The following is a 56038-nucleotide window of genomic DNA, read 5'->3' as shown; positions in this document are numbered from 1 at the left end:
GAGGTTGGTGTTCCACGCCGTCGTCGCGGGTGTCACCGTCGTCGCCGATCGCGCCGACTTCCTCGCCGGGTTCGCCGGGGCGGAACTGGACGAGCAGCAGGTCGCGGTGCGGCTGCTGTTCCCCGTGCCGCACCCCTTGGCGGACACCCCGATGTGGCGGGGCGTGCGTTCGGTGGCGCCCGGGGACTACCTGGTGGTCGAGCCGGACGGCGTCCGCACCCGCCAGTCCCGCTGGTGGCACCCGCCCGAGCCCTCGCTGTCGATCGCGGACGGCGCCGTGCGGGCGGGCGAGGCGCTCGCGGAGGCGGTCGACGCGCGCACCCGGCACGGCGGCGTGGTGAGCTGCGACCTGTCGGGCGGCCTGGACTCGACATCCGTGTGCTTCCTCGCCGCCCGGGGGAACGCCGAGATCATCGCCTTCACCTGGCCGGGCCTGGACGACGCGGACGACGACTTCGCGTGGGCCCGCCGCGCCGCCGCGCACCTGCCCGGCGTGGTCCACGACAGCCTGCCCGCCGAGCGGTCCCCCCTGGTGTACGCGGGTTTGCGGGACATCGACGACGCCGTGGACGAGCCCACCATCGGCGTGATGGACCAAGCGCGGTTGTCGGCCCACCTGCCCCGGCTCGCGGCCAAGGGGGCACGCCTGCACCTCACCGGCATCGGTGGCGACCACGTCGCCTGGTGCTCGGACGCCTACCACCACACGCTGCTGCGCCGCCGACCGCTGTTCGCGCTCGGGCGACTGCGCGGTTATCGCTCGTTGTGGCACTCACCGTGGTTGCCGATGATCCGCGCGTTGGCCGACAACCGGCCCTATCACGCCTGGCTGGCCGACGCCGCAGACGACCTGCGATCGCCCCTGGCCGACGTCGCCACCACCGGTCTCGGGTGGGGCATGCCGCCCCGGCTCTTCCCGTGGGTGACGGAAGAAGCGGTGGACCTGGCGCGGGAAGCCCTGTTGGCCGTCGCACCGGACGCACGACCACTGGCGCCGACGAGAGGGCTGCACGCCGACCTGGAGCAGATCCGGAGCACCAACCGCATCATCCGGCACTGGGAGCAGATCACCGCGAACGCCGGGCTGCCCATCACCTCACCCTTCATGGACGACCGCGTGATCGAGGCCTTCCTGTCCGTGCGGCCGGAGGACCGCGTCACCCCGTGGACCTACAAGCCCGTCCTGAAAGAGGCGATGCGGGGCGTCGTCGCCGACGAGTGCCTGGAGCGCAGCACCAAAGCCCAGTCCGCCCTCGACGACGCCGCGGGCCTGCGCGAGCACCGAGGCGATCTGCTGGCGTTGTGGGAGGACTCCCGATTGGCCGACCTCGGCCTGGTCGACGCGCGACAGCTCCGGGCGCTCGCCGTCCGACCGTCCACACCGGACCTGAGCCGGGCCACCCTGTACACGACCATCGGCTGCGAGGTCTGGCTGCGCGCCCTGGCTCGCTCCACCACGCCCGCATGAAGGGAGATCGGCATGCCCCTCCGGATCCGCGACGGTGTGTCCACGGCGGACACCGAGTACGGCACCGTGCTGCTCGACGAGCGCACCGGTGACTACTGGCAGCTCAACCCGACCGGCGCGGAGGTGGTGCGCCTGCTCCTGGCCGGCCGCACGCCCGACGAGGCGGTGCAGGCGCTGACCGAGCAGTTCGAAGTGGACGAACCCCAAGCGAGGAGCGACGTCGAGACGTTGCTCGACAGCCTGCGCTCGGCCGACCTGGTCACGCCGTGACGTCCCCCGGCGCGATCACCCGGCCCCCTCGGCGGGGCATCGCGCTGCCACGACGGGTGGCCGCACGGCTGGCGGTCGCGGCGGCCGGCCTGATCGCGCGGTTGTCACCGGCACGCCTCCGCGCCGTGCTCACCGTGCTCCGGCGCGGCGCCCGACCCGCCACCTACGCCCAGGCGAAGAAGGCACGCGACGCGGTGCTCGCGGTCAGCCTCCCGTGCGCCGGGCCGCAGGGGTGCCTGCCCCGCTCGCTGGCCACGGCGCTGTTGTGCCGCCTGACGGGCACCTGGCCGACGTGGTGCACCGGCGCGCGGAAGAAGCCGCCGTTCGGCGCGCACGCCTGGGTCGAGGCGGACGGTCGGCTGGTGGACGAGCACCTGCCCGCCGACTACTTCATCCGCCTCATCGTGGTGCCACCGGCGCCCTCGCGGAGGTCCGCGGGATGAAATCCGGGCCCGGCGCGCGGGTCAGGGACCTGCTCGGGCTCGTGCGCGGCCACCGGCGGGCCGTGCTGCTCGCGGTGCTGCTCACCCTGGTGGGCGCGGTCCTGGGCCTGGCGCAACCGCTGGTCGCGCGGGAGGCCATCACCGAGGCGGGCGCGGGCCGGACGGCGTGGGAACTCGTCGCCGCGCTCGCCGCCCTGTTCGTCGCCCAGGCACTCCTCGGCGCGTTCGGCCGGTTCCTGCTGGAGCGCACGGGCGAGGGCATCGTGCTGGGACTGCGCCGGTCGCTGATCGGGCACCTGCTGAAGCTGCCCATCCCGGTCTACGACGAGCGCCGGATCGGCGACCTGGTCTCCCGGACCGGCGCCGACACGACCGTGCTGCGCGACGTGGTCGCCCAGTCGTTCGTGGACCTGGTGACCGGTGTCCTCACCACGGCCGGGATCGTGGTCCTGATGGTGTGGCTCGACGTCACGCTGTTCGTCCTGGTGTTCGTGACCGTCGCGGCCGGTGCGCTGCTGGTGGTCGGCGCCGTGCGGGGGATGCGCGCGGCCAGTGAGCGGACCCAGGCCAGTGTCGGCGCGATGGCGGCCGACCTCGACCGGGCCCTCGGCGCCATCCGGACCGTGCGGGCCAGCCGCGCGGAGCAGCGCGAGACCGAGCGCATCGGCCGGCAGGCCGACTCCGCCTACCGCTCCGGCGTGCGCACCGCGAGACTGGCCTGCATCGCCGATCCCGCCGTCGAACTCGCGGCCAACGGCACCCTCCTGCTCGTGCTGCTCGTCGGTGGCGTCCGCGTCGCGCGTGACGCCGCCTCGCTGGGTGATCTGGTGGCGTTCCTGCTGTACGCGAGCTACCTCGCCGTTCCGCTGGCGTCGGCGTTCCACGCCGTGACCACCATCCAGCGCGGCATGGGCGCGTTGCAGCGCGTGTGGGAGGTGCTCGCCCTGCCCGTCGAGGAGAACCGGGAGAGCTCTCCCGACGTCGTGCGGCCGGCTGCGGCGACCGCCGTGCTGGAGTTCCGGGACGTGCGGTTCGACTACCCCGACCGCCCGGTGCTGCGCGGTGTGTCGTTCACCGTGCCGCCCCGCTCCCTGGTCGCGCTCGCGGGCAGGTCGGGAGAGGGGAAGTCCACGATCCTCGCCCTGGTCGAGCGCTTCTACGACCCGCAGGGCGGGACGATCCTGCTCGACGGCCGCGACGTGCGCGAGCTGAGCCGGGCGCAGTGCCGGGCGCGACTGGCTTTCGTGGAGCAGAACACCCCGGTGCTGCACGGCACGTTGCGGGACAACATCACCTACGCGGACCCCGACGCCGACGCGGCCGAGATCGACCGCGTGGTGCGCCTCGCCGACCTCGGCGACCTCGTCGACCGCCTGCCCGCCGGGCTGGACACGGAGGTCGGCGACCGCGGTTGCGCGCTGTCCGGCGGGGAACGCCAACGGGTCGCGCTGGCCCGCGCGCTGCTCACCAAGCCCTCGTTGCTGCTGCTGGACGAACCCACCTCGCAACTCGACGCGATGACCGAAGCCGTGCTGGCCGAGACCGTCGCCCGGGTCTCCGCCGAGTGCGCCCTGCTCGTCATCGCGCACCGGCCGTCGACGTTGCGCAGCGCAAATTGCGTCGTGCTGCTCGACGGTGGCCGGGTGGCCGCACGGGGAACGCCGGCGGAGTTGCTGTGCGACAGCGAGCTGTATCGGCGACTCGCGACGTGAGCCCGGCGGTGGGGCCGACTCGCGACGTGAGCCCGGCGGTAGAGCCGTGCCGCCGCACGCTCGTCCACCTCCCCGCCGTGCTGCTCCGAAAGGCGTCGCCGGAGTTGACGTGAACAGGCCAACCTCGGCCGAACCACGACCCCCTCGCGCTCCCGCACGCTTTGCTGGCAGTTCCGGACATCCCGGGAGCCAGGGGGAAGCAATGACGAAACGCGCACTCGGCGCGCTGGCGGCGGGGGTCGCCGCCGCGCTGCTGTGGGGCGGGCAGACCGCCGCCACCGCCGAACCGCAGGCCGTGCCGGTGATCCAACCCGATCCGGTGCTGATGTTCCCGTCGAAACCGGCCGAGACCGACTGGGCAACGGTCGCCCGCGCCCGCGAGGCCAAGGCGCAGGCACGCGCGCACCGCGTCGGCGCGCAAGCGGCCCGGCCGTACCAGGAGCAGGAACCGGTCGGCGTCACCGGCGCCAACGACACCCCGACGACCGCCGAGCACATCGCGGGTTTCGGCACCCGCGCGCCCGCCGACTCGAAGATCGCGCTGACCGGCGACATCAGGCTGGACGACACGATCCCGGTGCTGCCGCCGCTCCCCGAGCCCGACGACGCGATCGGGCTCGCCGGCGACACCGGCTTCCCGGTCACCCGGCGCGCGGTCCGCACCAGCGGCGTCATCGGCGACGGCCCGCACGGCAGCGCCGGCGACGGCACCGGGGACTTCGACTTCTACCGGCTCGACGGCGGCGCCACCGACGTCACGTTCTCCGCGCGCACGTCGACGCCGACGGGCGACCTCGACCCGGTGCTCGCGCTGTGGGACACCGACGGCGGCCTGTGGACCGTCAGCGGCGACAGCGGCGGCTCGACCGACTCCGCCATCACGTTCACCATCCAGGCCGGCCGCACCTTCTACCTCATGGTGGGCTCCGACCCGTTCGCGCTGCCGCGCGACCCCCTGACACCGGGCACCGGCCCGGGCGTCGTCACCGAAGGCCCGTACGACCTGCTGATCACCAGCGGCAAGAGCGGCGGCGACCTCGACTACTACTCGTTCGACCTGCGTGCGGGCGACGTGCTCGGCGCGGCCGTCGCGGGCGGCGGCACCCGGATCGCGGTGCACGACCCGGCCGGTCGCGAGGTGTTCGGCTCCTCGCAGGACCTCACGTACTCGTTCGCCCAGGTCTCGCCGATGCCCGGCGGCGGCAACGCGGTCGTGGACTTCGTGGCGCCGGCGGCCGGCCGGTACCGGCTCGGCGTCGAGGCGGGCGAAGGTCCGTACGACATCAAGCTCGAAGCGTTCCGCCCCGGCACGGAGACCGCGCCACGTGGTTCCGTGCACACCATCTTCCTGGACTTCGACGGCGCCAGGGTGAACACGGCGATCTACGGCGGCGGCGGTGGCCTGCGCGACCTCTCACCGCTGGCGGACTTCCTGCCCCGGTGGGGACTCGCCGCGGCCGACGAACGCGCGTTGATCGCGGCCATCACCGCCACCGTGCGGGAGAACCTGGAACGGGACCTGATCGCCAAGGGCCTCAACCCGCGCTTCGCGGTGCGCATCCTCACCAGCCGCGACCACGTCGACCCGTGGGGGCAGCCGAACGTCAGCCGGGTCGTCGTCGGCGGCACCATCGCCGAGACGGGCATCTCCACCGTCGGCATCGCCCAGTCCATCGACGCGGGCAACTTCGGCCGCGAGGAGACCGCGCTGGTGCTGCTCGACGAGATCAGCGCGCCGGCCGGACCGGTGTGGTCGCTGAACACCTACGTCGGCCCGGCGAGCGACGAGATCGCGTTCATCGGCCGCGCGGTCGGCAACATCACCAGCCACGAGGTCGGGCACATGTCGGGCAGCTGGCACACCGACCGGCTCAACGACGCGCACGGCATCATGGACCCCGGTGGCGACCCGGCCGTCATGTTCGCGGTGGGCCCGGACGGCGTCGGCGGCACGGCCGACGACCCGGACCTCGACTTCACCGAGGACGAGCTGAGCCCCGCCGAGGGGTTCACCGGCACCGAGGACACCGTCACCCGCACCGCCTGGGCGTTCGTCCGGGGCGCCGGCTGACCCTGTCCGGTGGGCGCGGCGCTGGTCGGCCGCGCCCACCGACGTCCCCGTGAAAGGGCAATCCGTTCACCCGACGCGGGCTCGTCCGCGTCGTCGGGCGGTGGCGGACCGCCGGCGTGCCTACGGTGGGGCCGACCCGGTTCCCGTCCGAGGAGGCCCGATGGACCGGCGCGCGTTCCACCGATCCGTGCTGCTCACGAGCATCACCGCGCCGCTGCTGACCGCCGCTCCGGCCCAGGCCCGACCACCGCGGGGCGTGCCCCGCCGCTCGGTGGTCGAGTACGGGTTGCCACACGCGGAGCAGACGCACGAACTGGTGCGGGTCCCCGGGCTGCCGCTCGTGCTGGTGTCGCAGATGTCCAACAGCCACCTGGTCAAGGTCCGGCTCGACCCGGCGGGCGAGCAGGTCCAGGCGGCGCGGGCGCACCCGTTGGGCGAAGCGCACTCCATGCTGCACGGCCTGGCGGTCTCGCAGCGCCACCCCGGCCTGGTGTGGGCCACCCACGAGGGCGACAACCGGCTCCTGCTCGTCGACCCCAACGGCCCGGACGTCGACGCGCCGCCCCGCGTGGTGCGCACGATCGACGTCCCCGGCGGCGGGCAGGGACCGCACTACGTCGGCGAGTACGGCGACCAGCTGTGGGTGAGCCTGAAGACCAGCAACCACGTGCTGTCGATCGACCACGCCGACCCGTCCCGGTTCCGGCTCTACGAGGCGCGCCCGAACCCGATCTTCGTCGCCCGGCACCCCGCGTCCGGCGAGTTCTACGCCAGCCAGGACGACGCGAGCCAGGTCCTGCGCATCAACCCCCTGACCCGGGACACCACCCAGCTGGACGTCCCCGACCGGCCGGTGGGGCTGGTGGCCGGTCCGGTCGGCCTGTGGGTCGCGCTGCTGGGCTCCAGCGACCACGGCACCGGCACGTTCGGCCGCATCGACGCCGACGGCGCCACCACGTGGTTCCGGTTGCGGTCCTCCGAGGTCGCCGACGCGGGCCTGCTGCACATCGCGTTCGACCCGGCGGGCGGGCCGAGCGCGTGGCTGCTGGGGTCGTCGATCGTCTCCGACGACGTGCTCGACGTCGTCGTGCGGGTCACGTTCGACCCGGACTTCACCCGGGTCGTCGGCGAGGAGGTCACCGTGCTGCCCACCCAGCACTGCAAGGCCCACCGCCTGCTCCCCCTGTCCCGCAGCCTGCTGGTCACCGAGCTGACGAGTTCCACCCTGGCCCAGCTCACCACCGAGTCGTGGGACCGCCCGACCGACCCCACACCGGGCGACCCGAGCTGAACCGTCACGCGCAGGGGTTGCCCCGGTCCACCCCCGGCGGCAGTCTGTCCACTTCGGACTCCGTGTAGTCGCGGCCGGCGGCGGCGCACAGGGCCGCGAACCAGTGGGACGGGTCGAGGTCCAGCGAGACGAAGCCCCGCTTGTTCGCGGCGATCAGCCGGGAGCCCGCCATCACCGGTCCGACCGTGTCGTCGGGCAGCCGGAACTCGCCGAGCAGGCGTGCCGTCCCCGGGTCCCACACCTGGATCAGCTCGTCCTCGCCGGAGGCGAGCAGCTTCCCGTCCGGGGTGAACCCGAGGGGCGCCACGTGCGCGGTCAGCGGGATCGCCTTCGACGTGGCGCCGGAGTCCAGGTCGTGCACGTAGGCCCGGCCCGACGAGTACTGGATCGCGATGTCCGGGCGGTGCAGCGCGGCGGCGAGCATCGTCGAGTCCGGTTCGGGTGCGATCTCGTCGCCCGCGGTCCGGGCCGCCAGGTCCCACCACCGCTGGCCGTGCGGCGTGTTGACGAGGACCCGGTCGGGATCGGGGGTACGCAGCACGACGCCGCGTTCCGCCGCCTCCAGCAGTTCGCGCGCGGTGTCGCCGACCGGCAGCGGCTGGCCGACCGGCGAGCCGCTGTCAAGGTTCCACCGGGTGAGCAGCCCCGCGTACAGGGTCACCGCGGTGCGGTCGTCCACGGCGGCCACCGAGCGCCGCCACCGGCGGTCCTCCTGGTCGCCGAGCTCAGCGGGCCGGGGCAGCCGGACCCGGCGCAGCTCCGCCAGGTCGCGGGTGTCCAGCACGAGCAGCTCCGGGCCGTCGAACAGCAGCAGGCGCGCGTTGTCCGGGGTGAACTGCAGGAACAACCGGCCCGGTGGCAGCAGGTCCGGCACGTGCGCCAGCCGCCGCCGGGTGCGGGTGTCGACCAGCGACAAGCCCGGCACCCGGTCGCTCGCGCCCTCGACCACCGCCATCAGCGAGCCGTCCTCGCTGTAGGCCGGGTTGAGCAGGTCGGTCGTGCCCGCGTACGCCGACTGCTGGGAACCGACCTCCTCCACCGGGCGCGGTGGTCGCATCCGCACCACCGCCCGGCCGCGCACGTGGCGGATGTCGGGCGTGCCGTCCGGCGACCGCAGCACGACCGTGCCGCCGCCGACCTCCTGGTCCTCGGTGAGGTCCGAGCTCGGCGTCGAGGACTGGTAGGCCCGGCCGTCACGCGGGTCGAGGTACGTCACCAGGCCGAAGCTGCCCGACTCGACGCCCGGGTCGAAGGCCAGGTACTCGCCGGTGAGGTCGGTGGACACGTCGCCGCAGTCCGGCGCGGCCCGGCGGAACACCTCCGCGCCGCTGAACACGTCCCGCCCGGAGAGCACGTCGTGCGCGCACGACAGCACCATGCGCCCCTGGCGGGCCGTGGTGGACAGGCCCGGCGTCGACCGCACCTCCGCCCCGGTGTCGAGCGACCGCACGGCGAACACCGTGCCGTCGGCCCGCGCTTCCAGCAACGCCACCGCGCCGAGCTCGTCGTCCACCGCGGCGACGCCGAGCACCTCGCCGGGCGGCGGTGCGAACCCCTCCACGCGGGACCGCCGCGCCACGTCCCACACCTCCACCCGCGACTTGTTGACCAGCACGACGTGCCCGCCGGACGGGGAGATCTCCAGGCCCGCGTCCTCCAGCGGGTCCGGCTCCGCAGCGGCGGGGCGCACCAGCACCGGTTCGCCGCGCTCGCGCAGGTCCCACACCCGGATCGCCGACGCCGTGTCGGCCACCGCGACCCGCGTGCCGTCGTCGCTGACGCGGATGCCCTCCACCCCGTCGACCGTGCCGAGCGGCCACGACCGCGGCGCGTCGCCCCACGGGTCTCGCCACGCGGTCAACGCCCCGGACGCGGTGGCGGACACGGCGACGTGGCCGGTCGGGGTCGTGGCGATCACCTCCATCGGCACGGCGAACCGGTCCACGTCCACCTCGGCCACGTCGTGGAACACGGCCTGCTGTCGCACCAGCGCGCCGTAGCCGACCGCCGGGTCGTGCCGCCAGGACGCCAGCGCGAACTGCAACGCGCTCATCGTGGAGACCCCGGCCTCGCGCTCGGCGAGGTCGTGCAGCAGCTGCGCGCCCTGCCGCCGCACGGTGGTGTCCAGCTCCTGGTTGGCCGAGACCGTGCGGGCGGTGAGCAGCCCCGACACCAGCAGCAGCACCGCCATGGCCGCCACGGCCGCACGCCTGGTCCTGGTCGACCGGCGCCGCGCGGCCTGACCGGCGGCCACGTAGTCGTGCTCGCGCCGGTCCACGTCGGCCGGGCGTTGGTCGAGCCACTGCCGCGCGGTGGCGAGCTGCCCGCCGCGCAGCACCAGGCTCCGGTCGCGGCCCTCGCGCTCCCACTGGTCGGCGCGTTCGCGCACCTGCGCGTGCCAGGCCAGGAACTCGCGGTCGGCCTCCAGCCACCCGCGCAGGGTCTGCCAGTTGCGCAGCAGGGCTTCGTGTGCGAGCGCGAGCACCGGCGGCTGGCCCGGGTCCTCGCGGACGAGGAGCAGCCGTGCGCCCAGCAGCACGTCGACCACCCGGCGCAGGTCGTCGGGCACCTCGTCCACCCTGACGGGGCGCAACGCGAAGCCGTCGTCGGCGGGTCGGGCCAGGCGCACCAGCAGCCGCCGCACCGGTTCCCGCTCGGCCGGGTCGAGGTCGCGGTAGAACCGCTCGGCGTGGCCTGCCAACGCGCCCGCGACACCGCCCAGCTCGTCGTAGGCCCGCAACGTGAGCCGACCGGCCTCCTGCGCCTGCCACAGCTCGGTGAGGGTGAACTCGACCAGCGGCAGCAGGCCCGTGCCCGCCCGCGCGTCGACGAGCACGCGGTCGACCACCCCGTCCTGGTAGGCCACGCCGGGCGTGAGCGCCACGGGCCGCTCCACGGCTTGGCGCAGCCCGTCCCCGCTCAACGGCGCGAGGAACATCGTCGCGTCGTCCAGCGCGGGCACGCCGCCGGTCGCCAGCAGCCCGTCCAGGGAGCCCGCGCGGAGGGTGAGCACGACCCGCGGCCCGCCCGGCTCGGCGGTCAGCTCCTCCAGCAGCCGCAGCACGTCCCGCGCGGTGCCCGGGTCGGTGGTGACGACCTCCTCGAACTGGTCGACCACCAGCACCGCGCCGGGCACGGCGACCGGGCGCAGCACGGCCAGCAGGTCGTGCGCCGACTGGCCGGGCACGGGCCGGACCAGGGCCACCGGCGTGCCCGCCGCCTCCAGCCGCGGCCGCAGCCCGGCGTCCACCAACGACGACTTGCCGCAGCCCGACGGCCCGACCACCAGCACGATCCGCTGCCGCGCCACCCGTCGCGCGAGCCGGTCGATCTCGTCGTCGCGGCCGAAGAAGTACCGCGCGTCCTCGGCGCGGAACGCCCGCAGACCCCGGAACGGGCACGGTGGCGCCAACTCGCCCGCGACCTCGACCAGCGTCTCGGACGGGATCAGGTAGGCGGTGCCAGAGCCGCGTTCGGCGGCCACCGTCATGCCGATCACCGCCGCCAGGTCCTCGCTCCACACCGGCGAACCGCTGAAGCCGCGCGCGATGCGCGGCCCGTCGTCGGCCTGCACCTGCACCCACCCGGTGCCCTGCCGCTCGCGCAGGCTGCCGCCGACCCACACGCCGTCCTCGTGGCCCGCCGGGAACCCGGGCACGCGGAACCGTTGGCCCCACGGGTTCTCCGCCGCCCCGAGCGCCAACGTGGCGAAGCCCTCCGGCGGCGGCTCGGTCAACCGCAGCAGCGCGATGTCGCCGCGACCGTCCGCCAGCACGGGCCGCCACGCCTCCACCACCGCCGTGCGGGCCGGCGCGCCGGGCAGCATCGGGAAGTCCACCCGCACCGGCCCCGGCGGCGGCACGGTGCCGTCGCCCACCACGTGCGCGCACGTGCACACCAGGTCCGGCGCGACCAGGAAACCCGCGCCCACCACCGATCCCCGACCATCGCGCACCCGCACGACAGCCGCGGGCAACGCACGTGCTGACTCCATCGGCTTATCCCCCCGGACTACCATCCCCAGGGCCATTCTCCCGAACGCGCACGCCCGAATGCCACGCACGATCGGGTGATCTTGAAGGGCCGCCGACGCCGGCCGACCACCGCCGCGCACGCCCGCCGAGTTCGATAGGTTTCCGAAACTTTTCACCGACCACCGGTCGGCCGCATCGGACCGGAAATCCCGGCACCAGTACCGATGCATTTCAGCCATACCCGCGCCGGACGTACTTGCGCAATTTTACGATAAGGTTTTCGCAACCTTACGAGAATCGTTGACAGCACGCCGGAGTCGGCCGAACACTGTCTGCATCGACAGACCCTGGACCGATGTCGATCGGGTCACCCCCGCGACTCCGGCAACCGACCGTCAAAAGCGATAGGGCGGTCGAAAGCCTGATCGCAGTGTACGACCGGGAGCGCCGCGGCCGCCATTTGCGGCCACCGACCGGACTGCCGGTCCCGCCGCACGCCGGGTGGCCCCTCGCTGGCCTCAACGAGGAGGAAGCACACCAATGGAAGACAACGCCCCTGCGCACCCGATCAGCCGCAGGACGTTCATCGGCGGCGCCGGAGCCCTGGCGCTCGGCTCCGGGCTGATCCTGCCCGGCACCGCCCACGCCCAGACCGTCACCACGAACCAGACGGGCAACCACAACGGCTACTACTACTCGTTCTGGACCGACGCCCAGAACACCGTCTCCATGACCATGGGGTCGGGCGGGCAGTACAGCACCTCGTGGCGGAACACCGGAAACTTCGTGTGCGGCAAGGGTTGGAGCAACGGATCCCGCCGGACCGTGCGCTACTCGGGCAGCTTCAACCCCTCGGGCAACGGCTACCTGTGCCTCTACGGCTGGACCTCGGGCCCGCTGGTCGAGTACTACATCGTCGACAGCTGGGGCAACTACCGGCCCACGGGCACGCACCGGGGCACGGTCACCAGCGACGGCGGCACGTACGACATCTACCACACGATGCGCTACAACGCCCCGTCCGTCGAGGGCACCAAGACGTTCGCGCAGTTCTGGAGCGTCCGCCAGCAGAGGAGGGTCGGCGGCACCATCACCACCGGCAACCACTTCGACGCGTGGAGCCGGGCCGGCATGCAGCTGGGCAGCTTCCGCTACTACATGATCATGGCGACCGAGGGCTACCAGAGCAGCGGCAACTCGAACATCACCGTGAGCTAGCACCCCGGACCCGGGGGGGGGGGGGGGGGGGGGGGGGGGGGGGGGAAGGAGGGGGGGGGGGGGGGGGGGGGGGGGGGGGGGGGGCACACCCCCCCCCCCCCCCCACCACTTTGGCGAAGTTTCTCCCCCCGCCCGTCTCGTGAGGCAAACCTGTCATGCTTGATGATTTCCTCAACCAGTTCCTGCCCAGCACGGTGGGTGGACTGGTGTTCGGCTCCATCTACGCGCTCATCGCCCTCGGCTACACGATGGTCTACGGCGTGCTGCGTCTGATCAACTTCGCGCACTCCGAGATCTTCATGATCGGCACGTTCACGTCGCTCGTGGTGATCACGGCGATCGCGCCCGCGTCGCCGCTGACCGGGATCGCCCTGTTCGGCGTGATGCTGTTGATCATCGTGGCGTCCGCGGCGATCTCCGGTGGCGCCGCGATGCTGCTGGAGGTGGTGGCCTACCGGCCGCTGCGGCGCAAGGGCGCGACCAGGCTCACCGCGCTGATCTCCGCGATCGGCGCCTCGCTGTTCCTCCAGGAACTGTTCGCGCTGGTCATCATCCCCTGGCTGACCGGCAACGCGGGGCGCAACCAGCAGTCCGCGCCGCGCATCGTCGACCGCGACACGGTGTTCACCATCGGCAACGCGGCGGTGCGCACCGACCACATCATCGTCGTGGTCGCCGCGGTCATCATGATGATCGCGCTGGACCGCCTGGTGAACAAGACCAAGATCGGTCGCGGCATCCGCGCCACCGCCCAGGACCCCGAAGCCGCGGTGCTCATGGGCGTCAGCATCGACAACATCGTGCGGGTCACGTTCCTGCTCGGCGGCGCGATGGCGGGCGTCGCGGGCGCGCTGTATTTGATGGAGTTCGAGAACACCGTCTTCAACGTCGGTTTCGTGCTCGGCATCAAGGCGTTCACGGCGGCGGTGCTCGGCGGTATCGGCAACCTGCGCGGCGCGCTGCTCGGCGGTATCGTGCTCGGCCTCATCGAGAACTGGGGCGCGATCTTCCTGGGTTCGGAGTGGAAGGACGTGATCGCGTTCACCGTGCTGGTGATCGTGTTGATGTTCCGCCCGACCGGCATCCTCGGCGAATCCCTGCAGAAGGCCCGCGCATGAAAGGCAACGGAGTGACTGGCAACGCGAATCCGTTGAGGCGCGTCGGCGCCCTGTTCGACGGCGCACGCGACTGGTGGGAACGCGCCAAGACCTGGCAGCGGTTCGTCGTCTACATCGGCGCGCTCGTGTTCGCGCTGATCCTGCCCGCGCCGTGGATCGGCTCGTTCATGTCGCCCGGCGCGGACTGGACGACGGTGCTGATCTACCCGATCGGCACCTACATGCTGCTGGCGATCGGCCTGAACGTGGTCGTCGGCCAAGCGGGCCTGCTCGACCTCGGTTTCGTCGCGTTCTTCGCCATCGGCGGCTACACGCTGGCCTACTTCGCCACCGAGCACGGCTGGTCGTACTGGCCGACGGTGGTGTTCGGCATCTTCCTGGCGGCGGTCTCGGGCGTCATCCTCGGCGCGCCGACGCTGCGGCTGCGCGGCGACTACCTGGCGATCGTGACGCTCGGCTTCGGTGAGATCATCCGCATCACCGCGAACAACACCGACGAGATCGGCGGCGCGCGCGGCATCCCCAACATCCCGCACCCGACGGACATGCCGGCCATCGGCCTGGACTTCGGCGTGCTGCCCGCGCCGTACTACTACCTGATGGTCGCCGCGATCGTGGTGGTGATCGTCTTCTCGGTGCGGCTGCAGAAGAGCCGCGTCGGGCGCGCGTGGGCGGCGATCCGGGAGGACGAGGACGCGGCCGAGCTGATGGGCGTGCCGACGTTCAAGTTCAAGCTGCTCGCGTTCGCGATCGGCGCCATGATCGGCGGTCTGGCCGGCGGCATCTACGCGGGCAAGGCCGTGTTCATCGAGCCGGGCACGTTCCCGTTCATCCTGTCCGCGACCATCCTCGCCGCGGTCGTGCTCGGCGGCGCGGGCAACCTGCCCGGCGTCATGCTCGGCGCGTTCGTCATCGCCTGGCTGCCCGAGCGGTTCCGCGAGGTCGAATGGCTCAAGGACGCGCTGGGCAAGGACCCGGCCGAGTACCGCATCCTGCTGTTCGGCGGTGTGCTGGTGCTGATGATGGCCCTGCGGCCGGAGGGCCTGCTGCCCTCCCGCAGGCGCAAGGCCGAACTGCACGAGGGCACCGGCGGCATGGGCACCATGGGTGCCGAGGTCGCGGGTCCGGACACCGATGTCTCGACGACGGAGGCGGCCAAGTGAGCACTCCGAGCACCCCCGTCCTCCAGCTGGACAACGTGACCATGCGCTTCGGCGGCGTGGTCGCGCTCCGCGAGGCGAAGATCAGCGTCGGCCAGGGCGAGATCTTCGCCCTGATCGGGCCCAACGGCGCGGGCAAGACCACGGTGTTCAACGTGGTCACCGGCGTCTACCAGCCCACCGAGGGCCAGGTGCTGTTCAACGGCGCCCGGCTCGACGGCACCAAGCGGTTCAAGATCACCAAGCAGGGCATCGCCCGCACGTTCCAGAACATCCGGCTGTTCCACAACATGTCGGCGCTGGAGAACGTGATGGTCGGCGCGGACGCGCACCACAAGACCGGTGCGATCGGCGCCACGCTCGGCCTGCCGTGGCACCGCAAGGAGGAGAGGCGCGGCCGCGAGCTGGCCCGGGAGCTGCTCGACTTCGTCGGCATCCCCGGCCGGATGACCGAGACCGCGAAGAACCTGCCCTACGGCGACCAGCGGCGGCTCGAGATCGCCCGCGCGCTGGCCACGGACCCGAAGCTGCTGCTGCTGGACGAGCCGGCGGCCGGCATGAACCCGGCCGAGAAGGAATCGCTGCAGGCGCTGATCCGCAAGATCCGCGACAGCGGCCGGACCGTCCTGCTGATCGAGCACGACATGAGCCTGGTCATGGGCGTCAGCGACCGCGTGGCGGTGCTGGACTTCGGCCAGCTGATCGCAGAAGGGCTCCCGCAAGAGGTGCAGAACAACCCGAAGGTCATCGAGGCGTACCTGGGGGTGTCCGAAGATGCTTCTTGAGCTCAAGGACATCCACGTCCACTACGGCAAGATCGCCGCGATCAAGGGCATCAGCCTCCAGGTCGAGGACGGTGAGATCGTCTCGCTCATCGGCGCCAACGGCGCGGGCAAGACGACCACGCTGAAGACCATCTCCGGGTTGCGCCCCCTGACCAGCGGCCAAGTGGTGTTCAACGGCGAGGACATCTCCAAGATGCCCGGCCACAAGCGGGTCATCGCGGGCATCGGCCAGTCACCGGAGGGCCGCGGCGTGTTCCCCGGCATGACGGTGCAGGAGAACCTGCTGATGGGCGCCTTCACCCGCAAGGACGCGCTCGACGCCGACCTGGCCGAGGTCTACGAGCTGTTCCCGCGGCTGGCGGAGCGCAAGAGCCAGTTCGGCGGCACCATGTCCGGCGGCGAGCAGCAGATGATCGCCATCGGCCGGGCGCTGATGACCAAGCCGAAGGTGCTCCTGCTCGACGAGCCGTCGATGGGCCTCGCGCCCATGCTCATCGCGCAGATCTTCGAGATCATCAAGGAGATCAACAAGCGCGGCACGACCGTGCTGCTGGTCGAGCAGAACGCGCAGCAGGCGCTGAAGCTCTCCGACCGCGCGTACGTGCTGGAGACCGGCCGGGTCGTGAAGAGCGCGCCCGGTCCGGAGCTGCTGGACGACCCGCAGGTGCGCGCGGCGTACCTCGGCGGGCACTGAGCCCGGGTCCCGCCGGCCCGGCCCTCAGGGCTGGGCCAGCGGGATCTCGGTGCTCGACTCGTCCTTCAGGTCGGTCAGCGTCGGCCCGCCGTACACGCGCAGGGCCAGCGGTTTCGCGTCCTTGGGCAGGTCGTAGTAGACGTCGTACTCCAGGCGGACGTTCGCGCCGAGGTCGATGGTCTCCGGCTGTCGCTTGATGGCCATGGCCTGGGTGTCGACCGGGTGCTCGGCCTCGCGGTCGTCGATCAGCACGTGCCGGCGCGCGTCGAAGGACACGCTGCTGCGGCCGTTGTTGATCACGCTCATCCGGATCCGCACGAACTGGCCCTTGGCGTGGAACTCGGCGTGGCTGCCGATCAGCGTCGGCATCTCGGTGGTCAGCCCGACCAGCGTGAACGCCGTGTCGCCGTCCGCGGTGGTGGGAATCTTGAGCGGCTTCTCGTCCGGGCGCACGGTCTGCACGGGCACCGGGTACGTCGCCGCCGACGTCGCCGTCGTCTCCGGCCCGGCCACGACCGGGGTGTCACCGCACCCGGCCGCCGCCAGCACCACGGCCATCACCAACACCACGCGCCGCACGCCCACCTCCGACTCACCGGGTCACCTTGAATTGCACACCTCGGGTGACCGAACCGCACCTTCACACCTTCGGGGCATCCTTGAGGAAGCACGTCAGCCGGGCCGTGCAGGCGCGCCGGTCCTGCTCGTCGGTGATCACGATCTCGTAGGTGGCGGTGCTGCGGCCGCGGTGGATCGGCGTGCACACCCCCGTGACGAAGCCCTCGGCCACGGCCCGGTGGTGCGTGCACGACAGCTCCAGGCCCACGGCCAGCCGCTCCGGCGCCGCGTGCATGGCCGCCGCGATCGACCCGAGCGTCTCCGCCAGCACCGCGTTCGCGCCGCCGTGCAGCAGCCCGTACGGCTGGCGGTTGCCCTTCACCGGCATCGTCCCGACCAGCCGATCGGCATCCCATCGGGTGATCTCGATGCCCAGCTTCGCCGTGAGCTGCTCGTGGGCGGCGGCCTGGTCTGCGCCGGGGATGTCCTCGGGTGCTGGCGTCACGTGTGCTCCAGTCGGTGCTGCCCAGTCGGTGCGATGATGTCGGACCCTCACCCTAGACTCGGGCCGTGAGCACTTCTGAAGCCTCCCGCCTGCTGCTGGTCGACGGTCACTCCATGGCCTACCGCGCCTTCTTCGCGCTGCCCAAGGAGAACTTCCAGACCGGGACGGGCCAGACCACCAACGCGGTCTACGGCTTCACCTCGATGCTCATCAACCTGCTGCGCGACGAGAAGCCGACGCACATCGCGGTGGCGTTCGACGTCTCGCGCAAGACCTTCCGCACCGAGGCCTACGCGGAGTACAAGGCCGGTCGCAGCGAGACACCGGACGAGTTCCGCGGCCAGGTCAGCCTCATCGAGGACGTCCTGGGCACGCTGAACGTGCCGGTGCTGTCGAAGGCGAACTTCGAGGCCGACGACCTGATCGCCACGCTCACCACGCAGGCCACCGCGCTGGGCTTCGAGGTGCTGATCTGCACCGGCGACCGCGACGCGTTGCAGCTGGTCACGGACAAGGTGACGGTGCTGTACCCGGTCAAGGGCGTCTCCGAGATGGCCCGGTACACCCCCGAGCTGGTGCTGGAGAAGCAGGGCGTGCCGCCCGAGCTGTACGCCGACTACGCGGCGGTGCGCGGCGACTCGTCGGACAACCTGCCGAACACGCCCGGCGTCGGCCCCAAGACCATCGTGAAGCTGCTCACCCAGTTCGGGTCGCTGAACGGGCTGATCGACCACATCGACGAGGTGCCGGGCAAGGTCGGCGACGCGCTGCGGGCGAACCTGGCCAACATCATGCTGAACCGGCAGCTCACCGAGCTGGTGCGCGACGTCGAGCTGCCCCTGGGCCCGGCTGAGCTGGCGGCCAGGCCGTGGGACCGCGACGCCGTGCACCGGCTGTTCGACGAGCTGGAGTTCCGGGTGCTGCGGGACCGGCTGTTCTCGACCCTGTCGACCGCCGAGCCGGAGGCCGAGGAGGGCTTCACGGTCAGCGGCGGCCCGGTGGAGGCGGGCGCGGTGGCCGCGTGGCTGGACGCGCACGCGCGCTCGGGCCGGGTCGGCATCGCGTTCCGCTCCTCGGGCGGCGACCTGGAGGGCCTGGCGCTGGCCGCGGTCGGCGGCGAGGGCGGGTACGTCGAGGTCGCGTCGCTGACCGAGGCCGACGAGAACGCGCTGGCCGCGTGGCTGGCCGACGAGTCGGTGGTCAAGGCGGCGCACGACCTGAAGCTGCCGCTGCGGGCGCTGCGGGCGCGCGGCTGGAAGCTGCGCGGGGTCGCCAGCGACACGGCGCTGGCCGCCTACCTGGTGCGACCCGGCCAGCGGTCGTTCGCGCTGGACGACCTGGCGCTGCGCTACCTCAAGCGCGAGCTGCGGGCCGAGGAGCCCGACGACGGGCAGCTGTCGCTGCTGGCCGACGAGGCGGAGGAGCGGCAGAAGACCGCGCAGGCGGCGATCGTGCGGGCGTTCGCGGTGGCGGAGCTGGCCGACGCGCTGGACGCGGAGCTGGTCGCCACCGGCCAGGAGTCGCTGCTGGCGAACCTGGAGCTGCCGCTGATGATGGTGCTCGACGACGTCGAGGCCGTCGGCATCGCGATCGACACCGAGCACCTGGCGGCGCTGGAGGCGCACTTCGCGGCGGGCGTGAAGCAGGCCGCGCAGGACGCGTACTCGGTGATCGGCAAGGAGATCAACCTCGGCTCGCCCAAGCAGCTGCAGACGGTGCTGTTCGACGAGCTGAACATGCCGAAGACGAAGAAGACCAAGACCGGCTACACCACCGACGCGGACGCGCTGCAGAACCTGTTCGAGTCCACCCAGCACCCGTTCCTGCAGCACCTGCTCGCGCACCGGGACGTGACCAGGCTGAAGTCGACCGTGGACGGGCTGCTCAAGTCGGTGGCCGACGACGGTCGCATCCACACCACGTTCCACCAGACGATCGCGGCGACCGGGCGGCTGTCGTCCACCGACCCGAACCTGCAGAACATCCCGATCCGCACCGACGAGGGTCGGCGCATCCGCGAGGCGTTCGTGGTCGGGCCGGGCTACGCGGAGCTGATGACCGCGGACTACAGCCAGATCGAGATGCGGATCATGGCCCACCTGTCCGAGGACGCGGGCCTGATCGAGGCGTTCCGCAGCGGCGAGGACCTGCACACGTTCGTCGCGTCGCGCGCGTTCTCCGTGCCGACCTCGGAGGTCACCGCCGAGCAGCGCCGCCGGGTGAAGGCCATGTCGTACGGGTTGGCCTACGGGCTCTCGGAGTACGGGCTGGCGCAGCAGCTGCGGATCTCGGCGGCCGAGGCGCGGGAGCAGAAGGAGGCGTACTTCGCCCGGTTCGGCGGGGTGCGCGACTACCTGCACGCGGTGGTCGAGGACGCGCGGAAGAAGGGCTACACCGAGACGATCCTCGGCCGCCGGCGCTACCTGCCCGACCTGACCAGCGACAACCGGCAGCGCCGCGAGATGGCCGAGCGGATGGCGTTGAACGCGCCGATCCAGGGCAGCGCGGCGGACATCATCAAGGTCGCGATGCTCGGCGTGTTCCGCGCGCTGGAGGAGTCGGGCCTGCGGTCGCGGATGCTGCTCCAGGTGCACGACGAACTGGTGCTGGAGATCGCCGAGGGCGAGCGAGAGCAGGTGGAGGCGCTGGTCCGCGCGGAGATGGGCGGGGCGTACCGGCTGTCGGTGGCGATGGAGGTCTCGGTGGGCGTCGGCCGTTCCTGGGACGCCGCCGCGCACTGAGCCGGTCCGGCTTCGGGGTACGGACAGCCGTACTTCGCTCGCCTCCTCCAGCGGTCATCATTCCCGGTGGCGGAGGGGGTGGGGCGATGTCCGGCGGTCCGGTGTGGGGTGGCGGTGCCCGGTGGTCGAGGCTGTTCCTCCCGATCGGCGTGTTCCTCGCGCTCTTCGGCCTGCTGAACGCCGCCGAGCTGCCGCTGGGCTGGAAGGACCGGCAGCAGCAGTTCGGCCGGTACCTGGACGCCACCCTCGGCCTGGGCGCCGACTGGGTGCTGCCGTTGATCTGGCTCGTGAAGCTCGTCGAGCTGGCGCTGGGGCTGGTCGCGGTGGCCGCCGTGCTCCGGCGCAGCACCCGGTGGCTCGCCGCGGCCGTGATCGGCTGGCTGGGGGTGTTCACCGCGTTCACCGCCATGGACGTGTGGGCGGCTGACCGGGTCGAGCTGCAGGAGCACACGGTCTACTTCGTCATGTTCGCCGTGCTGCTCGGGCTGATCTTCGTCGTCTCCGCGGTCGAGCAGGTGCTCGCCTCACGCACGTGAGTCGCGCAGCGGCGTGACGCGGACGTCGCGGGCGGTCAGCTCGGCGCCGCACCCCTCGCACGACACGTGCACGTCGACGTCGCCGCCGCACGTGCGGTGGTGCAGGTCGAACGACGGGCCCTCGGGCGAGGCCATCCAGCGGTCGCCCCACTTCCGCAGCGCCATCAGCACCGGGTAGAGCTCGTGGCCCTTCTCGGTCAGCCGGTACTCGTACCGCGTCCGCACGTCCTTGTACGCCTCACGGCGCAGGATGCCCTCCTCGACCAGCGTGCCGAGGCGCTCGGTCAGCACGCTGCGCGAGATGTCCATCTCGGTCTGGAAGTCCTCGAACCGACGCGTGCCCAGGAACGCCTGCCGCAGCAGCAGCAACGTCCAGCGCTCGCCCAGCAGGGCGGCCGGTAGCGACACGGTGCACAACTCGTCGGCGACCTTCACGGGGGCCATGTCCACTGACGATACCCCTTGCGTTCGGAAAACGAATCCAGCTAGGGTTCGGAATCCGAACCCAAGGGGCGCTCGTCATGAAGGTCCGCGAACTGCACGCCGCCGAGGCGGGCCACGCCGTCGACACGGTCTTCGACGGCCTGTCCCCGCGGAGCCGCTACCTGCGCTTCCACGCGCCGGTGCCCCGGCTCACCGCGTCCATGCGACGCCGGTTGACCGACCTCGACGGCCTTCGCAAGGTCGCCGTCGTCGCGGAGTGCCACCGCACGCCCGTCGGCATCGCCCGCCTGATCGCCACCGGCGAGGACACCGCCGAGATCGCGCTCGCCGTGGTGGACCCGTGGCAGCGCAAGGGCGTCGGCACCCAGCTCATGGCCGCGCTCGGCCGGCTGGCCCTCGACCTGCGCTACGCCGAGCTGCACGGCGACGTGCTGGGGGAGAACGAGCCGATGCTGCGCCTGGTCGCGCGCGTGTTCCCCGGTGCCCGGCTGACCCGCGACGAGGACGACGTCATCCGGGTCTCCTATCCGTTGGACCACCGGTTGACCCACGAAGACCTGGTGGCCGACCTGCGGTGGTGAGCAGAATGGGGCCCATGCGACGGATCTTCGGGTTGGCGCTCGTCCTGGTCCTGCTGGCGCCGCCGGCCGCGGCGTCGACGCCGCCCGGCGACCGGCCACTGCCCGGGTACACCATCGACAACCCGCCGTTGCCCCCCGCGCAGGTCGGCGGCGAGCCGTCGCGCGTGCTCCAGGGCGTGCACGAGCACGCGGCCTACGCGATCGAGGTGCCGCCGCGCTGGAACGGCCGCCTGGTCATGTGGGCGCACGGCTTCCGCGGCGCGAGCACCGTGCTCACCGTCGACCCGCCCGCGTACGGCCTGCGCCAGAAGCTGCTCGACCAGGGCTTCGCCTGGGCCGCGTCCAGCTACTACGCCGACAACTACGACGTGAAGGCCGGCGTGCTGAGCACGCACGACCTGGCCAAGCACTTCGGGAAGCTGGTCGGCAAGCCCCGCGACACGTTCATCGTCGGCGTCTCCATGGGCGGCCACGTCATCGGCCGCTCCCTGGAGCAGTTCCCCGGCTTCTACGAGGCCGCGCTGCCGATGTGCGGCGTGCTCGGCGACCAGGAGCTGTTCGACTTCTTCCTGGACTTCAACCTCACCGCGCAGGCCATCAGCGGGATCCGCGCGTGGCCCGCGCCGGCCGACTACCTGACCGCGGTCGTGCCGCGCATCCAGGCCGAACTGGGGCTGACCGGCACTCCGAACGAGCGCGGCGCGCAGTTCGCCTCGGTCGTCGCCAACCGCAGCGGCGGCCCGCGTCCCGGCGCGGCGCCCGCGTTCGCGTACTGGAAGGACTTCCTGTTCGGCCTCGCGGTCACGTCGTCCGGCGAGGGCCTGGCGAGGAACCCCGGTCAGGTCGCCACCAACGCGCTCACCCGGTACGAGCCGAACGCGCCGGTCGACGTCGACCGCGAGGTGCAGCGGGTGCTGCCGGCGAACGTGAAGGCCCGCGTCACGCCGAAGCTGACCGAGGTGCCGCGCGTCGCCGGCCGCCCGACCGCGCCGGTGCTGTCGCTGCACGGCCTGGGCGACCTGTTCGTGCCGTTCTCGATGGAGCAGCTCTACGAGCGGGACGTCGAGCGCAACGGCCGCGGCCACCTGCTCGCGCAGCGGGCGATCCGCGCGGTCGGCCACTGCGAGTTCAGCCCGAACGAGGTCGGCACGGCTTGGGACGACCTGGTGACCTGGGTCGACACCGGCCGCCGCCCCGCCGGCGACGTGGTGGACGACCCGGCCGCCGTCGCCGCGCCGGACTACGGCTGCCGCTTCAGCGACCCCGCCGCCTACACCGCGCCCAACACCACCCGCCGCCTCTTCCCGGCCTGCTAGGCGGCCTCCGGTCGGCCGCGCGCCGATGGGGATCGGGCCGATCCCCATCGGCAACGGGGCGACCGGCCCGCCGGTCCGTGCCGGCGTCGTCCGCCGGCAGTGCTCGGAGCCGGCGTTGCCGCCCAACCGGTGGGACCAGGCCTTGACGGTGTGCCGTCCGGCCGGGTTAGCGTGGTGGAAAGCGCTTACCAGGAGGCACGCATGGCACGCAGGCGGTACGCGGTCGTCGGCACCGGAGCACGCGCCGAACTGCACGTCGACGCGATCGTCCGGCACGCGGAGCAGGGGGAGCTGGTCGCGTTCTGCGACGTCAACCCCAGCCGCATGGCCGCGCACAACGAACGCCTCGACCGGCCCGTCCCGACCTACGCCGCCGCGGACTTCCTGCGGATGATCGAGGCCGAGCGGGTCGACGTCGTCGTGGTCTGCACGGTCGACCGGCACCACGACACCTACATCGTGGAGGCGCTGGACGCGGGCTGCGACGTCGTCACCGAGAAGCCGATGACGGTCGACCCGGCGGGCGTCGGCAAGGTCTTCGACGCGGTCGAGCGGACCGACGGCCGGGTCACCGTCACGTTCAACTACCGGTACAACCCGGTGCACGAGAAGGTCCGCGAGCTGCTGACCGGCGGCGCGGTCGGCGAGATCGGTTCAGTGCACTTCGAGTGGCTGCTCGACGTCCGCCACGGCGCCGACTACTTCCGCCGCTGGCACCGCGACAAGGCCAACTCCGGCGGTCTGATGGTGCACAAGGCCACCCACCACTTCGACCTGCTCAACTGGTGGGTCGACGCCGTGCCGGAGGTCGTGTACGCGCACGGGCGGCTGTTCTTCTACGGCGACGAGAACGGCAGGCGCCACGGCCACCACCGGCCCTACGACCGCGTGCACGGCTCGCCGGAGGCCCAGGACGACCCGTTCGCCCTGCACGTCGAGCGCGACAAGTGGCTGCGCCGGCTCTACCTCGACGCCGAGCACGAGGACGGCTACCACCGCGACCGGAACCCGTTCGCGCCCGGGGTGTCCATTGAGGACGACATGTCGGTGCTGGTGCGCTACTCCAACGGCGCGAACCTGACCTACCACCTCACGGCCTACTCGCCGTGGGAGGGCTACCGGCTGATGGTCAACGGCAGCCGCGGCCGGCTGGAGCTGGAGGTCGTGGAGAACAGCTGGGTCAGCGGGCAGCAGCCGGCGGTGCACGGCAAGGAGGCCAACCCCGAGGAGGGCCACGTGCGGCTGACCGTGCAGCCGCTGTTCGGGCGGGCCGAGGAGATCCCGCTGGAGGCAGGCGGCGCGGGGCACGGCGGCGCGGACGCGCGGATGACCGGGGTGCTGTACGGGCCGCCCGGCCAATCGGACCCGCTGGGCCGCCGGGCCACGCACCGAGACGGCGCGTTGTCCCTGGCCACGGGGTTCGCCGCGAACCGGAGCTTCGAGACCGGGGTACCCGTGCGCGTGGCGGAGTTGCTCGACGTCGGTTGGCGGTAGCCTGGCTCGGTGCCGCTCCTGGGACCAGCCGACGAGTTGCCGCACCCGCCGCGCCGGGTGCTCGTGGCCGGCACGTCCGGCTCCGGGAAATCGACCCTGGCCAGTCTCGTCGCACGCACCCTCGGCCTGTCCTATGTGGAGATGGACTCGCTGTTCCACGGTCCACAGTGGACACCGAGGCCGGAGTTCGAGGCCGACGTGCGCCGGTTCGTCAAGGGCGACGCGTGGGCCACCGAGTGGCAGTACAGCCTGGTGCGGCCGGTGCTGCTGGAGCACGCCGACACGCTGGTCTGGCTGGACCACCCGCGGCACGTGGTGATGCGGCGGGTCACGGTGCGGACGGCGGTGCGCCGGCTGCGCCGCGAGGAGCTGTGGAACGGCAACGTCGAACCGCCCCTGCGGACGGTGTTCACCGATCCCGAGCACCTGTTGCGGTGGGCGTGGAAGTCGCATGGCCGCACCGGCGAGCGGGTCGGGGCGGTGCTCCGGGGCGAGCACGCCGGCCGGCTCGCGGTGGTGCGGCTGCGCGGGCAGCGTGAGGTCGACCAATGGCGGTCAGGCCCGTTGCGACGGGCGGCGGAGCGGGGCGAGGAGTCGGTGCGATGAGCGAGCGGACGGCGTTGGTCCTGGGTGGCACCGGGATGCTGAAGGGGTGCGCGGAGGAGCTGCTGGCGCAGGGGTGGCAGGTCGTGCTGCCCAGCCGGCGGCCCGAGGGCGTGCTGGGCAGCGCGGCGAAGGCGGCCCTGCGCGGTCGCGCCCACGTGCCCCACGTGAGCGGCGCGGAGGGGTCGCGGGTCGCCGTGGCGGCGGACTGGGCCAGACCGGCCGAGCTGGCCGACCGCGTGCGCGAGGTGATGGACCAGCCCGCCGACCTGCTGGTCGCGTGGGTGCACGCGAGCTACCGGGACGCCGTGCTGCGGGCCGTCGCGCCCCTGCTCGCGCCGCACGCGCCGGTGGTCGAGGTGCACGACAGCGGCGCCATCCAGGCGGTCAGGGGTGTGCCCGACCCGGCTCTCGACGGCCACCCGACGCAGCAGGTCGTGCTGGGCTTCGTCCGGCACGGCGGCAGCACCCGCTGGCTCAGCCACGAGGAGGCGTCGGTCGGCGTGCTCGAAGCCGTCCACCGCGCCCTGGACGGCAAGGCGCCGTCCGTGCACCAGGTCGGCGAGATCGACACCTGGGCCGCGCGGCACTAGCCCACCGACACGCCTCATCAGTGCGGGTTCACGCTGCGGGTCCGGTGCGATACTCAGCGTGCCGGCACGCACACGGGGAGGCGCGCATGAAGCCCGGGACCTCCTCGACCACCGCGCCGGCGAAGGCCGACCGCGCCAGACCGTCCCCAGCCGACGCGGTCGTCACCGCGATCGAGGTGGTGGTGGCCGAGTGGTCCGACGACGACCCGCCGATCACGGTCGCCGTCACGGGGTGGGACACGGGAGGCCGGCCGGACATCGCCGACCTGCTCCGGGAGCGGCTGCCCGCGCGGTCCCACGTCGTCTGCTCGCTCGACGCGGCCGACTGGGAGGGGGACGCGCAACCGGCGGACGCGCTGCTGGCCCGCGGCGTCGCGCGCGCGGTCGGACAGCGCCGGAACTGGGTGCGCAGGGTGTTCCAGCCGATCTCCGGCGCGATGAGCTCGCCGCAGACGCGACGGCGGCGCAAGGTCCTCGCCGGTGTGGTGTCGGCGGTCATCGCGGGCGGCGTGGTCGCGTGGCCCGGCGGGCGCGCCGTCGTGCTCAGCCTCGCGGGGAAGGGCGGTCCGATCGGCGAGCTCGCGTCCCAGGCGGTCCGCTCGCCGGTGGTCGCCACCATCCTGCTCGCCGTCGTGTTCTGGGTGCTGGTGAGCCGCGCGTGGACCGCCACGACCGCGCTCGCCCGGTTCACCGCGAGCGTTCGGGACGAAGCCACCAAGGGCACGTTCGAGGAGGTCCGCGACCACCTGGCCAAGCTCGTCCGCCAAGGGCTGCGCGCCCGCCGGCACGGGCGCCGGCTGGTGGTCGTCGTGCGCAACATCGACAGCTGCGGCGGCGACTTCGTGCTCGACCTGTGCGAGAAGGCCAAGAAGATCGTGCGCGCTCCCGGCGTCGTGCTGGTGTTCCTCGGCGACCTGAGGACGATGGAGGAGGCTGCGGTCCGCAAGACCGGGCTCCCGGTGGAGTCCGCGCAGGCCCGCCGCCTGGGCCGCCGGCACGTGCGGAAGCTGATCCCCAACGTCGTGGCCCTCCCGCACGCGACGAGCGACGAGGTGTGGGAGCGGTGAGCCGGGCATGACGGCGGACATCCTGTTGGCGGTCTCCGACGACACCGTCGCGGACCAGATCCGGATGTTCATCGCGCCCCTGGCCGCGATCATCATCGGCGTCATGGGGATCAGGTACCTGTTCGGCGATCAGAAGAGCCTCGCCGGGTTCATCGGATTCCTCTTCCTCGGCATGGTCGTCTACTCGCTCATCCAGTGGGGCGAGACCATCCTGACGTCGCTGGGCGGGCTGTTCCGGGGTTGGGTCGAGGGCGACAACGCCCTGGCCGTCGCGGCGGCGGTCCTGATCGGGGTCGCGGCGCTGGCGTTCGCGGTCGTGTTCCTCCCGAACCGGGACTCAGGGCGGGCGGCCGGGAGCGGGGCGTTCGCGACGGTGGCCGACGAGCCGCCCGCCGAGGACCGGCGCCCCACCCGTGAAGACCGCACCCGGGCCGCGTGGGCGGCGTTGCGGGACTGCGCGCCGAAGCACGCGGACCCGGTCGACGTGGGCCGCTGGCGCAACCAGGTCCGACTCGCCGCCGTGGTGGCGGTGGAACGCGGCGTCTTCGACGAGGGGTCGCCCGTGACGCCGGCCCACCTCGCCAAGTGGGTGGTGCTCCGCGACCTGTGGCCGGACGTCGTCGACCGGCTGTGGACCGACGGCGACCTGCTGCGGTTGCTGGAGGAGTCGCCGCACGTCGGGGACGAGGACGACGAGGCGCTCGTGCGGTTCCTGGCCATCGGACCGCGGCTGCACCCGGTGGCGCGGAACCTGCTGCACATGGTCGCGTCGGCCGACGCCGGCTAGCCCGGCCGCAGGCCCCGCACCAGCGACAACACCGATTCGCGCACGTCGACGAGGCTGCGCTCGGGCTGGAACACCTGCCAGTCCAGCGCGGTCACCAGCAGCGTGCCGAACAACGCCGCCGACGCCGTCCCGACCGGCACGCCGTCGGGCAGCCGGCCCGCGTCGGCCAGCCGCTGCACCTGGCCGCGCACGATGGACACGATGTCGTCGCGCAGCAGGCTCAGCGTGTCGTGCCACTGGCCGGGCGTGCGCCACAGCTCCGACACGAGCAGCTGCCCGAACGCCGGGTACTCGGCGAAGAACCCGAGCATCCCGTCCACCAGCGACGCCATCGCCGCGGACGTCTCGGCCTCCTCCTCGGCGACCTTGAGCCGCGCGGCCAGCAGGTCGACCCCGTGCCGCAGCAGCGCGTCCACCAGCGCGTCCTTGCTGGCGAAGTTGTAGTAGACGGTGCCCTTCGCCACGCCCGCCTCGGCGGCGATCTCGTCCACCGTGACACCGGCCGCGCCCCGTTCGCCGACCAGGCGCAGCGCGGCGTCGAACAGCTTCTGCTTGGTCACGGCGGTGCGGCCGGGGCGCGCGCCGGTCACAGGACCAGTTCTGGTTCGAGGCGGCTGGGAGTCCACACCCGCTGCTTGTACGCGGCGAGCGTCGCCAAGGCAAGGCCCGCCGCCAGGTAGCCGACGAGGATCAGGGCGTCCCGGCCCACGCCGCCCAGCGACCCGCCGTACATCAGGTGCCGCAGGCCGTCCACGGCGTAACCCATGGGCAGGCCGTAGTGCAGCGGGTACAGCGGCACGGGGATGGTCTGCCACGGGAACGTGCCGCCCGCGCTGACCAGCTGCAGGATCAGCAGCACGAGGCCGATGAACTTGCCGACCGCGCCGAACAGGGCGTTCAACGCGTGCAGCACGGCCACGAACGTCGCCGACACCAGCAGCAGGAACGCCAGGGCGCCCAGCGGGTGCGACGGCCGGATGTCCACCACCAGGGTGACCACCGCGTACATCACCACGACCTGCGCCGCGCCGAGCAGCGCGCCCGGCAGCCAGCCGCCCAACGCCACCCGCAGCGGCGACTGCCCGGCCGCCAACCCGCGCCTCGACAGCGGCTTGAGCAGCAGGAACAGCACGAACGCGCCGATCCAGGTGGCCAGCCCGAGGAAGAACGGCGCCAGGCCCGCGCCGTAGCTGCCCGCCGACGTCTGGCTCACCCCGCGCACGTTCACCGGGTCGCCGATGGTCCGCGCGGTCGACTCGCGGGTCGGGTCGTCGGGGTCGGGTATCTGCGAGACGCCGGACGCCAGGCCGTCGCGCAGCTGGTTCGCGCCGTCGACCAGCTGCGCCTCGCCGTCGCGCAACCGGCCCGCGCCGTCGCGCACCTGAGCCGCGCCGGACGACACCTGCGCCGCGCCGTCGTTCAGCTGGGTGATCGCGCCGGTCAGCGCGGGCGTGCTCGCGGCGAGCTGCGCCGCGCCGTCGGAGACCTGCTTGGCGCCGTCGGCGAGGGCGCGCAGCTGCCCGGCGGTGCCCTGCACCTTGCCGTTGGCGTCGTCCACGGGCCGGCGCGCCTCGCCCAACGCGCCGAGCACGCGTTGCACCTGCTCCTCGGTGAACCCGAGGGCGCGCAGCCTGGCGGCCACGTCGCCGTTGACCGCGTCCAGCCGGTTGACCAGGTCCTGCGCCTTGGCGGCGTAGTCCTCGGCGGTCCTGGCGACGGTCTCGTTGCCGTCGGCGACCTGCTTGGCCCCGGCCGCCAGCTGCTGCGACTTCGCCGGCAGGTCGGCCGTCGAGTCGCGCAGCCGGGTGAGGCCGGACGACACCCGGGTCGCGCCGTCCGCCAGCGGCACGGTTCCGTCCGCGAGCTGCTGCGCGCCGGTGTAGGCGTCCTGCTGGCCGGTGGCGAGCTTCGTCGCCCCGTCGGCGGCCTCGGCGGTCCTCTGCCGGATCGTGGAGAAGCCGAGCAGCAGCTTGTCCGCGGCCTCCGCGCCGACCTTCACCGACACCGACCGGCGCACCTCGGCCACGACCTGGTTGGCGATCGTGGAGCCGAGGTAGTTGTTCGCGTCGTTGGTGGTCAGCACGATCACGCCCTGGCGCGGCGTGAAGTCGCCGGACGACAGCAGGGCCCGCGAGAAGTCCGCGGGCAGGGTCAGCGCGAACGTGTAGGTCCCGTCGCGCACGCCCTGCTCCGCCTGCGCGGCGTCCACCCGGCGCCAGTCGAACTTGTCGCCGGACACCAGCTCCTCGGCCACCTCGTGGCCCGCGTCCAGGCGCGTGCCGTCGCTCGCGGTCGCGCCCTCGTCCTCCACGACGAGCGCGGCGGGGACCTGGTTAAGGTGCGCGTACGGGTCCTTGTTGGCGTAGAGGTACAGCGCCGCGTAGAGCAGCGGCACCAGCGTCAGCGCCAGCACCGCGAGCTTGGGCAGCGTGCCGGAGGTGATCCGGCGCAGCTCGTTGAACGCCATCCGCAGGGAGGTCACTCGGACTCCTCGTTCTCCACGACGTTGTCGGCGCCGATCCGCGCGACGGGCACGTCGAGCAGGGCGGCGCTGGTGGTGGTGCACAGGACGACGACGGACCGCTCGGGCGTCACGTGCCCGCGCGCCGACTCCAGCCACCCCCGCGGGTCGCCGTGGTAGCGGTCGGGGCTGTCCAGCACGAGGGTCGTCGCGCCGGGCCGACCCGCGGCCAGCTCCAGCATCAGCGCGCACCGGGTGGCGGCGGGCACCTGGTCGAACCGGTGGTCCAGGTGCTCGTCCGCGCCCCGCTCGACCAGCCAGTCGGCCACCGCCTTGCGCCCGCTGCGGGCGCCGTTCACGGCCAGCTCCTCGCCGACCACGCCGGCCAGCGCGAGCGACCCCTCGGGCTCGCTCACGTCCGGTGAGTCGACCAGCACGACGTGCCGGCGCAGTTCGGCGGCCGAGGGGGAGACCTCGCCGGTGCTCGGCCGCATCCGCCCGGACAGCACCAGGCCGAGCGCGGTGTGCCCGGCGCCGGGGTCACCCGCCACCAGCACCAGCTCGCCCGGCTTCACCAGCAGCGACGTCGGCTTCAGCAGCGGGCCGTGCGGCCCGGTGACGCCGACGCGCCGCGCGTGGATCCGCACCGTCCGACCTCCTATTTGAACTGACTGGTCAGTACAAATAGTGGTCCCGGCGAGGGCGCCGCGCAACTCGACGCGGTGTGACGTGGCACGCGGTGGCTAGCGCAGCGCGCCGGCGGGGCGGACCTCCCACATCGTCCACAGTGGACGATAGCCCTGCCGCGGCCAGAAGACCGAGGACAGCGGGTTCGGCGGGTTGTAGTACAGGTAGGTGCCGACCGTGCCCAGCCGGTGCAGCTCGCGGTGCGCGTGCGCCATCAGCTGGCGGCCGACGCCGGTGCCGCGCGCGCCCGGCAGCACGGAGACGCAGTTCACGTAGCCCCAGCGGCCGTGCGGCAGCCTGGTCGCCGTCCAGTTGCCCGGCTCCGACGTCACCACCGCGCACTCCGCCAGCGCCACCGCGATGCCGTCCCGCTCGGCCAGCCACGCCGGGCCGCCGGTGGCCAGCCGCTCGGCCAGCGTCCGCCGCTTCAGCGCCACCGCGTCCGGCCGGTGCACCGTCGAGCCCACCATGGACGAGTAGCGCAGCTCGGCCAGCGCCAGGGCCAGCACCGTCTCCAGGTCGGCGGGCGTCGCCCGGCGGATCGTCGCCGCGCCCGTCACCGGCGGGGGAGGGGCCTGCCGCACCGCGACCACGGTCAGCGGCACCAGGCCGTGGTCCAGCAGCGCCCTGGTCGACTCGGCGTCCCGGCTGGGCCAGGTCAGCACGCACGCCGAGTCGCGGTCGGCCGGCGCGAGCAGGTCGAGCCGCTTGCGCCAGGCGCGCAGCAGCACGTCCATGCCCGCCGCGCCCGCGTTGCCCAGCAGGGGCGTCAGCTCCCACACCTCGGTGGCCGACCAGAGCCTGGCCGGCGACCGCCGGTCGTGCACCTGGCGTTGCAGCACGCCCGCGACCCTCGTCCCGTCCGGCAGCGCCGCGGTGATGACGTCGCCGTCCGGCGGCGCGACCGCCGGCGGTAGCAGCGGGTCGACGCTCGCGAAGCGCGCGCTCTGCGCCTCCATCAGCCCTTGACCGACGGTCATACCAGGCAGGTTACGGCTTTCGGGTGCGGAAGATCGCGGTGCCCGGGAACAGCCGGCCGCGCAGCGGGCTCCACTGCCCCCAGGTCCGGGTGTGCCCGGCGGGCCACTCCGGCTCCACCACGTCCACCAGCTCCAGGCCCGCGCCGACGAGCGCCCGCACGTAGTCCCCGGTGGTCCGGTGGTGCTCGACGTACGTCGCCCGACCGGTGTCGTCGACCTCCACGTACGGCGTGCGGTCGAAGTACGACTGGGTGACGGTCAGCCCACCCGGTCCCGGGTCGTCCGGGAAAATCCACCGGATCGGGTGAGTTACCGAGAAGACCCACGGCGCGCCCGGCCGCAGCACCCGCGCGACCTCGCCGAACACCTCGCCCACGTCGGCCACGAACGGCACCGCGCCGAACGCCGAGCAGGCCGCGTCGAAGCTGCCCGACGCAAACGGCAGCTGGTCGGCGCTGGCCTGCACCAACGGCACGCGCACACCCGTCGCCGCGTTGGCCGCCACCGCGTGCCGCAGCATCCCGGCGGAGATGTCGAACGCCACCGCGTGCGCGCCCCGCGACGTCAGCCACCTGGCGCACGGCGCGGAGCCGCAGCCGACCTCCAGCACGCGGCGTCCGCGCAGGTCACCGAGGTAGCCGGCGTCCTCCTCGCGGACGCCCTCGGGGCACCAGACGAAGTCCGCCGCGCCCAGGAAGTCGCCGTGCTCGGCGTGGTAGTCGTCGGCGTCGGCGTCCCACCACATGCGGTTGGCCGCGCGCGACTCGGCGGCGTCCACGCCCCGCTTGGCGATGCCGGTGGTGCCGAGCGCGTGTTCCGCGCTCGCGTGCTGGTGGGACACACTGCTCCATTCAAGGGGTCCGGTTTGCCCGGCGGGCTCGCGGCCGCGTACGATATCGCCCGCGTAGTGGGTTCGCGCTGTCCTCGATCGGTGATCACTCGGTGAGTCGGTCTTCGCGGTGGGGCGTGCCCTCCGCGTAGCGTTGAACCCGCAGGCCACCAACCCCAATCCGTACCGGAGCCACCTACCTAATGTCCACCGACACCACCACTGTCCCGGTTGCCGCTGCGCCGAAGCAGGTCGCCATCAACGATATCGGGACGGAGGAGGACTTCCTCGCTGCTATCGACAAGACGATCAAGTACTTCAACGACGGCGATATCGTCGAGGGCACCATCGTCAAGGTCGACCGGGACGAGGTCCTGCTCGACATCGGCTACAAGACCGAGGGCGTCATCCCCTCGCGCGAGTTGTCGATCAAGCACGACGTCGACCCCAACGAGGTCGTCAAGGTTGGTGACGAGGTCGAGGCTCTTGTCCTTCAGAAGGAGGACAAGGAAGGTCGGCTGATCCTCTCCAAGAAGCGCGCCCAGTACGAGCGCGCCTGGGGCACCATCGAGGCCCTCAAGGAGAAGGACGAGCCCGTCAAGGGCACGGTCATCGAGGTCGTCAAGGGCGGCCTCATCCTGGACATCGGCCTGCGCGGCTTCCTCCCCGCCTCCCTCGTCGAGATGCGTCGCGTCCGCGACCTGCAGCCGTACGTCGGCCGCGAGCTCGAAGCCAAGATCATCGAGCTGGACAAGAACCGCAACAACGTGGTCCTGTCCCGCCGCGCGTGGCTGGAGCAGACGCAGTCCGAGGTCCGCAGCGAGTTCCTCAACCAGCTACAGAAGGGCCAGGTCCGCAAGGGCGTCGTGTCCTCCATCGTCAACTTCGGCGCCTTCGTGGACCTGGGTGGCGTGGACGGCCTGGTGCACGTCTCGGAGCTGTCCTGGAAGCACATCGACCACCCGTCCGAGGTCGTCGAGGTCGGCCAGGAGGTCACGGTCGAGGTCCTGGACGTCGACATGGAGCGCGAGCGCGTGTCGCTGTCGCTCAAGGCGACGCAGGAAGACCCGTGGCGCCAGTTCGCCCGCACCCACGCGATCGGCCAGATCGTGCCGGGCAAGGTCACCAAGCTCGTCCCGTTCGGCGCGTTCGTCCGGGTGGACGAGGGCATCGAGGGCCTGGTCCACATCTCCGAGCTGGCCGAGCGCCACGTCGAGATCCCGGAGCAGGTCGTGCAGGTCGGCGACGACGTCATGGTCAAGGTCATCGACATCGACCTGGACCGCCGCCGCATCTCGCTGTCGCTCAAGCAGGCCAACGAGGGCTTCACGGTCGACTCCGAGTTCGACCCGACCCAGTACGGCATGGCCGCCGAGTACGACGACCAGGGGAACTACATCTACCCCGAGGGCTTCGACCCGGAGACCCAGGAGTGGCAGGAAGGCTTCGACAAGCAGCGCGAGGAGTGGGAGCGGCAGTACGCCGAGGCCCACACGCGCTACGAGGCCCACATGAAGCAGGTGGCCAAGGCCGCCGCGGCCGAGGAAGAGGCCGCCGGGGAGACGAACTACTCCTCCGGTGGCGAGGCCCCGGCCGCCGCGACCTCGTCCAGCACGGGCGCCCCGGCCCAGGCCGGCGGCACCCTGGCCAGCGACGAGCAGCTGGCCGCGCTCCGCGAGAAGCTGTCGGGCGGCGCCTGAGCAGCACCGGCGGGCGGACCTCCGCCTGCTGACTGAACGACGACGATCGCCCCTCGCCCACCTCGGGCGGGGGGCGATCGTCGTTCACTCTTTCGGGGGTTCATCGGCGTTGCCGTGCGCTAAGTTGAGAATGCTATGAGCATGCGGACGGCGGTGTTGGCGGCGATGGTGGTGCTCGCGAGCGCGGGCTGCGCCGCCGTGCAGACGCAACCGGTCGCGCAGCCGCAGATCCCGACGATCGTGCCGCCCACGTCGTTCAGCCGGATCCCGCAGATGACGGACCGGCCGCTGCCCGACGACTGCGAGCTGGTCATCCCGGTCGAGCTGTTCCACCAGAAGCTCGGCCGCGAGCTGCCCGGCGAGCTGAAGACCATCATCGGCATCCCGGAGCCGTCGCTGGGCCGCACCGGGAAGATCGACTGCTACTACGGCGTGCCCGAGCGGCAGCCGATCGCCGCCGCGCCCGTCATCATCGGCCTGGCCACGTACAACGACGAGCCGACGGCCAGTGCGCGGGTCGCGGACAGCGTGGCCGCCGAACGCGAGGACGGCGCGACCGTCCGCGAGGTCGACGTCGGCAAGCGGAAGGGCCAGCTGATCAGCGCCAAGGACGAGCGCCTGCTCGTCGGCTGGCTCGGCAAGACCACGTTCGTGGCGCGGGCGAAGGTCGGCGTGCTGCCCGAGGACGCGATCGGCGGCTTCCTCGCCGCCGTGGCCCAGCAGTCCATGACCCCCATCGAGGGCACCTGAAGATCCGCCGCGTGGCAGGCTGGTCACCATGTTGCGCGTAGGGCTCTCCGGGGGCATCGGGTCGGGCAAGTCGACGGTGGCGGGCAGGCTCGCCGAGCACGGCGCGGTGGTGATCGACGCCGACCGGCTGGCCCGCGAGGTGCTCGAACCCGGCACCGACGGGCTGCGCGAGGTGGTGGAGGCGTTCGGCGCGGAGGTGCTGGGCGCGGACGGCGCGCTGAACCGGCCCGCGCTCGCGGCGAAGGTGTTCGGCGACGAGCAGGCCCTGACCACGCTCAACGGCATCACGCACCCGAGGATCGCGGCCCGCACGGGCGAGCTGATCGCCGCCGCGCCCGCGGACGCGATCGTCGTGCACGACGTGCCGTTGCTGGTGGAGAAGGACATGGCGCCGCTGTACCACCTGGTGGTGATCGTGCACGCGGACCTCGACCAGCGCCTCGTCCGGCTCCGCGAGCGGGGCCTGCCGGAGGACGACGCGCGCCGCCGCATCGCCGCGCAGGCCGACGACGAGCGCCGCCGGGCCGTGGCGGACGTGTGGCTGGACAACTCCGGCACGCCCGACCTGGTGCTGGCGCAGGTCGACGCGCTGTGGGCGGACCGGCTGGTGCGCTACGAGTCCAACATCAGGCTGCGCCGCTACGCCTCGGGCGCCCCGATGGTGGTGCCCTACGACGAGACCTGGCCCGTCCAGGCGGCCCGGGTCGCGGCACGCATCCGGCTCGCCGCCGGTGGCCGCGCGGTCGAGCACATCGGCTCCACGGCCGTGCCCGGCCTCGCGGCGAAGGACGTGCTGGACTTCCAGCTGGGCGTGACGTCGCTGGAGGAAGCCGCCGAGCTGGAGGAGGCGTTGGCGCAGGCGGGTTTCCCGTTCCTGGGCGACGCCGAGGACAGCGTGCGGTACGAGGGCGACGCGCCGGAGGGCTGGCGCAAGAGGCTGCACGCGGGCGCGGATCCGGGACGGCGGGTCAACCTGCACGTCCGGGTCGAGGGCGGTCCGGCCTGGAACTGGGCGATCCGGTTCCGCGACTGGCTGCGGGCCGACACGGCGGCGCGGGACGAGTACGCGGCGGTGAAGCTGGAGCTGGCGGAGAAGCACAGGGGTGACGCGGACGCTTTCTCCTACGCCGAGTCGAAGGAGCCGTGGATGGCCGCCGCGACCGCGCGCGTGGACGCCTTCTACAGGGAGGGCCAGGCGTCGTAGATGCCCCGGTGGGTCAGCCACGAGCCGAGGTCGTGCCGGTGGAGGCTGACTTCCTCGAGGGTGCGGTGCACGATGCGCAGCGCCTGGTCGGCGTCGCCGGGTCCGAGGACGCGCCCGGCCACGGCGGCGGCGAACTCCTCGCAGCGCACGATCCGCGCGGTCGTGCCGCCGGGCACGGCCAGGCCGAGCAGCAGGTCGGTGGTGCGCCACGCGCGGCCGTCGCGCTGCACGCGGACCGCGCTGAGCACGCTCGGGCCGCTGCGCGCGTGTCTGGACCGGGGTCGGTGGTGCGTCAGCCGCAATCCGATCGAGGGCATCAACCAGGTGACCTCCGAATCGGAGAACGGGTCCTCCGGCGTCGGGCACTCCAGCCGCAGTCCCCACGGCTCGACCCGACACGTGGACAGGTGCCGCGACATGCCGCTGGAGTAGCTGCGAACTGCGCTGACGGTGTCGACCACGTCGACGAGCTGAGGTGTGATGACCGCTCCCACGCGACCCGAGGGTAGCCGGAAGTGTGCTCCGGGTAACTATCCGGTTCGATTCGTTACATCACGGTCTGTGTGGTATGCGGTCTCTATCAGGTGACGGACTCGGATGGCGGTTGACCTGCAAGTGTGACGGTCTGTATTACCGCCGACGCCAGGTGGTGATCGTTCCCTGGGACGCGAGCCACCGCACGGCGTCGTGACCGTGCGCGGCGATGCCGGCCACCGCGCGGTAGGTCGTCTCCAGCGCCCACTGCGCCCGGTCGGCCTGGATGAGCCCGCGGTCCAGCGCCGTCAGCAGCTCGTCGGTGTCCAGCACGGTCACGCTGCGGCCCGTGCGCACGACCAGGTCCAGGTACAGGTCGACGGTCTTCCACACCGAGCCGCTGGAGCTGATCTCGACCACGTCGACGTACAGGTCGTAGTCGCGCTCGTGGCCCGGGTGCCACGACTGCCGGGTGACGCGCAGGCCGTGCGCGGGCAGCAGCCACGACTCGAAGTGGGACAGGTGGGGGTGGCCGGGCACCGGGCGGGACATGTAGAGGCCGTGACCGGTCAGCCGGTACTCCTCGACCCCGCGCAGGTGGCCCTTGGGATCGGTGTTGCTCTTCGCGTCGAGGTCGAAGTACTCGATCTTCGGCGGGTGGATGTGCATGCGGGTCCCGGCGGCACTCGACGTCACAGCGCCGACCTTAGGCATCGACACCGGCGGAACGCTCCTTTCTGTCACCCGAAAGTATGATGATCGCTTACTCTTCCCGCCATGTTCGGCATCATCCGCCCCTGCCGCAACCGCCTGGGCCCCGAGCTGCGCGAGTCGTGGCTGGCGCACCTGTGCGGGCTGTGCCTGGCGCTGCGCGACGACCACGGCCACCTGGCCCGCGTGGTCACCAACTACGACGGCCTGGTCATCTCCGCCCTGGTGGAGGCGCAGGCGGGACGGTCGCGGCGCTCCGCCGGGCCGTGCGCCCTGAGGGGTATGCAGTCGGCGGACGTCGCCGTGGGCACGGGCGCGCGCTTGGCCGCGTCGGTGTCCCTGGTGCTGGCCTCGGCGAAGGTCGGCGACCACGTCGCCGACGGCGACGGCGTGTTCGCGCGGGCCCCGATGCGCGGCGTCGGCAGGCAGGTGGCGCGGCGGTGGGCGGCGCAGGCCTCGCAGACGGGCCTCGACCTGGGGTTCGACACGGCGGTGCTGGTGGACGCCGTGCGGCGGCAGTCGTCGGTGGAGGCCGCGGCGGGACTCGGGTCGTCCGTGCTGACCGTGACGGAGCCGACCGAGACGGCGGCGGGCGAGGCCGTGGCGCAGACCGCGGTGCTGGCCGGGCGGCCGGGCAACGCGGCCCCGTTGCGCGAGGTCGGGCGGCTGTTCGGGCGGCTGGCGCACCTGCTGGACGCGGTGGAGGACCTGGCGGAGGACCGGGCGTCCGGCGCGTGGAACCCGCTGGTCGCCACGGGCACGACGCTGGACGAGGCGCGGCGGTTGTGCGAGGACGCGGCGCTGGGCATCAAGCTCGCGATGGCGGAGGTGGAGTTCGCCGACGACCGGCTGGTGCACGTGCTGCTGGCGCACGAGGTGCGGGAGTCGATCCGGCGGGCGTTCGGCGACCCCCACTCGCACGGTCCGCACACCCCGCCACCGCCGCCCGGCTGGCAGCCCGCGCCGGGGATGTACCCGCCGCCGGCCCAACCCGGTCCCCACGGGCAGCCGGGCCCGCCCGGGCAGCCCGGCCCGCACGCCGGTCACGTGCCGCCTCCCGGTCACGTGCCGCCGCCCTCGGCTCCCGGCCACGGCGGTCCGCCCGAGCCGCCGAAGGGTGGCAAGAAGGGCAGGCGCGGCAACGGGCCGCCACCTCCCGGCAGCGGCCTGTGGTGCTGGCCCAAGCTGAAGCAGCCGCCGGTCACCCGCGGCGCGCTCCTGGGCTGCCTGGCCGTGCTCTACCAGTGCGGCACCTGCCAGTACTGCTGCCGCGACCCGTACCCGGGGCCGTTCAGCGGCAAGCCGCGTGAAGCGTGGTGCAACGGCGGCGACTGCGGCCCGAACTGCGACTGCAACTGCGACTGCTGCGGTTGCGACTGCAACTGCTGATCACGGCCCCGCTGACCTGGGCCGGATCGGAAATTGTCGTACCCGCGGCGTACCGTCGTACCCGTGGCTTTCCCAACCGAGATCCCGGTCAAGGCGCACTCGTCGCATCGTCCCGTCGGTGACATCCCCCGCACCGACGGGAAGTTCCGCGTGGTCAGCGACTACCAGCCCGCGGGCGACCAGCCCGCGGCGATCGCGGACCTCGAGAAGCGCATCCGCGCGGGGGAGAAGGACGTCGTGCTGCTCGGCGCGACCGGCACGGGCAAGTCGGCCACCACGGCGTGGCTGGTGGAGAAGGTGCAGCGGCCCACGCTGGTGATGGCGCCGAACAAGACGCTGGCCGCGCAGCTGGCGAACGAGCTGAAGGGGTACTTCCCGGACAACGCGGTGGAGTACTTCGTCAGCTACTACGACTACTACCAGCCCGAGGCGTACATCCCGCAGACCGACACCTACATCGAGAAGGACTCCTCGGTCAACGAGGACGTCGAACGGCTGCGCCACTCGGCCACGATGAGCCTGCTCACCAGGCGTGACGTGATCGTGGTCGCGTCCGTGTCGTGCATCTACGGCCTCGGCACGCCCCAGTCCTACCTCGACCGGTCGATCAAGCTGGAGGTCGGCGGCGAGGTCGAGCGCGACCTGCTGCTGCGGGCGTTGGTCGACATCCAGTACACGCGCAACGACATCGCGTTCAACCGCGGCACGTTCCGCGTGCGCGGCGACACGGTGGAGATCATCCCGGCGTACGAGGAGCTGGCGCTGCGGGTCGAGTTCTTCGGCGACGAGATCGACAAGCTCTACTACCTGCACCCGCTGACCGGTGACGTGGTCAAGGAGGTCGACGAGCTGCGCATCTTCCCGGCCACCCACTACGTGGCGGGCCCGGAGCGCATGGAGAAGGCGATCCGCAACATCGAGCTCGAGCTGGCCGAGCGGCTGGCCGCGCTGGAGCGGCAGGGCAAGCTGCTGGAGGCGCAGCGGCTGCGCATGCGCACCGCGTACGACATCGAGATGATGCGCCAGGTCGGCTTCTGCAACGGCATCGAGAACTACTCGCGCCACATCGACGACCGCGGTCCGGGCACCGCGCCCGCGACCCTCATCGACTACTTCCCCGACGACTTCCTGCTGGTCATCGACGAGTCGCACGTGACCGTGCCGCAGATCGGCGGCATGTACGAGGGCGACGCGTCGCGCAAGCGCAACCTGGTGGAGCACGGCTTCCGCCTGCCGAGCGCGATGGACAACCGCCCGTTGACGTGGGAGGAGTTCGCCGACCGGATCGGCCAGACGGTGTACCTGTCGGCCACGCCCGGCCCGTACGAGATGGGCCAGACCGGCGGCGAGTTCGTCGAGCAGGTCATCCGCCCGACCGGCCTGGTCGACCCGGAGGTCGTGGTCAAGCCGACCGAGGGCCAGATCGACGACCTGGTGCACGAGATCCGGGTGCGCGCCGAGCGGGACGAGCGGGTCCTGGTCACCACGCTGACCAAGAAGATGGCCGAGGACCTGACGGACTACCTGCTCGAACTCGGCATCCGGGTCCGGTACCTGCACTCCGAGGTCGACACGCTGCGCCGGGTCGAGCTGCTGCGGCAGCTGCGGCTGGGCGACTACGACGTGCTGATCGGCATCAACCTGCTCCGCGAGGGCCTCGACCTGCCCGAGGTCTCGCTGGTCGCGATCCTCGACGCGGACAAGGAGGGCTTCCTCCGCTCGGGCACCAGCCTGATCCAGACCATCGGTCGCGCGGCCCGCAACGTGTCCGGCCAGGTCCACATGTACGCGGACCGGATCACCGACTCGATGCGGCACGCGATCGACGAGACCAACCGCAGGCGCGCCAAGCAGGTCGCGTACAACGAGGAGCGGGGCCTCGACCCCCAGCCGTTGCGGAAGAAGATCACCGACATCCTGGAGCAGGTCTACGCCGAGGCGGAGGACGCCATCGCCCCCGGCGGCTCCGGCCGCAACACCTCGCGGGGCAAGAAGCCGACCGGCGACCCGGGCGCCAACGGCCGGGGCGGCTCCGGCGTGCTGACCGACCGCGACACCGGCACGATGGCCCGCTCCGAGCTGGCGGACCTCGTGCAACAACTGACGGATCAAATGATGAGCGCCGCGCGTGAACTGCAGTTCGAACTGGCCGCCCGCCTGCGCGACGAGATCCAGGACCTGAAGAAGGAGCTGCGGGGCATGGACGCCGCCGGCGTGAAGTAACCCCAACCACCGCCGGCGGCGCTCTCCGCACCGCCGGCGGACGGTTGGGGCTACCCAGCGCCCCGGCTACCCAGCGCTCCGGCTACGCGGTGACACCAGTGACCGCGTCGCCGATACCACCAATCGCGTCGCCAACTCGCGCAACCCCGGCGCTCCGCTCGACAGCGCCGCACCAACCCCCAGCCGCACCAGCGTCCACCCCCTACCGCCACCGCCCCCACAGCAACCGCATCACCGCCGCCCGGCATCCGCTCCGCACTGCCGCCGAGCGGACGCCGGGCGGTCGTCGAGCGGTCCATTCGGACCGTCCGTCGGCCAGCGGCGGCGTCAGGTGCGCCGGGATGGGCGCGGGAGGATTCGGTCAGGTCTTTGGCATCAGCCCTGCAGGGCGGCGCGGACCTTGGCGACCACGGCGCTCTCGCCCTCTCCGACACGTCCGTCCGCCGAAGCGACCTCCTCGCACACGGCCAGCACCGCCGCCGGGAACGCCGCCGCCTCGTCGGGCGTCCGCGCGGCCAGGATGTCGACCGAACGCCGCAACGCGTCGAGCACGCCCGCCTCCACGTCCGCCGTCGAACCCGCGGGCAGTTCGGGCCGGGCGGCGCCCAGCACCTGCCGCAGCCGGGGCGAGAACGTCGCCATCGCCCGGATGCCCGCGTGGCTCTCCTCGTCCAGCGCACCCGGCTCGGCCGTGGACACCAGCACCATCGCGCCGAAGACCGCCGTGCGCAGGGTCCGGCCTTCCTCGTCCGTGTAGTCGGTGTAGTCCGTGTAGGCAGTCACGTGATCACCCTAATTGCCGCCGGTTAGCGTGACGCCATGACGTTGGACGACGTGATCGCGCACTGCCTGGCCAAGCCCGGCGCGGAGGAGACCTACCCCTTCGGCGACGGCGAGCTGTGCTGCAAGGTCGGCGGGAAGATCTTCGCGTTCATCTCGCTGGACGGCGGCAGCGTCGGCGTGAAGTCGGGCGCCACCGCCGACGACGCGGGGCACTGGCGCGAGCGCTACCCGGACGACGTCGCGGTCAGCGCCTACATCGGGCGCTACGGCTGGAACCGGGTCCGGCTGGGTAGCGCCGTGCCGGACGACGAGCTGCTCGAACTCCTCGACCTGTCCTACGACCTCGTCGTGGCCAAGCTGCCCAAGTCGAAGCGACCAGCGCTCTCCTAGGCCACCGCACCCAGCCGCCGCGCCCAGGACCACAGGGACGCGACCGGTCGGCGGGGGGCGGAACACTCCGTGCGGTCGCGTGCGGTGGATCTCCACCACCGCGAGACTGGGACCATGCGACTTCGGCGGATCCTCCGGTGCGCGGCCCTCGTCGTCGGCCTCAGCGCGGCCACCGCGGTCACCGGCGCGCCGGTCGCCACCGCCGACGCCGCCGACTGCCACTTCTACCTGCTCCTCCAAGGCCACGGCGGCGTGATCGTCGACAGCGCGTGCGGGTTCGGCGAGGACGGCAACGTGCAGACGTGCGAGTCGATCCTCGGGTGGATGAACGTGACGCCGCAGGCGGTCGTCGACGAGGCGTGCCGCCTGGCTTCCCTCCCGTGACGAACGACGGCGCACCGGGAGTGCCCCGATGCGCCGTCGACCACGAGCCCTACCTCAGCTGGTGATGTCCTTGCGCGCGAACTTCCGCGCCGCCAGCAGGGTGAAGAACGCCCCGTACGCCAGGGCGGAGAACGTGCCCTTCGCCATCTGCGACCAGTCGACGTCCGACGACAGCAGGTCCGCCCACGCCAACGCGTAGTGCGTCGGCAGGTAGTCCCGCAGGCCTTCGAGCGCGGTGATCTGGTCGAGGATCTGCGACACGATCGACGCCAGCACCGCGCCGCCGACCGCGCCCAGCGGCGCGTCCGTGGACACCGACAGGTACAGCGCCAGCCCGGCCACCCAGAACAGGTGGATCGAGATGTAGACGACGGCCAGCGCCACGCCGTAGACACCGGCCCCGAAGGACGCGGCCTCACCGGTCGGCGACACCGCCTCGCCCGCCCCGTACCAGACCACGCCGACGACCAGCGCCACCGCGGGCAGCAGCGCCAGCGCGAACACCGACATCAGCCCGGACGCCAGCGCCTTGCGCCGCAGCAGCCGGTGCCGGGGGATCGGCGCGGCGAGCAGGTACTTCAACGACGACCACGACGCCTCGCTCGCGATCGTGTCGCCGAAGAACAGCGCCACGATCATCGGCAGCAGGAAGCTGCCGCTGACGAACAGCGTCAGGATCACGAAGTTCACGCCGCTGGCCGTGGCCAGGTCGACGAAGCCGCCCGCCCGCCGGTTCGGCGACGCCTGACCCAGCTCGAACGCCACCACCAGGATGAACGGCAGCAGCACCAGGAACCCCAGCACCAACTGCGTCCGCCGGCGGCGCAACTGCCGCACCAGCTCCACCCGCACGGGCAACGTCCGCCCGGCCTTGTACCCGACCTTCGAGCCGTCCGGCGCGACCGACGAGTGCTCGGCCTCCGCGGCGTCCGTCAGGTCGGAGATCGCGGCCGGATCGGTGTGCACACCCTCGCTCATTCGCCCACCAACTCCAGGAATGCGTCTTCCAGCCGGCGGCGCGGACCGGCCTGGTCCACCGCCACGCCCGCGGCCACGAGCGCCTGCAACGCCGACGCGCGCGGCGTGCCGTTGAGGCTCGCGTGGACCTGCTCGCCGTCCACGTGCACGTCGTGCACGCCCGACAGGCTCCGCAGCACGGTGGCCGCCTCGTCGGGCCGGTCGACCTTGAAGCTCGCCTCGCCGCCACCGGTCGCGATCTCGTCGACCGGACCGGCCGCGACCAGCGACCCCTTGTGCATCACGACCACGTGCGTGCACGTCTGCTCGACCTCGGCGAGCAGGTGGGACGACACCAGCACGGTGCGCCCGGCCGCCGCGTAGCGGCGCAGCACCTCGCGCATCTGGTGGATCTGGGGCGGGTCGAGCCCGTTGGTCGGCTCGTCCAGCACCAGCAGGTCCGGCAGGCCGAGCATGGCCTGCGCGATCGCCAGCCGCTGCCGCATGCCCTGGCTGTAGGTCCGCACCCGCCGCTTCACGGCGTTGCCGAGCCCCGCGATCTCCAGGGCCTCCTCGACGTGCGCCTGCTCCAGCGGACGACCCGTGGCCGCCCAGTACAACCGCAGGTTCTCCGCGCCGGACAGGTGCGGCAGGAAGCCCGAGCCCTCGACGAACGACCCGATCCGCGACAGCACCGGCGCGCCGGGGCTGACCCGGTGGCCGAACACCCTGATCCCGCCCTCGGTGGGTCGGATCAGGCCCATCAGCATGCGCAGCGTCGTCGTCTTGCCCGCGCCGTTCGGCCCGAGCAGGCCGAGCACCTGGCCGTGCTCCACCCGGAACGACAGGTCCTTCACGGCGACGAACCCGCCGGCGTAGGACTTGCTCAGGTTCTCGATCACCAGCGGCACCGACTCGAGCTCCGGGTCGACGTCCGCGGTCAGCCTGCGGCGGAACCACGCGACCACGGCCGCGATGACGCAGATGATCAGCACGATCGCGATGCCCCACAGCGCGCCGGTCGGCACCTCGCTGGTCGCGTTCACGCCCGGCACCACCGGCACCGACAGCGCGGGCGAGGCCAGCGAGATCCGGTACGCGGCGGGCTCCGCGGCGTTCGAGTACGCCATGTCGGTGGTCGACACGACCAGCTGCAGCCGGTGGTCGGCCTCGACCGGGCGCACCGCGCCGGGCAGCGTCACGGTGACCTCGACCGGCGTGCCGTCGGCGGGCAGGTCGGCCACCCGCACCGGCGCGACCGCCGAGCCGGGCAGCGTCCGCACGCCACTGGCGTCGGCGTCGTACAGCTTCACGAACAGCACCGCGCCCTCGGCGGGCACCGGCTGACCAGGCACGGCGGCGACCCGCAGCCGCACCGTGGACGCGCCGGTCAGCAGCGTCTGCGCGGTCTGCGGCTCGCTCTGGAACACCGCCGCCTGGCCGGGCAGGTCGATCGACAGCCGCGACGAGAGCGAGCTGGACCGCGACACCACCGACCCGAGGCCGGGCAGGCTGGACACCGCCGCCGGGTTGCCGCCCGCCGGGTTGACCACGACCTGCTCACGGCCGGTCAGCGGCACGTCGCGGCGCTCGGTGCCCGCCGAGCCGGTCAGGCCCGGGTAGCTCGGCGCGACGACGTTGCGCAACGACGGCGTCCCGCTGCTGCGGAACGCGCCCACCACCGTGTACTCGAAGCTCGTGCCGGGGTCGGCGCCCTTGCCCTCCAGGTGGAACGCCATCCAGTCGGCGATCTGGCCGCGCAGCTCGGGGCCGGGCGAGCCGCCGTCGTGGCCGCCGGAGTACCAGACGACCTTGACCTTCGCGCCGTTCGCGGCGATCTGGCGGGCGTTGGCGTCGGCCTGGTCGAGGCCGAACAGGGTGTCCTGCTCGCCCTGGACCAGCAGCGTCGGCTGGGTGATCTTGTCGGTCACCTCCGAGGGCGACGCGCGACGCAGCACCTCCAGGGTCTGCGGCCCGGCCTTTCCGGTGGTCGCGACCTCGGTGTACGCGGCGCACACGTCGGCCTGGAAGCGGCCGCACGCCCCGTTCAGCGGTCCGACCGGCAGGGGGGTGTCGCCCTGCTGCGGCGGTGCGGTGACCGCGGCGGCGGCGCTCTCGGCGCCCTGGGCGTCGTCGTCCTGACCGGGCTCGGTCGCTTCCTGACCGGGGTTGGTGGCGTCCGCGCCGGACAGGCCGGCGGAGAAGAAGATGCCCGCCCACGACCGCTTGAACACGCCCTCGTCGGCGAACGCGCCCGCCGCCGGGGTGGCGGCGGACACGCCCTCGGCGCGCGCCGAGTTCGGCAGCAGCGCCTGGGCCAGGTCGTTGTAGGTGATGACCGGCGCAATGGTGTCCACCCGCGGGTCGACGCCGGCCAGCGACAGCGCGAGCGCGCCGCCGTAGGAGCCGCCGGTCACACCCACCTTCGGGTCTCCGGCGCTGTCGGTGACGACCTCTTCACGCGTGGCCAGCCAGTCGAGCAGCTTCTGCGCGTCGCGGACCTCGTGGTCGACCGAGTTCAGGGCGATCTGACCGGTGCTGCGGCCGAAGCCGCGCGCCGAGTAGGCCAGCACGACGAACCCGCGCCGGGCCAGCTCGGTGGCCTGGGCTTGCACGCTGGCCTTGCTGCCGCCGAAGCCGTGCGGCAGCAGGACGGCGGGCGCGGGTGTGCGTTCTGGCAGGTACAGGGTGGTGTCGATCTGCACGGTGCGGTCGCTGTCCGGACTTTCCGGCACGTCGATCACCGCGTCGCGGGTGCTCACCGGGGCGGGGTCGTCCCCCTGGCGCGTGAAGACCACGATGGCGCCCACCAGGGCGACCAGCACGACCAGCGCGGGGAGCGACCACCTGCCGCGGAGGCGGTTGAGGGAGGCCACGGAGTTGACCATAGGCGTGATTAGCTGAGAACGGGCTGTCAGCAGGGCGTCGGGCTCTCAGCCGAACCCCCCGGTCAGGCCCCGGTCGGGTGCCTCTGATCACCTCCGCTGGCGCGGAACCGCATTCATGCGTGAGACTGTGCAGGCGTGGAGGGGAGTACTCCCTCGCGGCGGTGTCGTCAGCACGGAGCCTGGCGTGAGGTTCCCGGTGCCGCCGGTCGGTCGTTCAAGCCGGCGGAGGAGACCTCCGGTCATTGGCGTGCGCGCGATGCACCGGAGGTTGAGTCGTGTCTGTTCCCGTGTGGCTGTGGTTCGCCACGATCGCCGGCCTGATGGTCTTGTTGGCCATCGACCTATTCATCGTCGACCGCAAGCCGCACGAGGTCACCATCGGCGAAGCCGCCCGGTGGGTCACCTTCTACGTGGGCGTGGCGATCCTGTTCGGCCTCGGCATCTGGTTCTTCTCCGACGGCGTCTACGCGGGCGAGTTCTTCGCGGGGTACATCACCGAGTACTCGCTGAGCGTGGACAACCTGTTCATCTTCTTGATCATCATGACCACCTTCAAGGTGCCCGCGATCCACCAGCACAAGGTGCTGCTGATCGGCATCCTGATGGCGCTGGTCATGCGCGGCATCTTCATCGCCGTGGGCGCGGCGGTCATCGCGCAGTTCAGCTGGGTCTTCTACCTCTTCGGGGCGTTCCTCATCTACACCGGCTACAAGCTGGCGCGGACCGACCACGACGAGGAGGAAGAGGAGTACAAGGAGAACGTCGCGCTCAAGGTGGTCCGCAAGGTCTACCCGGTGACCGACACCTACCAGGGCTCGAAGTCGTTCGTGAAGATCGACGGCCGCCGGTTCGTCACGCCGATGTTCATCGTCATCGTCGCCATCGGCACCACGGACCTGCTGTTCGCGCTCGACTCCATCCCGGCGATCTTCGGCCTGACCAAGGAGCCGTTCCTGGTCTTCACCGCGAACGCGTTCGCGCTGATGGGCCTGCGGCAGCTGTACTTCCTGCTCGGCGGCCTGCTGAACAAGCTGGTGTACCTGTCGATCGGCCTGTCGGTGATCCTCGGCTTCATCGGCGTGAAGCTGATCCTGGAGGCGCTGCACACCAACTCGCTGCCGTTCCTCAACGGCGGTGAGCCGCTGCACGTGCCGACGATCGGCATCGAGCTGTCGCTGTCGGTGATCATCGGCGTGCTGGCCATCACCACGATCGCCAGCCTGGTCAAGGTGCGGCGGAACCCCGAAGCGGTCAAGCCGGTGCCCGTCCCGCCCGCTCCCAGTGACCATCTGTGAGCGTCAAAATCTCGTAAGCCTTGCTAATAATCGTTGGGGTAACGTGCTGAAGCGTGCGCCCCGATGACTTGCAGTCGTTGACCCAGCCCGGCTCCGTGTCGGTGCGTGGGGACCTCGTCCTGGTGAACGTCTCCACCCCGGACGTCGCCGCGAACGCCTACCGCGGCGGGCTGCACCGCGTCGCCCTGGACGGCGGCGGGACGAGGCGTTGGACGTGGGCGGAACGCGACCTGGCACCCCGGATCTCACCGGACGGCCGCTGGGTCGCGTTCCTGCGCGTCACGGCGCGCGGCAAGGCGCCTCAGCTGCACGTGATGCCCGCCGACGGCGGCGAGGCGCGTGCGCTCACCGACTTGGCGCTGGGCGCCGGCGTGCCGGTGTGGGCGCCGGACTCGCGGCGGCTCGCGTTCACCTCGCGGGTGCCCGAAGCCGGTCGCTACGGCGCGCCACTGGTCGAGGGCGGCGAAGCGCCGACGCCGGACGCCGAGGCGCCGCGGCACATCACCCGGCTGGACTACCGGATGGACGACATCGGCTTCACCGGCGACCGGCACTCGCGGCTGTTCGCGGTGGACGCGCTGGACGCCGACGCCGAGCCGGTCGAGCTGACCGACGGCACGTTCTCCGCCGCGGAGCCCGCCTGGACGGCGGACGGCGAGGCCGTGCTGTTCCTGGCCGAACGCGACCTCGGCGCGGCCGAGGCGTTCAACAACGACGTCTACCGCGTGCCCGCGACCGGCGGCGAGCCCGAGCTGGTCGTGCAGACCCCCGGTTGGGCCGCGCACCCGGTCGCGCTGCCCGACGGCGGCGTGCTGTTCTACTCGCCCGAGCAGGCGCCGCGCTCGGCCGCCGTCGCGCGGAACATGAGCCTGTGGCGGTTCGACGGCGAGCGGCTCACCCGGCTCACCGACATGGAGACCGTCGACTGCGAGAAGGGCGCCGGCGCGCCGGTCGTGACGGACGCGGGCGTGCTCGTGGCGGTCCGCAACCGCGGCGCGGTCGAGCTGCGGCGCGTGCCGCTGGACGCCGACAACGCCGTGCTGGCCGACCTGGAGCTGCTCGCGGGCGAGCAGGCCGAGGTCAAGTCGTTCGCCGCCGACGGCGACCGGGTGGTGGCCGTGGTGTCCACCTCGGACAACACCGGCGAGGTCGAGCTCGTCGGCGGCGGCACGCTGACCGACTTCGGCTCGACCGTGCCGCTGCGGCCGTCGGTCGAGCTGACCGGCTCCGCGCCGGACGGCTACCCGGTGCACGGCTGGCTCGTGCTGCCCGAGGGCGAGGGGCCGCACCCGGTGCTGCTCGCCGTGCACGGCGGTCCGTTCATGTACCACGGCTGGGGCTTCTTCGACGAGGCCCAGGTGTACGCCGCGGCCGGCTACGCGGTCGTGCTGCCCAACCCGCGCGGGTCCGCCGGGTACGGCCAGGCGCACGGCCAGGCCGTGATCGGCGGGTTCGGCACGGTCGACGTGGACGACGTCCTCGCCGTGCTCGACGTGGCGCTGGAGCGCCCGGACCTCGACGCCGACCGCGTGGGCGTGATGGGCGGCTCCTACGGCGGCTTCATGACCTCCTGGCTGGCCGCGCACCACGGCGAGCGGTTCCGCGCCGCGTGGAGCGAGCGCGCCGTCAACGCGTGGGACTCGTTCGCGGGCTCCTCGGACATCGGCTGGTTCTTCGCCGACGCCTACTGCGGGCCGAGCCTGGAGACCCAGCGCGCGATGAGCCCGCTGACCTACGCCGAGAAGATCTCCATGCCGTTCATGGTCGTGCACTCCGAGCACGACTGGCGCTGCCCGCTGGAGCAGGCGCAGCGGCTGTTCGTCGCGTTGCGCCGCAACGGCGTCGAGGCCGAGATGCTGGTGTTCCCGGGCGAGGGCCACGAGCTGACCCGCTCGGGCAAGCCGCGCCACCGCGCGCAGCGGTTCGAGGCCGTCCTGGACTGGTGGGCGCGCCACTTGGCCTGAACCGGCAGGAATCGGGGGCCCACCTCCTCCGCGAGCGGCACACTGGTCACTGGCGGAGGAGGTCGAACGGATGGCGATCGCATCGGGCTGGCCCACCGGCACCTACCTGGAGACGGTGTCCGACGCCGGTCGCGCGGCGCTGCTGGGGCTCGGCGTGCCGAAGGTGTTCCGGCGCGGCGACGCGCTCGTGCGCGAGTCCGATCGGTCCGATCACGTGATCCTGCTCGTCCAGGGCCTGGTCAAGGCGACGGCGACGCTGGAGAACGGCCGGGTCGCGCTGCTCAACGTCAAGGTCGGCGGCGACCTGGTCGGCGAGATGTCGTTCCTGAACGGCGGGCCGCGCTCGGCGACCGTGACCGCGTGCGTCGACACCCGCACGCGGGTGATCACCGCGGCGCAGTTCACCGACTACCTCACCCGGTTCCCGGCCGCGCACTTCGACCTGGACAAGATGATCCTGCGCACGCTGAAGTGGAGTGAGCAGCGGCGCACGGACTTCAACGGCTACCCGGCGGCCGTGCGGCTGGCCCGCGTGCTGTCCTACCTCGCCGACGCCTACGGCCACCAGGTCGTCGACGGCACCGCGTTGAAGCTCAACCTCACCCAGGGCGAGATCGGTTCGCTCGTCGGGGTGGAGGAGGACACGGCTCGCCGGGAGTTCCGCACGCTGCGCGATCGCGGCGTCCTGACCATGGGGTACCGGGCCATCACGATCGTGGACCGCGAGGTGCTGCGGAAGATCGCCGAACTGTGAAACGGGAAACCCGGTGATCGCCCTACTTCCGAACGCCCACCGGGACGATGCTCCTCGTGTGACGCTGGAAATGGTGACGCCCCTCCGCGGACTGGTCTACCGCCTCGTGGTGGCCGTGGACGTCGAGGGCTACAGCAAGCTCGACGCGCTGGACCAGTCGCTGGTCCAGTCGCGGCTGAGCGACGTGCTGGACGTGGCCGCCCGCAAGGCCGGGCTGGACCGCGACCTGTGGTACCGGCAGGTGCGTGGCGACGGCGAACTGGCCGTGCTGCCACCCGACGCCGACGCCGCGTGGGTGGTCGCCCACTTCACCGAGCAGCTCGCCGAGGCGCTGGCCGACCTGCGCCGCGCGGGCACGCCGCTGCGGCTGCGCGTGGCCATGCACTGCGGCCCGCTCACCGCGGGTGCGTTCGGGCTGGTCGGCGACGCCCCGATCGTGACCTGCCGGCTGCTCGACGCCAAGGTGGTCCGCGACGCGCTGGCGGCCGCCGACGACGACCTGGTGCTGGCGATCTCCCAGCAGCTGCACGACGACGTCGTGCGCACCCGGTTCCACGAACTCGACCCCACCCGGTTCCGGTCGACCCGCTTCCGGGTGAAGAGCCGGCCGTACTCGGGCTACGTGTGCACCGGCGCGCCCCGACTGGGTTGGACCAATGGCTAGCGGACGGTGGCGTGGTTGCGGCACTCTCACCGGATGCAGTGGACCGTGCGGGCCGGACGGCCCGACGACGCGCCCGAGATCGCCAGGATCAACGTGGACGCGTGGCAGCACTCGTACCGCGGGATAGTGGACGACCCGGTGCTGGACCGGATGCTGCCCGAGAGCAGGCTCCCGTCGTGGTCGCGGGTGCTGCGGCTGCCCGAACCCAGCCGGGTGTTCGTCGCGGTCGACGAGAGCACCGGCCGGATCGGCGCCTACTGCGCCGTCGACGCGGTCCGCGAGTCCCAGGACGCCCACCCCGACCTGCACACCGGTGAGCTGGTCGCGATCTACGCCGATCCGCGCTACCACGGGCAGGGCGCCGGGCACGAGGTGCACGAGGCCGGGCTGCGCCACCTGATGGACCAGGGGTTCCGGTACGCCGTCCTGTGGGTGTTCCAGGACAACGCCCGCAGCCGCGGGTTCTACGAGTCGCACGGCTGGCGGCACGACGGGCTGGTGCACTGCTACGAGCTCGGCGAGCAGGAGCTGCCCGAGGTCAGGTACGCCCGGTTCCTCCCGGCGCCGCGCCGTCGCGGTCAGCCGAGCAGGGTGTAGTTCAGCTCCTCGCACACCCGCGCCAGCGGCAGGTCGAGGCCGGGGTGCTCCAACGGCAGCAGCACGTCCGGCGAGGCGGGCAGGCCCGTGCCGGCCGGTGGGTCCCACAGGCACACCGCCGGGGCGCCGGAGTCCATCGACGACCGGTACCACAGCCCGTCCAGCTCGGGGTAGGCCGCGCGGATCGCCCGCGCCCACTGCTGCGTGACCGCCTTGGGCCCGGCGCTGATCTCCTGCGACGCGCCCGCCCGGGTCGGCCACAGGCCGGTGAGGTCGAGCAGCCGCAGCGTCCGGCGCGGCCGCAGCACCACCAGGAACGGGCTGCGCGTGCGCCGGTCCACCACCGACGTCGCCTGGAACACCTCGGCCACCGACGTCCGCACGGTCAGGCCGAAGTACAGCACCCCCTGGTCGTGCGCGTGCGTCGGCCCGCCGTCAGGGCCGGGCGGCTGGGTGTCGAACCGGGCGTGCGGCAGGGGACCGGTGTAGCGGAAGCTGTTCCACCGCTGCGGGTGCAGCCCCTTCGCGGCGAAGATGCGCACCAGCCGGGTGGCCCGGTGCACCGCCACGACGTCCTCGGTGCGGCGCAGGTTCGCCTGGAGCACAGCGGGAGAGGGCGGCTGGGGGAGCCGTGACATGCGTGTCCAAGGTTCTCGGCGACAGGGGTAGGCGGCCCGGTCAGGCGGGCGTGCCCAGCTGCGCGGCCAGTGCCGCGACGCGGCGTGGTTCACCGCCGGCCAGCAGCCACTCGCGCGGCGTCGTCGGCGTGCCGTCCACCACCAGGTCCTCCTGATCGGTCGTCATGAACCCGGCGACCACGAGCGCGGGCTGGTCCGGCGGCACGGCCGCGAGCACGGCCTCCAGCCCCGGCAGCACGCCGGCGCCCGCGAACTGCCAGGCGGGCAGCCGCCAGCTGCCCCGGTCCTTCCAGCCGACCAGGCGGCCGACGCCGAGCCGGTGCCGGATGCGGCTGGTGTCCACGCCCAGTTGCCGGGCGGCCTCGGCCACCGTCAGCGCCGAGTCGCGCAGCACGGCGTGCGCCACCACGCTCCGCGCGCGCCCCTGGTCGTCGGTGACGCGGTGCGGGCTCAGGTCGAGGCCGACGTCCTCCAGCGCGTCGCGCTGGTCGGGTGGGAAGTAGCTCGCCGGGTCGGGGTGTGGCGGCGCCAGCTTCTTCGCCGCGTCGGCCACGAGCGACAGGAACTCGTCGGGGGTGACCTGCAGACCTGCTTTGGCCAACACCGCCTCCAGCGCGGGACTCATGCGCACAGGGTATCCCGGGCGTGCGCTTCTGTGCGCATAGGTAACCCGATCGTCGGACCGCGTCGACAGAGTGCGCACATCTAGCGACTCTACGTAAACATCCGAGGTGGAGCATGGTGACCTCGGACTCACTCACGGGCTCGTCACGATCACCTCCGCGGCGCTCCGCCGGAGGTGGGAGCACGGCGATCGCATTTGCGAATCGTGCGCGCGGCCCGTGAGGCGGGAGGTTCGTGGTGTGGTGGCTCAGGCTTCGCCGGTGATCAGCGTGACCGCGCGTTCACGGGTCGCGTCGTCCACCTCGTCGAGCCGGAAACCGCGGGCCACGACGTGCGCCACCAGGTCGGGCTCGGGCGGGAGGCCGTGCTTGCGCAGGTAGTGCGGCACCGCGCCGGCCCAGATCCAGGCGCCGTCGGTGCGGAAGTTCAGCGGCACGTCCTGGTCGCCGGGGATGAACTCGTCCACGTCCAGGTTGCGCGCGGCCAGCACGACCGGCGCGCCCTCCAGGTAGGTCAGCAGCGCGTCGGCCAGCTGGGGGTCGAGCATCTGCCGGTTGACCACCGGGCGGCCGGCCTCGTCACGGCCGTCGTAGACGTGCGCGATGCGCAGCCCGTCGTCCTTCGGGGTCGCTTCGGGCTCGGGCTCCGGCAGCGGCGGCAGGCCGACGCGCCGGCGCAGCCACGGCGGGATCCGCTCGTCCTGGCGGGGGAACGTGCGCAGCTCGTCCTGGAAGCCGATCACCGGCGGCGGGTTGCGCCAGCGCGGCTCGTCATCGGCGTTGAAGTCGACCGAGAACGCGGCCGGCGCCTCGATCTCGTACACCGCGCTCAGCCACGTGCCGCGCACGGGCTCGTACATGCCGGCCCGCAACTGCCCGAACAGCTGCACCACGTCCATCGGCGGCCGCACCGGCCGCCACTGCCCGTCCGGGCCCGCGAACGCCAGGTCCACCTCGATGTGCCGACCGGCCGCCCGGTACTCCGCCCGGATGCGCTGCCAGCCCGGCGGCAGGGCGGGGAGCATGGCCCGGCCGATCTGCTTGACGAGCTGGTTCTGCTCCTGCTCGGTCAGCGGTGTGGCTGGCTGGCTCATGCGTCGAACACCCCTTTGGCTCCCCCCGGACACGGTGCGCTGATCTTAACGGCCACAACACGCCGGTGTGGTCCGGTTGGGTGAGACCACAGGTCAGCGGTACCGCCGCGCCGCTCGCCGTCCGGGCACCGGTGAGGTCAGGCGGGGGCGCCCTGCTCGTCCCACCGCCTCCGCGCCAGCTCTCGCCCGTGGTCGTCGAACTCGAGTTCCGAGGCGAGCCGCCCGTTGGGGTGCCACTCGCGGTGCAGGCCCACGGGCAGCCCGTCCCGCATCGTGCCTTCCTTGGCGACCTGCCCGCCCGCGAACCACTCGCGGTTGGGCCCGTGCGGGAAGCCGAACCGGTAGGCGTACGAGGAGATGACGAAACCGTCGTCGGCCACGTCGACCAGCTCCCCGGTGAACCCGCTGCCCTCGTACAGGGCGCAACCGTCGGTGTCCCAGGTCACGTCGTCCATGGTGACGCGCATGTCGCTCATTCCGACTCGATCTCCACGTTGTTCGGGTCGCCGGGCACCGACGAGTTGCGCCCGGTGCTGCTGGGCACGCCGGCGATCATGTTGTTGCAGTTCGCGCAGCACTTGGCCTTGGCCGGGAACGGCTCCCAGTGCGGGAAGACGTTGGCCACCCTCATCCCGCGCAGGTGCTCGGCCAGCTCCTCCGGCGAGACGTCGTCCGGCACACCGCGGTCGCGCAGCATCTGGTTGACGTTCTTCACCTCGGCGTGCCGCAGGGGGTTGTCGTTGATCGGGAACTCGGTGTGGTTGAGGACCTCGCCCGTGCGGCGGTCGAACTGGGGGTGGCCCTCACCCTCCACCGGGTTGCGACACATATCCTCCATGCGGTCGCGCAGGGAGCCGTGCAGTTGGTCGTCGGGGATCGACGTGACGCCGGCTAGTACGTCACGTCCTTGAGCACCGCACCGTCCTCGGCCCACCTGCGGTGGGCGAGCATGCGGCCGGTGTCGTCGTAGACCTCCTCCTCGGCGAGCGCGCCGTTGGCGTGCCAGCTCCGCGACGTCCCGACCGCGTGTCCGTTCACCAAGGTCCACTCGTTGCGCAGCGAGCCGTCCGGGAACCAGATCCGGGCGGTGCCCTCCTGCCGGCCGTCGACGAAGTGCGTCGAGGAGACCACGTTGCCGTTCGCGATCGTCTCCACGACCTCGCCGGTGTAGGGCGCGCCCCGGTGGACCGCGAGGTCACCCGAGTCCTGCCAATCGATGTCCGACTCGTTGACGCGCATCGACTACTCCGGATCTAGGTACGTAGAATTCGGATCGCGACTGTCGCCGGACCAGCGGCCGCTGCCGGACTGCACGCCCTGGAGGGTCAGATTGCAGTTTCCGCAGCACGGCGCGGGCTCCAGACCGCCGCTTTCCCGGTCCGGGCTCTTGGTCATCATAACATCTATGCGCATGTCCTCCAGGGCGGCCGGCGTGAGCACGCTCTGGTCGCCGTGCTGGTAGGGAGGCATGCCGAGCTCCTCGCGACGCGCGTTCTCCTTGGCCATCAACGCCGCGTTCGTGGCCCGGACCTCCGCGTGCCGCAATGGCGGATCGTCGTGAGGATAAGGGATCTGCCTCGGCTGCCCGTTCTCCATCATCGGCTGTTTGTCGTTGCCATACGCGGTGTAAGGGCCATTCGCTGCGGCGTCGTCGACGTTGCGCTGGATCAGCGGGTGGACCTCGTCCGGCGGGATGACCGTGCCGCGCCGTCCGTTCGCGCCCTCGAAGATCTCGCCGGTGCTCCGGTCGATGGTCCAGCCGACGCAGTTGCCGGTCGCGGCGCCGGTGACCGAACCGTCGGCCTTGGCGTCCATGAACTCCTGGCCGCGGCGGTCGGCGAACCCGCGCATCCAGTCCTTGACCGGGATGTTGTCGATCTCGGTGACGCGGCCCTGGTCGTCCACGGCCGTCCAGCGGCTCTCGTCGACCCGGCCGAGGCTCTTCGTGTCAGTGCTGACCGGGGGCTCCGGCTCGTCGCTGCGGTAGCGGTCGGGGTCGTACCCGTCGCGGGGGTCGTCGCCCTCGCCCCGGTCGCGCGCGTCGGTGGGGTCGAGGTCGGTCTTGTCGGCGTCCGTGGTGCCGGGGACGAAGCCGTCGTCGCTCGCTCTGGTGGTGGTGCCGTCGGGGCGGTGGGTGTGCCATTCGCCGTTGGGTGGGATGCGGGGTTGG

General features: G+C 72.2%; 53 protein-coding genes (1 of these 53 cut by a window edge). 32 read left to right on the top strand and 21 right to left on the bottom strand.

The features are described from left to right. The 6 genes from ACZ7GX_RS27870 to ACZ7GX_RS27845 all read left to right on the top strand — a co-directional run. Positions 1 to 1468, top strand: the 3' portion of a protein-coding gene (locus ACZ7GX_RS27870; protein WP_498780836.1) for an asparagine synthase-related protein. Its footprint begins 365 nt before the window's first position; only the last 1468 of its 1833 coding nucleotides appear in the window; its start codon lies beyond the left edge, outside the window; the stop codon is at positions 1466 to 1468. 12 nt (positions 1469 to 1480) lie between these two features. Further along, a complete protein-coding gene (locus tag ACZ7GX_RS27865; RefSeq protein ID WP_498780835.1) occupies positions 1481 to 1738 on the top strand; it encodes a lasso peptide biosynthesis PqqD family chaperone in 258 nt (85 codons plus the stop codon). Next, positions 1735 to 2181 (top strand): lasso peptide biosynthesis B2 protein, encoded by a 447-nt coding sequence (locus ACZ7GX_RS27860; RefSeq protein WP_498780834.1) that lies wholly within the window; start codon positions 1735 to 1737, stop codon positions 2179 to 2181. Before ACZ7GX_RS27865 ends, ACZ7GX_RS27860 begins: the two co-directional genes overlap by 4 nt. Next, on the top strand, positions 2178 to 3893 hold the full coding sequence (locus tag ACZ7GX_RS27855; protein ID WP_498780832.1) for an ABC transporter ATP-binding protein: 1716 nt from the start codon (positions 2178 to 2180) through the stop codon (positions 3891 to 3893). Before ACZ7GX_RS27860 ends, ACZ7GX_RS27855 begins: the two co-directional genes overlap by 4 nt. 202 nt (positions 3894 to 4095) lie before the next feature. Continuing rightward, positions 4096 to 5964: a hypothetical protein gene (locus ACZ7GX_RS27850; protein ID WP_498780830.1), complete on the top strand. Its 1869-nt coding sequence runs from the start codon at positions 4096 to 4098 to the stop codon at positions 5962 to 5964. A gap of 160 nt (positions 5965 to 6124) precedes the next feature. Then, entirely contained in the window at positions 6125 to 7255 is a 1131-nt protein-coding gene (locus ACZ7GX_RS27845; RefSeq protein ID WP_498780828.1) for an NHL repeat-containing protein, read from the top strand. Positions 7256 to 7259: 4 nt separating this feature from the next. Here ACZ7GX_RS27845 and ACZ7GX_RS27840 read toward each other — a convergent pair whose 3' ends face one another. Continuing rightward, a complete protein-coding gene (locus ACZ7GX_RS27840; RefSeq protein ID WP_498780827.1) occupies positions 7260 to 11249 on the bottom strand; it encodes an nSTAND1 domain-containing NTPase in 3990 nt (1329 codons plus the stop codon). A gap of 520 nt (positions 11250 to 11769) precedes the next feature. Here ACZ7GX_RS27840 and xynA point away from each other — a divergent pair. From xynA to ACZ7GX_RS27815, 5 genes are all read left to right on the top strand, one after another. Beyond that, positions 11770 to 12447 (top strand): endo-1,4-beta-xylanase XynA, encoded by a 678-nt coding sequence (gene xynA, locus ACZ7GX_RS27835; RefSeq protein ID WP_498780826.1) that lies wholly within the window; start codon positions 11770 to 11772, stop codon positions 12445 to 12447. Between the two features lie 155 nt (positions 12448 to 12602). Further along, the gene (locus tag ACZ7GX_RS27830; RefSeq protein ID WP_498780825.1) at positions 12603 to 13565 is read left to right on the top strand and encodes a branched-chain amino acid ABC transporter permease; all 963 of its coding nucleotides are present in this window, start codon (positions 12603 to 12605) and stop codon (positions 13563 to 13565) included. After that, complete coding sequence (locus tag ACZ7GX_RS27825; RefSeq protein WP_498780824.1) at positions 13562 to 14728, top strand: branched-chain amino acid ABC transporter permease; 1167 nt, start codon at positions 13562 to 13564, stop codon at positions 14726 to 14728. The genes ACZ7GX_RS27830 and ACZ7GX_RS27825 overlap by 4 nt, the downstream gene beginning before the upstream one ends. Positions 14729 to 14769: 41 nt before the next feature. After that, the gene (locus ACZ7GX_RS27820) at positions 14770 to 15510 is read left to right on the top strand and encodes an ABC transporter ATP-binding protein (protein ID WP_498780912.1); all 741 of its coding nucleotides are present in this window, start codon (positions 14770 to 14772) and stop codon (positions 15508 to 15510) included. After that, a complete protein-coding gene (locus tag ACZ7GX_RS27815; RefSeq protein WP_498780822.1) occupies positions 15500 to 16204 on the top strand; it encodes an ABC transporter ATP-binding protein in 705 nt (234 codons plus the stop codon). The genes ACZ7GX_RS27820 and ACZ7GX_RS27815 overlap by 11 nt, the downstream gene beginning before the upstream one ends. 24 nt (positions 16205 to 16228) lie before the next feature. Here the strand turns inward: ACZ7GX_RS27815 and ACZ7GX_RS27810 are convergent, their stop codons facing one another. Further along, on the bottom strand, positions 16229 to 16783 hold the full coding sequence (locus tag ACZ7GX_RS27810; RefSeq protein WP_498780821.1) for a DUF4352 domain-containing protein: 555 nt from the start codon (positions 16781 to 16783) through the stop codon (positions 16229 to 16231). 61 nt (positions 16784 to 16844) lie between these two features. After that, positions 16845 to 17267 (bottom strand): hotdog fold thioesterase, encoded by a 423-nt coding sequence (locus tag ACZ7GX_RS27805; RefSeq protein ID WP_498780820.1) that lies wholly within the window; start codon positions 17265 to 17267, stop codon positions 16845 to 16847. Between the two features lie 65 nt (positions 17268 to 17332). On the opposite strand from ACZ7GX_RS27805, the gene polA reads away from it, so the two are divergent. Beyond that, positions 17333 to 20008, top strand: a complete 2676-nt coding sequence (gene polA / locus ACZ7GX_RS27800) for a DNA polymerase I (protein WP_498780819.1) — start codon at positions 17333 to 17335, stop codon at positions 20006 to 20008. A gap of 86 nt (positions 20009 to 20094) precedes the next feature. Next, complete coding sequence (locus tag ACZ7GX_RS27795) at positions 20095 to 20544, top strand: hypothetical protein (protein ID WP_498780818.1); 450 nt, start codon at positions 20095 to 20097, stop codon at positions 20542 to 20544. Here the strand turns inward: ACZ7GX_RS27795 and ACZ7GX_RS27790 are convergent. After that, entirely contained in the window at positions 20533 to 20988 is a 456-nt protein-coding gene (locus ACZ7GX_RS27790; protein ID WP_498780817.1) for a winged helix-turn-helix transcriptional regulator, read from the bottom strand. The two genes, ACZ7GX_RS27795 and ACZ7GX_RS27790, sit on opposite strands and share 12 nt — an antisense overlap. A gap of 77 nt (positions 20989 to 21065) precedes the next feature. Between ACZ7GX_RS27790 and ACZ7GX_RS27785 the strand changes: the two genes are divergently transcribed. The 7 genes from ACZ7GX_RS27785 (at position 21066) to ACZ7GX_RS27755 (ending at position 27429) form a co-directional block, all read left to right on the top strand. Beyond that, entirely contained in the window at positions 21066 to 21569 is a 504-nt protein-coding gene (locus ACZ7GX_RS27785; RefSeq protein ID WP_498780815.1) for a GNAT family N-acetyltransferase, read from the top strand. A 14-nt stretch (positions 21570 to 21583) separates the two neighbouring features. Next, entirely contained in the window at positions 21584 to 22885 is a 1302-nt protein-coding gene (locus ACZ7GX_RS27780; RefSeq protein WP_498780814.1) for a hypothetical protein, read from the top strand. A 201-nt stretch (positions 22886 to 23086) separates the two neighbouring features. Then, positions 23087 to 24379: a Gfo/Idh/MocA family protein gene (locus ACZ7GX_RS27775; RefSeq protein ID WP_498780812.1), complete on the top strand. Its 1293-nt coding sequence runs from the start codon at positions 23087 to 23089 to the stop codon at positions 24377 to 24379. Between the two features lie 9 nt (positions 24380 to 24388). Beyond that, entirely contained in the window at positions 24389 to 24985 is a 597-nt protein-coding gene (locus tag ACZ7GX_RS27770) for a P-loop NTPase family protein (RefSeq protein ID WP_498780811.1), read from the top strand. Continuing rightward, positions 24982 to 25575, top strand: a complete 594-nt coding sequence (locus ACZ7GX_RS27765) for a Rossmann-fold NAD(P)-binding domain-containing protein (protein ID WP_498780810.1) — start codon at positions 24982 to 24984, stop codon at positions 25573 to 25575. The genes ACZ7GX_RS27770 and ACZ7GX_RS27765 overlap by 4 nt, the downstream gene beginning before the upstream one ends. A gap of 86 nt (positions 25576 to 25661) precedes the next feature. After that, positions 25662 to 26642: a serine/threonine-protein kinase gene (locus ACZ7GX_RS27760; RefSeq protein ID WP_498780808.1), complete on the top strand. Its 981-nt coding sequence runs from the start codon at positions 25662 to 25664 to the stop codon at positions 26640 to 26642. 7 nt (positions 26643 to 26649) lie between these two features. Continuing rightward, on the top strand, positions 26650 to 27429 hold the full coding sequence (locus ACZ7GX_RS27755; RefSeq protein ID WP_498780807.1) for a hypothetical protein: 780 nt from the start codon (positions 26650 to 26652) through the stop codon (positions 27427 to 27429). Here ACZ7GX_RS27755 and ACZ7GX_RS27750 read toward each other — a convergent pair. From ACZ7GX_RS27750 to ACZ7GX_RS27730, 5 genes are all read right to left on the bottom strand, one after another. Next, complete coding sequence (locus ACZ7GX_RS27750) at positions 27426 to 28019, bottom strand: TetR/AcrR family transcriptional regulator (protein ID WP_498780806.1); 594 nt, start codon at positions 28017 to 28019, stop codon at positions 27426 to 27428. The two genes, ACZ7GX_RS27755 and ACZ7GX_RS27750, sit on opposite strands and share 4 nt — an antisense overlap. Continuing rightward, positions 28016 to 29911, bottom strand: a complete 1896-nt coding sequence (locus tag ACZ7GX_RS27745; protein ID WP_498780804.1) for a YhgE/Pip family protein — start codon at positions 29909 to 29911, stop codon at positions 28016 to 28018. The genes ACZ7GX_RS27750 and ACZ7GX_RS27745 overlap by 4 nt, the downstream gene beginning before the upstream one ends. Then, positions 29908 to 30537: a P-loop NTPase family protein gene (locus ACZ7GX_RS27740; protein WP_498780802.1), complete on the bottom strand. Its 630-nt coding sequence runs from the start codon at positions 30535 to 30537 to the stop codon at positions 29908 to 29910. The genes ACZ7GX_RS27745 and ACZ7GX_RS27740 overlap by 4 nt, the downstream gene beginning before the upstream one ends. 96 nt (positions 30538 to 30633) lie before the next feature. Further along, entirely contained in the window at positions 30634 to 31557 is a 924-nt protein-coding gene (locus ACZ7GX_RS27735; RefSeq protein WP_498780800.1) for a GNAT family N-acetyltransferase, read from the bottom strand. A gap of 10 nt (positions 31558 to 31567) precedes the next feature. Further along, entirely contained in the window at positions 31568 to 32398 is an 831-nt protein-coding gene (locus ACZ7GX_RS27730; protein WP_498780798.1) for a class I SAM-dependent methyltransferase, read from the bottom strand. Positions 32399 to 32589: 191 nt separating this feature from the next. Here ACZ7GX_RS27730 and rpsA point away from each other — a divergent pair, with 191 nt between their 5' ends. The 3 genes from rpsA to coaE all read left to right on the top strand — a co-directional run bounded on the left by rpsA (position 32590) and on the right by coaE (position 36040). Further along, the gene (gene rpsA, locus ACZ7GX_RS27725; protein ID WP_033442914.1) at positions 32590 to 34086 is read left to right on the top strand and encodes a 30S ribosomal protein S1; all 1497 of its coding nucleotides are present in this window, start codon (positions 32590 to 32592) and stop codon (positions 34084 to 34086) included. A 135-nt stretch (positions 34087 to 34221) separates the two neighbouring features. Then, a complete protein-coding gene (locus ACZ7GX_RS27720; protein WP_498780796.1) occupies positions 34222 to 34836 on the top strand; it encodes a hypothetical protein in 615 nt (204 codons plus the stop codon). Between the two features lie 28 nt (positions 34837 to 34864). Continuing rightward, complete coding sequence (coaE, locus tag ACZ7GX_RS27715) at positions 34865 to 36040, top strand: dephospho-CoA kinase (RefSeq protein WP_498780794.1); 1176 nt, start codon at positions 34865 to 34867, stop codon at positions 36038 to 36040. Here the strand turns inward: coaE and ACZ7GX_RS27710 are convergent. Beyond that, the gene (locus ACZ7GX_RS27710) at positions 36016 to 36534 is read right to left on the bottom strand and encodes a ribonuclease FAU-1 family protein (RefSeq protein WP_498780793.1); all 519 of its coding nucleotides are present in this window, start codon (positions 36532 to 36534) and stop codon (positions 36016 to 36018) included. The genes coaE and ACZ7GX_RS27710 overlap by 25 nt on opposite strands. Before the next feature lie 136 nt (positions 36535 to 36670). Then, positions 36671 to 37183: a ribonuclease FAU-1 family protein gene (locus ACZ7GX_RS27705; protein ID WP_498780910.1), complete on the bottom strand. Its 513-nt coding sequence runs from the start codon at positions 37181 to 37183 to the stop codon at positions 36671 to 36673. A gap of 108 nt (positions 37184 to 37291) precedes the next feature. Here ACZ7GX_RS27705 and ACZ7GX_RS27700 point away from each other — a divergent pair, with 108 nt between their 5' ends. Both ACZ7GX_RS27700 and uvrB read left to right on the top strand, forming a co-directional pair. Next, positions 37292 to 38614: a DUF5685 family protein gene (locus ACZ7GX_RS27700; RefSeq protein WP_498780791.1), complete on the top strand. Its 1323-nt coding sequence runs from the start codon at positions 37292 to 37294 to the stop codon at positions 38612 to 38614. 63 nt (positions 38615 to 38677) lie between these two features. Then, on the top strand, positions 38678 to 40837 hold the full coding sequence (gene uvrB / locus ACZ7GX_RS27695) for an excinuclease ABC subunit UvrB (RefSeq protein ID WP_498780789.1): 2160 nt from the start codon (positions 38678 to 38680) through the stop codon (positions 40835 to 40837). 375 nt (positions 40838 to 41212) lie between these two features. On the opposite strand, the gene ACZ7GX_RS27690 is transcribed toward uvrB, so the two are convergent. Beyond that, positions 41213 to 41620: a hypothetical protein gene (locus ACZ7GX_RS27690; protein WP_498780787.1), complete on the bottom strand. Its 408-nt coding sequence runs from the start codon at positions 41618 to 41620 to the stop codon at positions 41213 to 41215. Positions 41621 to 41656: 36 nt separating this feature from the next. Between ACZ7GX_RS27690 and ACZ7GX_RS27685 the strand changes: the two genes are divergently transcribed. Together ACZ7GX_RS27685 and ACZ7GX_RS27680 are read left to right on the top strand one after the other, a co-directional pair. After that, the gene (locus ACZ7GX_RS27685; protein ID WP_498780786.1) at positions 41657 to 42010 is read left to right on the top strand and encodes an MmcQ/YjbR family DNA-binding protein; all 354 of its coding nucleotides are present in this window, start codon (positions 41657 to 41659) and stop codon (positions 42008 to 42010) included. A gap of 114 nt (positions 42011 to 42124) precedes the next feature. Beyond that, a complete protein-coding gene (locus ACZ7GX_RS27680; RefSeq protein WP_498780784.1) occupies positions 42125 to 42394 on the top strand; it encodes a hypothetical protein in 270 nt (89 codons plus the stop codon). A gap of 54 nt (positions 42395 to 42448) precedes the next feature. On the opposite strand, the gene ACZ7GX_RS27675 is transcribed toward ACZ7GX_RS27680, so the two are convergent. Beyond that, positions 42449 to 43372 carry an ABC transporter permease gene (locus tag ACZ7GX_RS27675; RefSeq protein ID WP_498780782.1) on the bottom strand — a complete coding sequence of 308 codons (924 nt, stop codon included), beginning with the start codon at positions 43370 to 43372 and terminating at the stop codon, positions 42449 to 42451. Continuing rightward, complete coding sequence (locus ACZ7GX_RS27670) at positions 43369 to 46227, bottom strand: alpha/beta fold hydrolase (RefSeq protein ID WP_498780781.1); 2859 nt, start codon at positions 46225 to 46227, stop codon at positions 43369 to 43371. The genes ACZ7GX_RS27675 and ACZ7GX_RS27670 overlap by 4 nt, the downstream gene beginning before the upstream one ends. A gap of 287 nt (positions 46228 to 46514) precedes the next feature. Here ACZ7GX_RS27670 and ACZ7GX_RS27665 point away from each other — a divergent pair, with 287 nt between their 5' ends. From ACZ7GX_RS27665 to ACZ7GX_RS27645, 5 genes are all read left to right on the top strand, one after another. After that, entirely contained in the window at positions 46515 to 47534 is a 1020-nt protein-coding gene (locus ACZ7GX_RS27665) for a TerC family protein (protein ID WP_498780780.1), read from the top strand. 53 nt (positions 47535 to 47587) lie between these two features. Next, positions 47588 to 49498, top strand: coding sequence for a S9 family peptidase (locus ACZ7GX_RS27660; protein WP_498780779.1), 1911 nt, complete (start codon positions 47588 to 47590; stop codon positions 49496 to 49498). A gap of 70 nt (positions 49499 to 49568) precedes the next feature. Beyond that, positions 49569 to 50252 carry a Crp/Fnr family transcriptional regulator gene (locus tag ACZ7GX_RS27655; protein ID WP_498780777.1) on the top strand — a complete coding sequence of 228 codons (684 nt, stop codon included), beginning with the start codon at positions 49569 to 49571 and terminating at the stop codon, positions 50250 to 50252. Positions 50253 to 50322: 70 nt separating this feature from the next. Further along, positions 50323 to 50916, top strand: coding sequence for a hypothetical protein (locus tag ACZ7GX_RS27650; RefSeq protein WP_498780908.1), 594 nt, complete (start codon positions 50323 to 50325; stop codon positions 50914 to 50916). Positions 50917 to 50949: 33 nt separating this feature from the next. Beyond that, positions 50950 to 51513: a GNAT family N-acetyltransferase gene (locus ACZ7GX_RS27645; RefSeq protein ID WP_498780776.1), complete on the top strand. Its 564-nt coding sequence runs from the start codon at positions 50950 to 50952 to the stop codon at positions 51511 to 51513. On the opposite strand, the gene ACZ7GX_RS27640 is transcribed toward ACZ7GX_RS27645, so the two are convergent. The 7 genes from ACZ7GX_RS27640 to ACZ7GX_RS27610 form a co-directional block, all read right to left on the bottom strand. Continuing rightward, positions 51495 to 52151 carry an RES family NAD+ phosphorylase gene (locus ACZ7GX_RS27640; RefSeq protein WP_498780774.1) on the bottom strand — a complete coding sequence of 219 codons (657 nt, stop codon included), beginning with the start codon at positions 52149 to 52151 and terminating at the stop codon, positions 51495 to 51497. The two genes, ACZ7GX_RS27645 and ACZ7GX_RS27640, sit on opposite strands and share 19 nt — an antisense overlap. A 40-nt stretch (positions 52152 to 52191) precedes the next feature. Further along, on the bottom strand, positions 52192 to 52776 hold the full coding sequence (locus ACZ7GX_RS27635) for a DNA-binding protein (RefSeq protein ID WP_230566891.1): 585 nt from the start codon (positions 52774 to 52776) through the stop codon (positions 52192 to 52194). A gap of 246 nt (positions 52777 to 53022) precedes the next feature. Continuing rightward, complete coding sequence (locus ACZ7GX_RS27630; protein ID WP_498780772.1) at positions 53023 to 53868, bottom strand: hypothetical protein; 846 nt, start codon at positions 53866 to 53868, stop codon at positions 53023 to 53025. A gap of 137 nt (positions 53869 to 54005) precedes the next feature. Further along, positions 54006 to 54344, bottom strand: coding sequence for a toxin-antitoxin system YwqK family antitoxin (locus ACZ7GX_RS27625; RefSeq protein ID WP_498780771.1), 339 nt, complete (start codon positions 54342 to 54344; stop codon positions 54006 to 54008). Next, positions 54341 to 54697, bottom strand: a complete 357-nt coding sequence (locus ACZ7GX_RS27620; protein ID WP_498780770.1) for a hypothetical protein — start codon at positions 54695 to 54697, stop codon at positions 54341 to 54343. Before ACZ7GX_RS27620 ends, ACZ7GX_RS27625 begins: the two co-directional genes overlap by 4 nt. Before the next feature lie 62 nt (positions 54698 to 54759). After that, the gene (locus ACZ7GX_RS27615) at positions 54760 to 55107 is read right to left on the bottom strand and encodes a toxin-antitoxin system YwqK family antitoxin (protein WP_498780769.1); all 348 of its coding nucleotides are present in this window, start codon (positions 55105 to 55107) and stop codon (positions 54760 to 54762) included. A gap of 3 nt (positions 55108 to 55110) precedes the next feature. Then, positions 55111 to 56038 (bottom strand): hypothetical protein (locus tag ACZ7GX_RS27610; RefSeq protein WP_498780768.1); only part of this gene is annotated, 928 nt, incomplete at its 5' end.

It is taken from the genome of Actinosynnema sp. NPDC037264 (genome assembly GCF_055603705.1).
The sequence above is the reverse complement of the archived record's forward strand: the minus strand, read 5'-3'. Positions and strand labels throughout refer to the sequence as shown.

What these genes read in the sequence shown, in the direction of transcription:
- ACZ7GX_RS27755 (WP_498780807.1), top strand. Translation starts at nt 26,650, where the DNA reads ATGACGGCGGACATCCTGTTGGCGGTCTCCGACGACACCGTCGCGGAC.
- ACZ7GX_RS27650 (WP_498780908.1), top strand. Translation starts at nt 50,323, where the DNA reads ATGGTGACGCCCCTCCGCGGACTGGTCTACCGCCTCGTGGTGGCCGTG.
- coaE (WP_498780794.1), top strand. Translation starts at nt 34,865, where the DNA reads ATGTTGCGCGTAGGGCTCTCCGGGGGCATCGGGTCGGGCAAGTCGACG.
- xynA (WP_498780826.1), top strand. Translation starts at nt 11,770, where the DNA reads ATGGAAGACAACGCCCCTGCGCACCCGATCAGCCGCAGGACGTTCATC.
- ACZ7GX_RS27775 (WP_498780812.1), top strand. Translation starts at nt 23,087, where the DNA reads ATGGCACGCAGGCGGTACGCGGTCGTCGGCACCGGAGCACGCGCCGAA.
- ACZ7GX_RS27865 (WP_498780835.1), top strand. Translation starts at nt 1,481, where the DNA reads ATGCCCCTCCGGATCCGCGACGGTGTGTCCACGGCGGACACCGAGTAC.
- ACZ7GX_RS27635 (WP_230566891.1), bottom strand. Translation starts at nt 52,776, where the DNA reads ATGAGTCCCGCGCTGGAGGCGGTGTTGGCCAAAGCAGGTCTGCAGGTC.
- ACZ7GX_RS27825 (WP_498780824.1), top strand. Translation starts at nt 13,562, where the DNA reads ATGAAAGGCAACGGAGTGACTGGCAACGCGAATCCGTTGAGGCGCGTC.
- ACZ7GX_RS27795 (WP_498780818.1), top strand. Translation starts at nt 20,095, where the DNA reads ATGTCCGGCGGTCCGGTGTGGGGTGGCGGTGCCCGGTGGTCGAGGCTG.
- ACZ7GX_RS27705 (WP_498780910.1), bottom strand. Translation starts at nt 37,183, where the DNA reads ATGCACATCCACCCGCCGAAGATCGAGTACTTCGACCTCGACGCGAAG.
- ACZ7GX_RS27720 (WP_498780796.1), top strand. Translation starts at nt 34,222, where the DNA reads ATGAGCATGCGGACGGCGGTGTTGGCGGCGATGGTGGTGCTCGCGAGC.
- ACZ7GX_RS27645 (WP_498780776.1), top strand. Translation starts at nt 50,950, where the DNA reads ATGCAGTGGACCGTGCGGGCCGGACGGCCCGACGACGCGCCCGAGATC.
- ACZ7GX_RS27820 (WP_498780912.1), top strand. Translation starts at nt 14,770, where the DNA reads ATGCGCTTCGGCGGCGTGGTCGCGCTCCGCGAGGCGAAGATCAGCGTC.
- ACZ7GX_RS27850 (WP_498780830.1), top strand. Translation starts at nt 4,096, where the DNA reads ATGACGAAACGCGCACTCGGCGCGCTGGCGGCGGGGGTCGCCGCCGCG.
- ACZ7GX_RS27815 (WP_498780822.1), top strand. Translation starts at nt 15,500, where the DNA reads ATGCTTCTTGAGCTCAAGGACATCCACGTCCACTACGGCAAGATCGCC.
- ACZ7GX_RS27780 (WP_498780814.1), top strand. Translation starts at nt 21,584, where the DNA reads ATGCGACGGATCTTCGGGTTGGCGCTCGTCCTGGTCCTGCTGGCGCCG.
- ACZ7GX_RS27640 (WP_498780774.1), bottom strand. Translation starts at nt 52,151, where the DNA reads ATGTCACGGCTCCCCCAGCCGCCCTCTCCCGCTGTGCTCCAGGCGAAC.
- ACZ7GX_RS27840 (WP_498780827.1), bottom strand. Translation starts at nt 11,249, where the DNA reads ATGGAGTCAGCACGTGCGTTGCCCGCGGCTGTCGTGCGGGTGCGCGAT.
- ACZ7GX_RS27680 (WP_498780784.1), top strand. Translation starts at nt 42,125, where the DNA reads ATGCGACTTCGGCGGATCCTCCGGTGCGCGGCCCTCGTCGTCGGCCTC.
- ACZ7GX_RS27700 (WP_498780791.1), top strand. Translation starts at nt 37,292, where the DNA reads ATGTTCGGCATCATCCGCCCCTGCCGCAACCGCCTGGGCCCCGAGCTG.
- ACZ7GX_RS27845 (WP_498780828.1), top strand. Translation starts at nt 6,125, where the DNA reads ATGGACCGGCGCGCGTTCCACCGATCCGTGCTGCTCACGAGCATCACC.
- ACZ7GX_RS27855 (WP_498780832.1), top strand. Translation starts at nt 2,178, where the DNA reads ATGAAATCCGGGCCCGGCGCGCGGGTCAGGGACCTGCTCGGGCTCGTG.
- ACZ7GX_RS27615 (WP_498780769.1), bottom strand. Translation starts at nt 55,107, where the DNA reads ATGCGCGTCAACGAGTCGGACATCGATTGGCAGGACTCGGGTGACCTC.
- ACZ7GX_RS27620 (WP_498780770.1), bottom strand. Translation starts at nt 54,697, where the DNA reads ATGTGTCGCAACCCGGTGGAGGGTGAGGGCCACCCCCAGTTCGACCGC.
- ACZ7GX_RS27655 (WP_498780777.1), top strand. Translation starts at nt 49,569, where the DNA reads ATGGCGATCGCATCGGGCTGGCCCACCGGCACCTACCTGGAGACGGTG.
- ACZ7GX_RS27760 (WP_498780808.1), top strand. Translation starts at nt 25,662, where the DNA reads ATGAAGCCCGGGACCTCCTCGACCACCGCGCCGGCGAAGGCCGACCGC.
- ACZ7GX_RS27685 (WP_498780786.1), top strand. Translation starts at nt 41,657, where the DNA reads ATGACGTTGGACGACGTGATCGCGCACTGCCTGGCCAAGCCCGGCGCG.
- rpsA (WP_033442914.1), top strand. Translation starts at nt 32,590, where the DNA reads ATGTCCACCGACACCACCACTGTCCCGGTTGCCGCTGCGCCGAAGCAG.
- ACZ7GX_RS27625 (WP_498780771.1), bottom strand. Translation starts at nt 54,344, where the DNA reads ATGAGCGACATGCGCGTCACCATGGACGACGTGACCTGGGACACCGAC.
- ACZ7GX_RS27765 (WP_498780810.1), top strand. Translation starts at nt 24,982, where the DNA reads ATGAGCGAGCGGACGGCGTTGGTCCTGGGTGGCACCGGGATGCTGAAG.
- ACZ7GX_RS27830 (WP_498780825.1), top strand. Translation starts at nt 12,603, where the DNA reads ATGCTTGATGATTTCCTCAACCAGTTCCTGCCCAGCACGGTGGGTGGA.
- ACZ7GX_RS27675 (WP_498780782.1), bottom strand. Translation starts at nt 43,372, where the DNA reads ATGAGCGAGGGTGTGCACACCGATCCGGCCGCGATCTCCGACCTGACG.
- ACZ7GX_RS27785 (WP_498780815.1), top strand. Translation starts at nt 21,066, where the DNA reads ATGAAGGTCCGCGAACTGCACGCCGCCGAGGCGGGCCACGCCGTCGAC.
- ACZ7GX_RS27790 (WP_498780817.1), bottom strand. Translation starts at nt 20,988, where the DNA reads ATGGCCCCCGTGAAGGTCGCCGACGAGTTGTGCACCGTGTCGCTACCG.
- ACZ7GX_RS27735 (WP_498780800.1), bottom strand. Translation starts at nt 31,557, where the DNA reads ATGACCGTCGGTCAAGGGCTGATGGAGGCGCAGAGCGCGCGCTTCGCG.
- ACZ7GX_RS27630 (WP_498780772.1), bottom strand. Translation starts at nt 53,868, where the DNA reads ATGAGCCAGCCAGCCACACCGCTGACCGAGCAGGAGCAGAACCAGCTC.